A 56,346-nucleotide genomic window follows, 5' to 3' on the forward strand; every position below is an offset into this window, starting at 1 on the left:
TCGCCCTCGATCCCGACGGCAACCGGATCGAGGCGGTGACGTTTCCGGCAGAGTAAAGCGTGATCGCCACAAAGGCGGTGCGCTCCCTCTCCCGCTTGCGGAGGAGGGCTGGGGTGGGGGTATCTCCGCGGGCGAGACCCCCCAAGAGGAGAGAACCCTCACCCGCCGCTGCGCGGCGACCTCTCCCGCATGCGGGAGAGGTGACGGAGCCCGCGGCGAAATCGAGCCAACCAATCGTTAAAGCTTGCGCGCCATTTCCGGGGCGAGCTGCTTGTCCGATTCGGCCACCTGTGCTGCGGCCGCCTTCAGCTTCGGCAGGATCTCCTCGACGCGATCGGCCTTGAGGATGTCGATCGAAAGGCCGGCGCGGATGAACTCGGTCTGGCGCATGTGAGACAAGAGCGAGAATAGCGGCTCCCAGAAATTGTCGATGTTGGCAAGCAGCACCGGCTTGGCGTGACGGCCGAGCTGCTTCCAGGTCATCTGCTCGACCAGCTCCTCCAGCGTGCCGACGCCGCCCGGCAGCGCCACGAAGGCATCGGAGCGTTCGAACATCAGGCGCTTGCGCTCGTGCATATCGGGGGTGACGATCATCTCCTGCACGCGCGTCAGCGCGTTCTCGCGCAGCCGCAGGAAGTCGGGGATGATGCCGGTGACGGTGCCGCCATGGTCGAGCACGGAGGTCGCGACCGCGCCCATCAGGCCGAGCGAGCCGCCGCCATAGACCAAGCGGACGTTGTTTTCGGCGAGCGCCTTGCCGAACGCCTTGGCGCCTTCGGTGAAGCGGGGATTTGTTCCAGGGCCGGAGCCGCAGTAGACACAGACGGTTTTGATAATGCTCATTGACACCATGATGCATTGCAGCGAAGGGGCGTCAAGCCCAATCGGTGATTCGGACTGTCCGGAAATCTACCGGTAAATGACGATAAACAATCAAAGATTCGCCATCTGGCGGGGTGCGTGGGCATCGGGAAGGCTCTATATGACGGGCGAAGATCGTTAATCACAGTTGCGCCCGCATCCGGCGGGCTTTCAGGCTTCTTGATGGACCAACCTCAATCGTTCGACGGCGCCGACGTTCCTGAGCCTCCCGCTGGAGGACCGCAGGCCGGGGCCACGCTGATGGGCACGCTGGCGCATCTGTGGCCCTATATCTGGCCGGGCGATCGCTTCGATCTGAAGATGCGGGTGGTCTGGTCGCTGGTGCTGCTGCTCGCCGCCAAGCTGATCACGCTCGCGGTGCCGTTCAGCTTCAAATGGGCGACGGATGCGCTGACCGGCGCCAACACCGCGCCGGTGCAGGCCGACAACTGGCATCTCTGGGTGATCGCCTCGCCGCTGTTGCTGACCGCGAGCTACGGCACGATGCGCATCCTGATGGCGGTGCTGACGCAATGGCGCGACGGCATCTTCGCCCGCGTCGCCATGCATGCGGTGCGCAAGCTCGCCACCATCACCTTCATCCACATGCACGATCTGTCGCTGCGCTTCCACCTGGAGCGCAAGACCGGTGGCCTGACGCGCGTGCTCGAGCGCGGCCGCGAGGGCATCGAGGTCATCGTGCGCATGGTGATCCTCCAGCTGATCCCGACCATCGTCGAAGTCTCGCTGCTGCTGGCGGTGCTGCTCTGGCAATTCGACTGGCGTTACGTGGTCGCCACCCTGATCACGGTCACGCTCTACATGTACTACACCTACATCGCGACCGAGTGGCGGATCGGCATCCGCCGCAAGATGAATGATTCCGACACCGAGGCGAACACCAAGGCGATCGACTCGCTGCTCAATTACGAGACGGTGAAGTATTTCAGTGCCGAGGCGCGCGAGGCGCAGCGCTACGACAAGTCGGTGGCGCGTTACGAGGAAGCGAGCGTCCGCACCTATACTTCGCTTGCTGTGCTCAACACAGGCCAGGCCGTGATCTTCACGCTGGGCCTGACCGCGACCATGCTGATGTGCGCGATCGGCGTACGCAACGGCACAAACACCGTCGGCGATTTCGTGCTGGTCAACGCCATGATGATCCAGCTGTACCAGCCCCTGAATTTCATGGGCATGGTCTATCGCGAGATCAAGCAGGCGATCATCGACATCGAGAAGATGTTCAATGTGCTGGGCCGCGAGGCCGAGATCAAGGACGCAGCCGACGCGAAGCCGCTGGTCATCTCCGCCGGCACCGTGCGCTTCGAGGACGTGCGCTTTGCCTACGAGTCGGCCCGCCCGATCCTGAGGGGCATCAGCTTCGAGGTGCCTGCCGGCAAGACCGTTGCCATCGTCGGCCCCTCGGGCGCAGGCAAGTCGACCATCTCGCGGCTGCTGTTCCGCCTGTATGACGTCTCCGACGGCAAGATCCTGATCGACGGCCAGGACATCCGCGACGTCACGCAGGCCAGCCTGCGTGCATCGATCGGCATGGTGCCGCAGGATACCGTGCTGTTCAACGACAGCATCCGCTACAACATCCGCTACGGCCGCTGGGACGCGACTGATACCGAGGTCGAGGAGGCGGCGCGGCTGGCGCAGATCGACCATTTCATCCGGATGGCGCCGAAGGGCTACGAGACCCAGGTCGGCGAGCGCGGCCTGAAGCTGTCCGGCGGCGAGAAGCAACGCGTCGCGATCGCGCGCACGGTGCTCAAGGCACCGCCGATCCTGGTGCTGGACGAGGCGACCTCGGCGCTCGACACCCACACCGAGCACGAGATCCAGGGCGCGCTCGATCGCGTGGCGAAGAACCGCACCTCGCTGGTGATTGCGCACCGGCTTTCCACCATCGTCGGCGCCGACGAGATCATCGTGCTCGACCAGGGCCGCATCGCCGAGCGCGGCACCCACGCGAAACTGCTCGCGCAGGGCGGCCTCTATGCCAGCATGTGGAACAGGCAGCGCGAGGCCGAGGCGGCGCGCGAGAAGCTGGCCAAGATGGCCGACGCCAGTGCGGCGCCCAACCGGGAGCCGCCGCCGGTCGATGACATCCTGACGACGCCCGCGGCGGCGGAGTGATCTTGTCTCCGGTCCCAACTCTGGCCTAAACAACCCGCGCGACGACCCGTGCCATTAACCCCAAGCGGCAGATAACGATGTCCATTCTCGATTCGATCCAGCGCCAGATTCCGCCGATCCACAAGGAGGGCTATCCCTTCATCGGCGGTTTCGCGCTGGCAAGCCTGATCCTGTTCTGGCTGTGGTCGCCTTTGGGGTGGATCGGCACCATCCTGACCGTCTGGTGCGCGCTGTTCTTCCGCGACCCCGTCCGCGTGACACCGGTGCGCGAGGGGCTGGTGGTGTCGCCGGCCGACGGCCGCGTCTCGATGATCACCATGGCGCTGCCGCCGGCCGAGCTGGGCCTCGGTGACCGGCCATTGCCGCGCATCTCGGTGTTCATGAGCGTGTTCAACTGCCACGTGAACCGCGCTCCCGTGGCGGGCAGGGTGGACCGCATCGCCTACCGCCCGGGTCTCTTCATCAACGCCGAGCTCGACAAGGCGAGCGAGGACAATGAGCGCAACTCGCTGGTGATCACGACGCCCAATGCGCGGATCGGCGTGGTGCAGATCGCCGGTCTCGTCGCCAAGCGCATCGTCTGCTTTGTCAAGGAGGGGCAGTCGATCGGTGCCGGCGAGCGCTTCGGCCTGATCCGCTTCGGCTCGCGGCTCGATGTCTACCTGCCTGTCGGCACCAAGGCGCTGGTCTCCGAAGGGCAGACCGCGATCGCTGGAGAGACGATCCTGGCCGACCTTGCCGGCGACGACCCGAGCCGCGCCTTCCGCGCCAATTAACCAATAGTCGGTGCTTATGGGCCGTCCGCCGCAATGGCGGAGGGGGGTGCGGCTTGCTATATCTCGCCTCGAGGTGAGCAATGACGCCCTATGACTTCAAATATCCCGATGCGCGCCGCCGGCGGTTCCGACCGATCCCGGTGCGGATGCTGGTGCCCAACGTCATCACGCTGCTGGCGATCTGCGCCGGCCTGACCTCGATCCGCCTGTCGATCGAGGGGCGGATGTCGCTCGCCGTCTATGCCATCGTGTTCGCGGCCGCGCTCGACGGCATCGACGGCCGCATCGCGCGCATGATCAAGGGCCAGTCCAAGTTCGGTGCCGAGCTCGACAGCCTCGCCGACTTCGTCAATTTCGGCGTGGCGCCCGGCCTGATGCTGTATTTCTGGCAGCTGCACGAGCTCGGCAATGCCGGCTGGATCGCCGCCATGGTGTTCGCGATCTCCGGCGGCCTGCGGCTTGCGCGCTTCAACGCCACGATGGACGATCCCAACAAGCCGGCCTTCGCCGCCAATTTCTTCACCGGTGTGCCGGCGCCCGCCGGCGCGATCACGGTGCTGCTGCCGATCTATGTGGCGTTCCTCGAGCTCGGCCGGCTGCCGGCGGCGGTGACGGCGGCCTATACGCTGCTGATCGCCTTCCTGATGGTGTCGCGCCTGCCGGTGTTCTCCGGCAAGACCAAGCGCATGCGCGTTCCGCCCGAGCTGGTGCTGCCGGCCTTCGTTGCGGTGATCGTCTTCATCGCGCTCCTGATTGCCTATCCCTGGCACGTGCTGTCGATCGGCACGGTGCTGTATCTTCTCGCTTTGCCGCTCGGCTACAAATCCTATCGCGACCAGGCGCGCGCGCTGGAAGCCACCGCGCCGTCAGGAGGCGAAGTTCCGTCGCCGCCATCAGCACCAACACTGACGAATTTGTCAGAGCCGCCGCACGATGACGAACGGCCCGGACGGCTGCACTGAGCAGCCCGGCGCGGATATCTGCCATGAGGCCTGCCTGAGTTGGGTTGAGACCTGATCTCGGCTATATCGCCCTGTGCCGGCGGCATCGCGCCAACAGCGACCGCCAATCTGGGAGAGAACGCCGTGACTGATACCGCGACCGGGCCGCTGCCCGCTTCCGTCCTCGAGGCGCTGGGCCGCTACGATACCCCGACGATCTGCAATGCCATGGAGATCGTGGCGCCCGAGCGGCGGCTGATCGGCTACACCACCAAGCAACTGGTCTGTCCGTTCCCAGACCTGCCGCCGATCGTCGGCTATGCCCGCACGGTCACGATCCGCTCGGTGCTGAAATCATCGCTCCCAGCCGAGGAGCAGTCCAAGCGCCGCATCGAATACTATGAATATATCGGCACCGGTCATGGCCCGCGCATCTCGGTGATCCAGGACATCGACGGGCCTGATGTCGGCTATGGCGCGTTCTGGGGCGAGGTGCAGAGCAACGTGCACAAGGCCCTCGGCTGCCTCGGCGTGATCACCGACGGCTCGATCCGCGACATCCCGCAGTGGGCGCCGGGCTTCCAGGCACTCGCCGGCTCGATCGGCCCGTCGCATGCCTGGGTGCACGCGGAAAGCTTTGGCGGCGAAGTGCGCGTCGCCGGCATGACCGTGAAGTCGGATGATCTCATCCACGCCGACCAGCATGGTGCCATCGTGATCCCGCTCGACGTCGCCGCAAAGCTGCCGGAGGCAGCCGAACTCTGCGGCCGCCGCGAGACGCCGATCCTCGAGATCGCCCGCAGCCCCGATTTCTCGCTGGAAAAGCTGAAGGCCGCGCTGAAGCGCTCGGCGGAAATCCACTAAGCGCGGTTGAACGACCTACGGCCGCGAAGCCGGCCGTGGGCCGCCTTGCTCCGCCAGGAACTGAGCCGCTTGATCCGGCTCACCGAACATTGCGGCGGCGCATCCGATCAGGGTGAAGCCGCCTGCGAGGTCCCATAGCGTGATGTCCTCCGCATTGTCCGGGAGGTGAATCAAGCGCGCTGCGATCGCCGCGAAGGCGGCCTCGACAAAGAGCAGGATGCTGAAGGCCGGCAGGACGAGCTCCGGCTCGAGCAGGTGGAACGCCAGCGCCGCGGGCAGCGCAGTGAGAAGGCTGAACAGCGTCAACATCGCGATGGCTCCCGCGATTGAGCATGCCGCCCCGCTTCAGAATAGCAATTCATCCTTCGTCCCGGATGTGGCGGAGGGCCGCAGCCGATGTGACGTCGTGGCGCGCCTGCTTATGGTTAGCGAAGTGTTGAAATTCCCATCGCTCGCCGGCAGCAGCAATCGCAGCAGCGGGCAGCACGCTGTCCAGACTTAACCTTTACGCGGCTTTAAGGGCGGCACTCTAGGGTTTCCGATGCGGTTCGGGGTTGGGCCGCGCCAGCGGCCAGGACGGCCGTTGTTGCGTTCGCGTTGGAGTCTCCCATGGATATCATGACGGGCGTTGGGCTCACGGCGGGCATCATCGTCATCACCGCGATGATCCTCATGGGCGGCGACCTGCACATGTTCATCTCCGAACATGCGATGATCATCATCTTCGGCGGTTCGATCTCCGCCACCATGATCCGCTTTCCGCTCTCGGCGCTCCTGCACGGCCTTCCGCTCGGCGCCAAATTCGCCTTCACCATGAGCCGGCTGTCGGCGCACGACCTCGTCGACGAGCTTGCCCGCATCGCCGAGATCGCCCGCAAGCAGGGGCCGGTGGGGCTCGAAAAGGTCGAGACCGACGAGCCGTTCCTCGCCAAGGGCATCCGCTACGTCGCCGACGGCTACGATCTCGACTTCATCCGTGACAATCTCGAGCGCGACCGCGACAACTTCCTGATGCACCTCGACGAGGGCAGCAAGATCTACCGCGCCATCGGCGACTGCGCCCCGGCGTTCGGCATGATCGGCACCCTGATCGGCATGGTGCAGATGTTCGCCAACATGACCGACCCCTCCAAGCTCGGCCCGTTCATGGCGACCGCGCTGCTCGCCACCCTCTACGGCGCACTAGTTGCGAACCTGTTCTGTCTGCCGATCGCCGACAAGCTGCATGGCAAGCTGCTGGATGAAGAGACCAACCGCACCCTGATCATCGACGGCATCCTCATGATCCGCGACTCCAAGAGCCCGACCTTGGTGCGCGAAATGCTGCTGGCTTATCTGCCGGAGAAGCATCGCAACGCCGAGGGTGAACCGGTGCCGGCCTGACCGCGCGCACCAGGATTTAGGTCATGGCGAAGAAGAAACGCGGCGATGCGCATGGCGGCGGTCACGGCTGGTTCGTGACCTTCGCCGACCTCATGGGCCTGATGATGAGCTTCTTCGTGATGCTCGTCGCGTTCTCCACGCAAGACGCCAACAAGCTGAAGATCGTCGCAGGGTCCATGCGTGACGCCTTCGGCGTGCAGAGCGAAGCGCGCTACGCCGGCATCGTCGAGTCTGACGGTTTGCCGACCCGTCCGCGGCTGAAGAACGTCGATCACATTCAACCTGAAGATGCCTCGAATACGCCGACGCCGGATCAGGAGGACCGCGACCGCACGTCGGGGGCCAAGGTCAAGGTCGACCGCAATTTCGCACTGGCGGCGGCCTCGCTGCGCCAGGCGTTGCAGGACATGCCGGAACTGACCGAGATGTCCAAGCACATCATGTTCGAGGAGACCAAGCAGGGCCTCAACCTGGAGATCGTCGACCAGGATGGCCGCTCGATGTTCGCCGACGGCTCCAAGGTGCCCTATGACCGTACCCGGCGCCTGGTCGAGAAGCTCGCGATCCCGCTCAAGGCCACGCCGCTCCGCGTTTCCATCGCCGGCCACACCGCGGCGGGCTTCGTGCCGACCCGCAGCGACTACGGGGCCTTTGATCTGTCGGCCGACCGCGCCAATGCGGTACGCCAGATCCTCGAACGCGAGGGCCTGCCGCCGTCGCACATCTTCGCCGTCTCGGGCAAGGCGGACACCCAGCCGCTGTTTCCGGACGATCCTTCGCTCGCCGCCAACCGGCGGGTGACCATCACCCTGATGCGCGAGGATCCGCCGCTGCCGCCGAATCTGAAGCCGTGAGCATGATCCGGGCCCGAGGGGCCGCGTTAGCGCAAAGTGGGCACCGGTTTTCCGACGCGATCATGCTCGGAAAATAGGCCTCTTGCGCTACCATCCTACCTGAGGCATGTCGTCGCGCAGGCGATGAACGTTGCTGCGGCGTCACAGCTTCTGTCCCGGTGCCTGCTATGGTGGAAGCCGATTGACAGGCGCGCGGGAAGCGTCAAAAGGCGCCGGATCAAATTCAGGGACGAAGCGTTTTCCACCCTCATGACGGCGAGCATCACATCGGCCGAGACCCAGGATGGGCAACCGGTCACATCAGGCTTTTGGGCCCTCACGCTCGGGAGCATCGGCGTCGTCTTCGGCGATATCGGCACCTCGCCGCTCTACGCATTCCATGAGGCGGTCAGAAGCGCGGCGCATGGCGAGCCGGTCTCGCGGGTCATCGTGCTCGGCGTGCTCTCGCTGATCCTGTGGGCACTGCTGATCGTCGTGACCGCCAAATACGTCTTGCTGCTGCTGCGCGCCGACAATAACGGGGAGGGCGGCACGCTCTCGCTGATGGCGCTCGGCCAGCGCGCGCTCGGGCGGCGGAGCTGGTTCCTGCTCGCGCTCGGCGTGGTCGGCGCCTCGATGTTCATCGGCGATTCCATGATCACGCCGGCGATCTCGGTGCTCTCGGCGGTCGAAGGCCTGAAGCTCGCAACTCCCGCGCTCGAGCACTATGTCGTGCCGCTCACCGTCCTCATTCTGGTGCTGCTGTTCGCGGTCCAGAGCAAGGGGACCGCACTGGTCGCCTCGGCCTTCGGGCCGGTGATGGTGGTATGGTTCACCGTCATCGCCGTGATGGGAGCCGTCCACATCGCCGACGACCCCTCCGTGCTGGCGGCAATCAATCCCTATTATGCCGTGCAGTTCGTGCTGTCGCACGGCACGGTTGGCCTCGTGACACTCGGCGCCGTGTTCCTGGCGGTGACCGGGGGTGAGGCGCTTTATGCCGATCTCGGCCATTTCGGCCGCAAGCCGATCCAGTCGGCCTGGATGTTCTTCGTGCTGCCTGCGCTTCTGATCAACTATTTCGGGCAGGGTGCGCTGGTGCTGTCCGATCCCAGCGCGATCGAGCACTCCTTCTATCGCATGGTACCCGAGAACCTCGTGCTGCCGTTGGTCGGGCTTGCGACTGCCGCAACCGTGATCGCGAGCCAGGCGGTGATCACCGGCGCCTATTCGCTGGTCTATCAGGCCGTGCAGCTCGGCCTCCTGCCGCGTTTCGAGGTGCGTTACACCTCCGAATCCCATGCGGGCCAGATCTATCTGCCGCGCGTCAACCGCCTGCTGCTGATCGGCGTGATGCTGCTGGTGCTGCTGTTCCACACTCCCAGCAATCTGGCCTCGGCCTACGGCATTGCGGTCTCAACCACCATGGTCGCCGACGGCATCATGGGCTTCGTCGTGATCTGGAAGTTGTGGAACTGGCGTGCGGCGGCGGCCGCGGCCCTGATCATGCCCCTCGTCGTCGTCGATTTGAGCTTCTTCAGCGCCAATCTGCTCAAGCTGCTCGAAGGCGCCTGGGTGCCGCTGCTGTTCGGCATCGTCATGGCGGGAACGATCTGGACCTGGCGCAAGGGCTCCGGAATCCTGATGCAGAAGACGCGACGGATCGAGGTGCCGCTGGACGATCTGATCCGGAGCCTGGAGAAGCGGCCGCCGCACATCGTCAAGGGCACCGCCGTGTTCCTGACCAGCGATCCCGCTTTCGTGCCGACCGCGCTCTTGCACAATCTCAAGCACAACAAGGTGCTGCACGAGCACAACGTGATCCTGACCATCGAAACCGCGCATACGCCGCGGGTCGATCTGTCGGAGCGGTTCAGGATGGAGAAGATCAGCGACAAGTTTTCCAAGGTGCGCTTGCGCTTCGGCTTCATGGAGCAGCCGAACGTGCCCAAGGCGCTCGCGATCGCGCGCAAGCAGGGCTGGCAGTTCGACATCATGTCGACGTCGTTCTTCGTGTCGCGAAGGTCGTTGAAGGCCTCGGCGCAGTCGGGCATGCCGCTCTGGCAGGACCATTTGTTCATCGCGCTGAGCCGCTCGGCCAACGATGCCACGGACTACTTCCAGATCCCCACGGGCCGGGTGGTTGAAGTCGGAACCCAGGTCACCATCTAGAACGCAACTGGCGCAGCCATGCGAAATTGCATGGCTAGGCCCCGGAATCGGGCTAGGCCATGCCGGCAGCGCAGGACTATAAGCCGCGCGCTCTTCCGCCGTTGTGCAGTGAAGCATTTTAGAGGCCACTGGGCGCTCCCATGACAAGCGACGTAGCAGTTCCCGCCCCGGAAACGGCGGCGGCCAATGGGCATGGCGAGGCCCACACCACCGCCGGTTTCGGCGCGCTGACGCTCGGCAGCATCGGGGTCGTCTATGGCGATATCGGCACCAGCCCGCTCTACGCGTTCCGCGAGGCGGTGATGGCGGCCTCGGGCGCAGACGGATTGCCGACACCGGCCGCCGTGCTCGGCGTGCTCTCCCTGATCCTCTGGGCACTCGTCGTCGTGGTGACGCTCAAATACGTCGTGATCCTGCTCCGCGCCGACAACAACGGCGAGGGTGGCACGCTGGCGCTGATGGCACTGGCCCAGCGGGCGGTTGGCACCGGCGGGGCGACCATCGTCCTGCTCGGCATCATTTCCGGAGCCCTGTTCTACGGCGATGCCGTGATCACCCCGGCGCTGTCGGTGCTGTCGGCGATCGAGGGCATGAAGGACGTCACCCTGAGGTTCGAGCCTTACATCGTGCCGCTCACCGTGGTGATCCTGGTCGCTCTGTTTGCCGTGCAATCCCGCGGCACCGCCCGCGTTGCCGCCTTCTTCGGCCCGATCATGTGTGTTTGGTTCGCGGTGCTCGCGGCCGCAGCGATCCATCCGATCATCCAGCAGCCTCAGGTGCTGTACGCGCTGAATCCGCTTTATGCCGTGTCCTTCATGCTTCACCACGGCGTCATCGGCTTCGTGACGCTGGGCGCCGTGTTCCTGGCCGTCACCGGCGCCGAGGCGCTCTATGCCGACCTTGGCCATTTCGGCAAGCGGCCGATCCAGTTCGCCTGGTTCTCTATCGTGCTGCCATCGCTGGCGCTGAACTATCTGGGGCAGGGGGCGCTGGTCCTCAGCGACCCCGGCGCGATCGTGAGCCCGTTCTTCCAGCTCTTCCCGCAAGGCTTTTTCCGCGGCAGCATGGTCGTGCTGGCCACGGCCGCCACCGTCATCGCGAGCCAGGCCGTCATCACCGGCGCCTATTCGCTGACGCGGCAGGCGATCCAGCTCGGGCTGTTGCCGCGCTTTGAAATTCGCCATACGTCGGAAGCCCATTCCGGCCAGATCTTCATCCCGCGCATCAACCAGCTGCTGCTGGTCGCGGTGGTGCTGCTGGTGCTGTTGTTCCGCTCGTCCAGCGCGCTCGCGTCCGCCTACGGCATCTCCGTCACCGGCACCATGGTGGTCACGGCGATGATGGGCTTCGTCGTGGTCTGGAAGGGGTGGCGGTGGTCGGCGCTCACCGCGAGCGCGCTGATTGCGCCGTTCTTGTTCCTCGATTTGACCTTCCTGACCGCGAACCTCTTGAAGGTGTTCGAGGGCGGCTGGGTGCCGCTGGCGCTCGGCGCGCTCATGATCATCCTGATGTACACGTGGCGGCGCGGCAGCCGCCTCTTGTTCGAGAAGTCGCGCAAGCTCGAATTCCCGCTTGCCGACCTGGTGGCAATGCTGGAGAAGCGGCCGCCGCAGCGGGTGCCGGGCACTGCGGTGTTTCTGACCTCGGATCCGCTCAGCGCGCCGACGGCGCTGATGCATAGTCTGAAACACTACAAGGTGCTGCACGAGAAGAATGTCATTCTCACCATCGAGACCGCGCAGACCCCGCGGATCGATCCGGCCGAGCGGGTGAAGCTGGAGCAGATCTCACCGACCTTCTCCAAGGTGACGCTGAAGTTCGGTTTCATGGAATCGCCCAACGTGCCGAAGGCGCTCGCGATCGCCCGCAAGCTGGGCTGGCAGTTCGACATCATGTCGACCTCGTTCTTCCTGTCGCGCCGGGCGCTGAAACCCGCCGCCCATTCCGGCATGCCGCGCTGGCAGGACCGGCTGTTCATCTCGCTCAGCCGCTCCGCCAACGATGCCACCGACTATTTCCAGATCCCCTCCGGCCGCGTGGTCGAGGTCGGAACGCAGGTGACGATTTAGCCTCCAGCCGGGGCTCCGTCCGTCTCCACCGCAGTCATCGCCGGCTGGACCGGGCGATCCAGTATTCCAGAGGCGGCGCGGCTAGAACCGAGGAGCCGCGGCGTACTTGATTCCCCGAGATTCAGGCGTCCTGAAAGCCGGACTTCAAGTCGCTGCGATTTAGCTTTAACTTGCGCCGCGCGGCTCAAGTCTTTGTGGCGCTTGATTTTCGCCTGCTGAGAGGCGAGGTTGCCGCCGGCCGGGATCGCCCCGGGCATGCACCTTTCGACGTTGGAGGATGAAGTGGCAAACCAGGTACAGGATCTGACCCCGGACGAGGTCTCCAAGGGTGTCGCGGAAGGGCGCTATCTGCTCGTCGACGTCCGCGAGCCGAACGAGGTTCAGGCCGAAGCCTACCCTTACGGCGTCGTGGTTCCGCTCTCGACCTTCGATCCCAAGGCGATCCCCGATCCGCAAGGCAAGGAGGTCGTGTTTGCCTGCCGCTCGGGCAAGCGCTCGGTGACGGCCTCGCTCGCGGCGCAGGCGGCGGGCCTGCCTTACGACAAGCATCTGGCCGGCGGCATGCTGGGCTGGAAGGCGGCTGGTCTTCCCAGCAAGGTCGGTGGCTGATCGGCCCGATGTCCAAAAGCTCGTCCCTGAACAAGGTCTTCGCCGATCTTCCCGTCACCATCTTCGAGGCGATGTCGCAGGCGGCGCGCGACAACGATGCCATCAATCTCGGCCAGGGCTTCCCCGACGATCCCGGCCCTGAGGACATCCGCCGAGCCGCGGCCGAGGCCTCGCTGAACGGCTACAACCAATACCCCTCGATGATGGGCCTGCCGGAGTTGCGCCAGGCGATCGCGACCCATTACGGCCACTGGCACGGCCTCAAGCTCGATCCGATGAGCGAGGTGATGGTCACCTCCGGCGGCACCGAGGCGCTGACCTCGGCGATCCTCGCCGTGGTCCAGCCCGGCGACGAGGTGATCTGCTTCCAGCCGGTCTATGATTCCTATCTGCCGATCATCCGCCAGGCCGGCGGCATTCCGCGCTTGGTGCGCCTTGAGCCGCCGCACTGGCGGCTGAATGAGGACATGCTGAAAAGCGTGTTCAATTCAAAGACCAAGGCGGTGCTCTTCAACAATCCTCTGAATCCCTCCGCGGTGGTCTATCCGCGCGAGGATCTCGAGCTTCTCGCGCGCTACTGCCAGGAGTTCGATGTCATTGCGATCTGCGACGAGGTCTGGGAGCACGTCACCTTCGATGAGCACAAGCACATCCCGCTCATCACCATCCCCGGCATGCGCGAGCGCACCATCAAGGTCGGCTCGGCCGGCAAGATCTTCTCGCTCACGGGGTGGAAGATCGGCTTCGTCTGCGCCGCCCCGCCCTTGCTGCGCGTTGCCGCCAAGGTGCACCAGTTCCTGACCTTCACCACCGCGCCGAATCTGCAGGCCGCCGTCGCCTATGGCCTCGGCAAGTCCGACGACTACTTCCGGTCGATGCGCAAGGATCTGACGCGGAGCAGGGACCGCCTGACCAAGGGGCTGGAGAGCCTCGGCTTCCCGGTGCTGAAGTCGCAAGGCACCTACTTCCTCACCGTCGACCTGTCGCCGCTCGGGCTGAACGAGAGCGACACCGAGTTCTGCTGGCGCATCGTGAAGGACTACAAGGTGGCGGCCATCCCGGTCTCCGCCTTCTACGAGCAGGACCCGGTGACATCAGTGGTGCGCTTCTGCTTTGCCAAGAAGGACGAGACGCTCGACACCGCGCTGGAGCGGCTGTCGGACGCGGTGCGCGGGCGCAAGAGGTAGACGAGAGATGACGAACGTCGGCCGCTCCGGATTTGGCTTTGGTCTTGCAATCGCCGCCGCGCTGACGTTGCTCCCCGGTCCCGCAGGGGCGGAGGAGCGCGTTGTCAACTTCTACAACTGGTCCAACTACATGGCGCCAGGCGTCCTTGAAGCCTTCACCAAGGAGACCGGCATCAAGGTGGTCTACGACACGTTCGACGCCAACGAGACGCTGGAGACGCGCCTGATGGCCGGCAAGTCCGGCTACGACGTCGTGGTGCCCACCGCTTATTTCCTGCAGCGCCAGATCAAGGCCAACATCTTCCAGAAGCTCGACAAGTCGAAGCTGCCGAACCTCGCCAATGCCTGGCCGGTGGTGACGCAGCGCCTCGGCATCTACGATCCCGGCAATGTCTACGCCGCGAACTACATGTGGGGCACGACGGGCATCGGCTACAACGTTGCCAAGGTGAAGCAGATCCTGGGTGCCGACGCGAAGATCGACAGCTGGGACGTCGTGTTCAAGCCGGAGAACCTGGCAAGATTCAAAGATTGCGGCGTGCACATGCTCGACTCCGCCGACGACATCTTCCCGGCGGCGCTGAACTATCTCGGGCTCGATCCGAACTCGACCAAGCAGGCGGATCTGGAGAAGGCCGCCGACGTCGTCGCGAAGGTTCGGCCGTCGGTGCGCAAGTTTCACTCGTCCGAATACCTCAGCGCGCTCGCCACCGGCGAGATCTGCTTCGTGGTCGGCTGGTCCGGCGACATCATGCAGGCCCGCGCCCGCGCGGCGGAAGCCAAGAAAGACAACGGCAGCGGCATCGAGATCGGCTACGCGATTCCCAAAGAGGGCGCGCAGATGTTCTTCGACAATCTCGCGATCCCGGCAGACGCCAAGAACGTCGCCGAAGCCTACGAGCTGATCAACTATCTCTACCGCCCGGACGTTGCCGCCAAGAACTCGGACTTCCTGTCCTACGCCAACGGCAACCTCGCCAGCCAGAAGCTGATCGATCCCAAGATCCTAGGCGACAAGAACATCTATCCGGACGAGGCGACACTCGCAAAACTGTTCGTCATCACGGCGCGCGAGCCGGCGACGCAGCGGATCATCAACCGGCTGTGGACGAAGGTGAAGACGGGGCGGTAGTTGGGCCGGGAACCATCCCGACAAACTAAATCCTGCAAAACAACCCCATGCACAGTAGAATGCCGCTTGGCCTAATCGCTCCGCAGACGCAAAGGAACTGAACACCTCGCGCGCGGCGAAAACTGAGCCTGCGAGGCAAGCCGAGTGCGCCTGACCTCATCAGCCTCCGCTCCTTTGACACGTCGGGCAAAACACTGGCAGAATGGCATCGTGGCCATCAGGCCCAGACACCGCTCTAGTTGCGAAGCATCGCGAGAGCAGGGCGATACCTACCATTCATACCGCACCGTGCCCTTGCCCGTGTAAGTCTGCGTGCTGCGGGAGAACTCGCCTTCGACCGTGCCCGCAAGCGAAAGACCATTTCGCCATCTCATTTCCGCGCGGCCGCCGACCAACGCGGAGTCGGCCGCCGGTTGCGCGCCGTTGACCGTGAAGGCCGCGCCCGGCAGCGTCTGGAAGGCGGCGCTGACGAGACGGTTGGTGTTGGAATCGTGCGCCCAGGCGAGCCGGCCGCGGAGCGTGAGCACGCCGTCGTTGACGAGGATGCGCTGGTCGGTGCGGGCGCCGAGCTCGGTGCGGACATTGGTGGTGTCCTGCGCGGTGTAGGACAGCGCGAACTGGTTGCTGCCGACGATCGCGGTTTCACCGTAGCCGGGCAAATGGAAGGTGGTGACTTGTGCGGCCGCGTAGGGCGTCACGCCGAAGGTGGAGGCGGGGATGGGTGCGAAGCGCCAGCCTGCCTCCAGGCGGCCGGAGAAGGTGCTGGCCGTGAAGTTGGCGGTGAGCTTGTCGGTGCCAGACACCGTCACGGTGCGATCTGTGGTGACGTCCTGCCAGCCATAGGCGAGGGCTGCTGAGAGATAGGCCGGTCCGAAATTGTGGCGGGCATAGAGACCGGCCTGGAACAGGTCGGCGCGGCCGCTGCCGAGACTGTCCGACAGCGCAAAGTTGTAGCCGGCGCCGCCGAGCGCGAAGCCGAGCAGCGTGTTCGGCGAGACGCGATAGTCGGCGCCGACCACGGTGCCGTAGATGCGGCTGGTGGTGGTGCTCGAGCCGGCCGCAGTGTTGCCGTTCAACGTGCTGGCGCCGCCGTAAGCAGAGGCCCACACGCCCCAGCGCCGGTCGACGACATCGCCGCTGGCCTCGCGCGGCGTCACCGCGGCGTAGGCCTCGCGCACTTTTGCGTCGTTTGGTGTGGTGGAAGCGTAGCCCAGCGTCCCGCCGTCGCCGGCGGTGCCGCCGCGCTCGCCGTCCGAGCCGCCGCCGAAGGGATCGAGCATGTTGACGAACTGCTGCGCGGCGCCGAACGCGGCCTGCGTGCCGGCGGCGCCGGGCTGGCCGGAGACCTGGCTGAGCCCGCGGTTGAGCTGCGGCTGGCCCATGTTGAGCAGCGCATCGAAGCCGGCCGGCGGCGTCCCGCCGCTCGCGACGGCTCCGTTGATGGCGCCGGCGACGTTGCTCTGGTTGGCGCCGGTACCCGCCGGCAGCACGATCGCGCCGGGATCGAGCACGAGATAGACGTTGTTCAGGTCGTAGGTGAGGTGCGGATTGCGCGTGGGGCTGAAGCTGCCGCTGACGCTCAGCCCGGCGAACTGCGTTCCGCCGAAGCCGCCGGACGCATTGAGGATGGTGTAGGTCTGGCTGCGGAAGCTGCCCGGGATCGCCAAGGCCTGCACGGTGGCGCCGGTGAGCGTCGCGGTGCCCGAGACGTTGGTCCGGTCGGCGGCGGTCGCGGAGACTTCGACCCCATAGAAGCTGCCGGCGCTGAAGGCGAGATTGCCGCTGACGGTGAGAGTGCCCACGGAATTGCCGGGCGCCAGCGTGCCGCCACTCGCAATCGTCGTGTTGCCGACTGTGCCGGTGCCGCCGAGCGTGCCGCCGCTGTTCACGGTGAGGCTGCTGGAGGACGCAATCGAGCCGTTCACCGCCAGCGTGCCGCCGTCGACCGAAGTGGCGCCGGTATAGGTGTTGACGCCCGAAAGCGTCAGCGTGCCGGAGCCCACCTTGATCAGCGATGTCCCGGTGAGTTGCCCGTCGCCCGTGAGCACGCCGGTGACGGTGGTCGACAGATTGTTGCTGCCAACCGTCAGCTCGACGCCGTTGAGGTCGAAGCGGCCATTGCCGGCGATCGAGCCGGCGGTGAGCTTGCCGTCGCTGCTCGGGCCGGGCGTCCAGAAGTTGATGACGGCGGTGGACGCGGTGTTGGTGAGCTGCGCGCTGCCGGGCGTCGAATTGCCGTCGAACAGCACATTTCCGCTGTTGACGATCGTCGCGTCGCCGGCCGTAGAGTGGCCGTAGAACGCCAACTGCGCGTTGTTGGTGATGGTCGTGCTGCCGGCCGTGGTGTTGTAGAACGCCAGCGTGCCGGCGGAAATCGTCACGCTGGAAAATGTGTCCGCGCCGGTCAAGGTCAGCGTGCCGGCGCCGGACTTGGTCAGCGCGCCGCCGCTGAGATTCTGGCTGACGGTGAAATTGTTGGCTGCGTCTGCAATGTCGAATGTGCCGCCGCTGGTACCCCAGTTGATGGTGCGCGAGGTGGCGTTGAATGTCGTGCCTGATATCTGCAGGGTCCCGCCATTGAAGGTCAGGCTGCCTGCCAGGTCGCCCAGATTGGCGTCTGTGGAGACGCTGACCGTTCCGCCGGCAAAGGTGGTGCCGCCGGTATAGGTGTTGGTGCCGGTGAGTGTCAGCATGCCGGTGCCGGTCTTCACCAGCGAGCCGCCGGTGCCGCCGCTCGCGCCGCCATCGGCGATCACGCCGCTGACGGTGGTGAACAGATTGTTGCCGCCGACGGTCAGCTCGTTGGCGCCGAGATAGAAGGTGCCGTTGCCGGCGATCGAGCCGGCGCTAAGCTTGTGGTCGCCGTTCGGGCCGGAGCTGGCGGAGAAATCGAAGACGGCGCTCGGGTCGTTGTTGATCAGCTGCGCATTGCCCGCGGTCGCGTTGTCCGTGAAAGAAGTGTTTCCGACGGAACTGTGGAAGAGCCCGTTGCCGTTGTTGGTGATGACGGCATTGCCGGCCGTGCTGGTGCCATTGAAGAATAGATTATAGGCGTTGTTGATGGTCGCGCTGCCCGCCGTGCCGGCGCCACTGAAAAACATCGCGAAATTATTGGTAATGGTAGCGCTTGCTGCGGTACTCGAGGCGCTGAAGGTGAGGACGCCGTTGTTGGTGATGCCGGCGCTTCCCGCCGTGCTGGTTTGATTGAAGCTGATTGTGCCGGTGTTGGTGATGCCAGCATTACCGGCAGTGCTCGAACCGTAGAAGGAGAACTGCCCGTCGTTGTTGATTGTCGCGCTGCCAGCGGTGCTGGTGTCGTAGAATAACGCGCTGTTGGTGCTGGTGATGGTGATGGTGGCGCTGCCGGCCGTGCTGGTGCCGTGGAAACTCAACGAGCCTGCATAGCCGTTGATGTTGATGGTGGCGCTGCCAGCCGTGCTCGAATTGTAGAAGCCAACGGAGGTGTAGTCGCCGCCGGTGATACTGGCGTTTGCGGCCGTGCTCGAGTCGTTGAAGATGAGCTGGCCATGGGTGTTGTTGGTGATGGCGGCACTGCCGGCCGTGCTCGTGCCGTAGAAGTATATCAAGCCGCCGTTGTTGGTGATGGTGGCGCTGCCGGCCGTGCCGTCGTCGTAGAAGGAGAGGGTGCCGCTGTTCGAGATGCTGGCCGAGCCGGCGCTGCTCGCGTTTTGGAAGATCGTGATTCCGGCGTTGGAGATGCCAGTGATGCCGCTGGTGTCGGCGTTGACGACGCTGAACCTGCCGAGGGCGCCAACGTTGACGGTCCCCAGAATGGAGCCGACGCCGCTGGCGCTGCCGAGTTGCAAGTTGCCGCCATTGATCGTGGTGCCGCCGGTATAGGTATTTGCGCCCGACAGCGTCAGCGTGCCGGTGCCGATCTTGACCAGCGAGCCGCCGGTGCCCGAGATGGCGCCGCTGACCTCGGTCGAGGAATTGTTGGAGCCGACGGTCAGCTCATTGGCGCCGAGCAGGTACAAGCCCGCGCCCGCGATCGAGCCGGCGCTGATCTTGTTGTCGCCGTTGAGGCCCGCGGTCTGGCTGAAGTCGACCAAGGCGTTGGCATTGTTGACGATCGCCGCATCGCCGGCCGTGCTGTTGTCCTGAAAGGAGACGCTACCATTGACGGTGATGGTCGCGGTGCCGGCCGTGCTGTAGTCTTGGAAGGTGATGCCGCCATTGTTGGTGATGATGGCGCTGCCGGCGGTGCTGTGGCCATAGAAAAGAATGAGGTTGGTGTTGGTGATGGCGGCGTTGCCGGCCGTGCTGTTCTCGTAAAAAGTCGTCGCGTAGTTGTTTGTAATGGTTGCGCTGCCGGCTGTGCTGGTGTTGAAGAACTCCAGGAAGCCGTTGTTGCTGATGGCGGCGGTGCCGGCCGTGCTGCTGTTGGAGAATTGAACGCCGCCGTTGTTGCTGATGGCGGCGGTGCCGGCCGTGCTGCTGTTGAAGAATTGAACAAGGCTGCCGTTGTTGTTGATTGTCGCTCCGCCGGCCGTGCTGGTGTTCCGGAAATACAGGTTTAAGTTGCCGGTATTGATGGTAACGCCGCCGCCGTTGATGACGATGCCGGCGCCCGTGAAGGTCAATTGTGAGCTGCTGAGGTCAAACGTGTAGTTCGAGGCGCCGGCATTGAATGTCCAGCCGCCGACCGTGACGCCGCCAAATAACGACAGGTCGGTGATGTTCGACGCGCTGAAATAGGCAGTGCCGGTCGGCTTTGTGCCGGTGTCCCAGTTGGCGCCGGTGCCATAATCGTTGCTGCCGGGGGAGGCGAGCCAGGTGGCGTCCTGCGCACGGGCGGGCACCGCCGGCAGCATCCAGGCCAAGGCCAGCGCCGACGACGTCAACAGCGCCGCCCGCAGGTGGCGGGTCGCCACGAAACAATCTTTCCCCGTCGTCACTTCGTCCCCCAACGCGTCCCGAGTCCTCGGCTGGATTCATCGCATCGGGCGGGGAGGGGTGTCCTGATAAGGGGTTGGCTACTTTCTGAAAGTTTCTGATATTTGCGTTTCAGACCCGATTTTCGGGCAATTTCGGCAGACTTCCGCTATATCAGCCGCCTTGGGAGACGCTTTGGGGGATCATTTGCTTCGTTTCGCCGGCTTCGAGCTGGACCAGCAGCGCGCGGAGCTGCGTGGGGCCGATGGCACGCCGATCAAGCTCCGGCCCAAGACTTTCGAGATGCTCCGGCTGTTCGCGAGCAGCGGCGGCCGGGTGCTGAGCAAGCAGGAGCTGATGGAGGCGGTCTGGCCGAACGTCCATGTCGGCGAGGACAGCCTGTTTCAATGCATCCGCGAGCTTCGCACCGCGCTCGGCGACGAGCGGCGGCAGATGATCAAGCTCGCCTCCGGCGGCGGCTATTCGCTGACGGCTGGGGTTCAGGCTGAAGCGGAGGTCGACCTGGCTCAGGCCGAGCTGCCGGCTGTCGCCGCGGAGGTCCCGGCGGAGGCCGAGGCGGTCCCGACGTATCCGCCGGCCCCGCGCGCCGTCTTCCGCCTGCGCAGCCCGGCCATGATCGGCGCGGTGACCGCGTTCTGCGTCGTCATCATCGGGCTTGCGGTTGCCGCACCGGTGCTGAAGCCCGACTTCCTGTTCAAGCGCACGCCGCCGCGGATCGCCGTGATGCCGATCGTTGATGCCGGCAACGACCCGCGCGGTGCGGCCATGGCGGCGGAGGTCACCGGCCGCCTTACGGACGGCTTTGCCAGGATCCAGAACATCAGCGTGGTCGCGCCGCGCGCGGCGACGGGGGTCGAGAGCGTCGCCCAGCCGGTCGCATCGCCCGATTACGAAGTGCGCGGCGAGCTCCAGCGTGGCGATCAGTCCTGGACCTTGCGGGCCCGCATCATCAGGACCGGCAGCGGCGAGGTTCAATCGGTCGCGACGGCTTCGGTCGGTGCCGACGAGGTCGATGCGCAGCTTCAGCAGTCGCGCCTCGTCGCCGGCGTGGGGCACGTGCTGGCGCGCCGCCTCAACGAGCTGCTGGAGCCCAGCGCCTCGCCGGCCGCAAGCCGGACATCATCCGCCGGCGGCGACAAGGTCGCCGTCGAGCAGGCGCTCGCCTCGATCAACCAGACCACGCGCGAGCGCTTTGGCGCGGCGCAGGCCATGCTGCAAAAGGCGCTGGACGACGATCCCCGGAATGTCGACCTCGCGGTGGCGCTCGCGTCGCTCCAGCTGCGCGGCATCCAGATGGTCTGGTTCAGCCCGGAGGAGGCTGTGACCGTCGAGGCGAAGGCCAATGCGACGCTCGAGCAGGCGCTGCGCGTCAAGCCGAATGCGATTCCGGTGCTCGAGGCGCATTGCCGCTTCCTCAGCGCGACCAATCATTTCGTGGAAAGTCTCGTCACCTGCGCCAGGGCCTTGAGCTTCGATCCGTGGAACGGGTCCGCGCTCTATCTGATCGGTCTCGGGCAGATCTATCTCGGCCGCTTCGACGATGCGCTCGCGACATTCCAGCAGGCCGACCGTTACGACACGCCGCCGGCCTCGCGCTGGACCTGGCTGCTCGGCGCCGGCATGACCTATGCCATGATGGGGCGCTTCGAGGAGGGCTTGCCGTGGCTGCAACGCTCGATCGCCGTCACGCCGGGCACCGGCCGCTCGCACTTTCTGCTCGCCGCCGCCTATCAGCGAGCGGGCCGGCGCGAGGAGGCGAGCGCGGCGATGGCGGAGGGCCTGAGACTGCGGCCTGGCACGACCAGGCTCAACGTCTCGCCGCCGATGAAGAACGCAAGTCCGGTCTGTATCGCAGCCTGGGATCGCGTCGTTCAGGCCGAGGTGGATGCGGGATTGCCGGAGAAGTGAGGGCGGGAGTTGTTTGTAACTCTTGCTGTCATGCCCCGCGAAGGCGGGGCATCCAGTACTCCGCAGCTTCTCGGCTCAACTACAACCGCCTCGGAATACTGGATCGCCCGGTCAAGCCGGGCGATGACACCGCGTGAGGAAGCGCGGTCGCATCGCCTCGCTCGCAATGACGGCGAACCTACCGCCACCGCCGGTGCAGCCACAGCCACTGCTCGGGATGCTCGCGCACCCAGCCCTCCACCACACTCGTGATCGCCTGGGTCGTGCCCTGGATGTCGATCTTGCCGTCGGCGTCGCGCACCGGCTGGATCTCTTCGGTGAGCTCGCCGCGAAAGCGGCCGCCGGGCAGGCGGATGATGCGGACGCCGTGGATCGGGCATTCGATCTGGCGCAAGAGGCGCGCCAGCATCGGGTTGGCGCGGGTCTTGCGGCCGAAGAAGGTGACCTCGACGCCGGCGGTCAGATACTGGTCGATCAGCATGGCGACGTGCTTGCCGTCCTTCAGGGCCTGCGCGAGCCGTAAGGGAGCGTCGCGCCCCGCAGGGATCAGCGTGCCCATGTTGACCTGGCGCATCTCCTGGATGATGCGGTCGGCGGACGCAATGTTCGGGCGGCGATAGAGAATCGCGGTATCCAGTTCATGCGCGACGGCGGCGAGCGCCGGCAATTCCCAATTGGCCAGATGCGCGGCGAAGATCAGCGCCGGCTTGCCGTCGTCGCGGATCTGGTCGAACAGCTCGATGCTGCGCGGGGGAATCTCGATCCGGCTCTTCTCCGGATGGTCGCGATCGTAGTCCCAGACGTGGTCGATATGGGCGAACTCGGCGCCGACGCGGCCGAGATTGTCCCAGACGCCCATCAGGATCTGTTCGATTTCCTCCGGCGATTTCTCCGGAAAGGCGGCGGTGAGATTGGCGCGGCCGATGCGGTGCTCGCGCAGGCGCGGGCCGATCAGCTTTACGGCGCGCGCGAAAAAGTCCGAAGTCTTGACCGGATCGAAATAGCGCGTGGTGCGCAGCATCGCGACGGTCGCGGCGCCGATCAGGCTTCCGCCGAGCGATTTGGCAGCCTCCCGCGCGCGGGCCTTCGTGCTCGCAGTCAGCAGCCTCATGCGTCCGGTCAGGCCGGTTCGCGGGTCAGGATCAGCGAGGCGTTCTGGCCGCCGAAGCCGAACGAGTTCGACATCACCGCGGTCACGCGGGCATCGCGCGCCTTGTTGCCGACGACGTCGAACAGGATCGTGGGATCCGGATTGTCGTAGTTGATCGTCGGCGGAATGCGCTGATGCTCAAGCGTGAGCAGCGAGAAGATCGCCTCCACCGCGCCGGCGGCCGAGATGGTGTGGCCGACCATCGACTTGTTGGAGGTGACCGGAATCTTCTGCGCGAGCTCGCCGAACACGGCCGATGTCGTGTTGAACTCCATCTTGTCGTTTTCGGGTGTCGAGGTGCCGTGCGCGTTGATGTGGTCGATCTGGTCCGGGGTCATGCCGGCATCGGCCAGCGTCTTGTTCATGCAGCCGATGATCGGCTTGCCGTCGGGCGAGGAGCGGGTGCGATGGAAGGAGTCGGTGAGCTCGCCGCAGCCGGCGATCACGCCGAGGATCCTTGCGCCGCGCGCAGTCGCCGCCTCATAGCTTTCGAGCACCAGGGCGCCGGCGCCTTCGGCCATCACAAAGCCATCGCGGTTCTTGGAGAAGGGGCGGGAGGCCGCCTGCGGCGGCTCGTTCTGGGTCGACAGCGCCGAGAGCAGAGAGAAGCGCACCAGCGCTTCCGGGTTCACGGTGCCGTCGGTCGCGACGCACAGCGCAGCATCCGTCTCGCCGCGGCGGATCGCCTCGACGCCGAGCTGGATCGAGGTGGCTCCGGACGCGCACGCCGTCGACAGCGAGATCGGGGAGCCCTTGGTGCCGAACGTCTCGGCGAGATACGCGGCAACCGAGCCGAACATGAAGCGATGATGGTAGGCGCTGTACTTGCCGCCGCCGGAAATGCGCAGCAAATCGTCATAGGTGATGTCGAGTTGGCCGACATCGCGACCGAGTTCGCGACGCTGCGGCCATTCGACCTCGACCGGCGCAACCGCAAGGAAAAGGGGGCCCGGGAAATCGGCTTTGGCGCCGATGCCGGCCTGCTCCAGCGCTTCCTGCGTCACCAGCTCGGCCATCCGTTCGGACAGGGCGGTGGAGGAGAAGGGATCGACGCTGACGAAATCGACCGTGCCGGCCATCGTGGTCTTGAGGCCGTCGATCGGAAAGCGCGTGATGGTGCGGATGCCGGATTCGCCGGCGACGAGCTTCGCCCAATTGTCGGCCTTGCCGGCACCGAGCGAGGTCATGATGCCCATGCCGGTGACGACGACGACGGGACGCCCGAGTTTGTCGCGTGGTGCAGTCATGTCGATCCCCGCTTGAGCTAACTAAACCGCCTCGACCAGCGCCATGCCTTCGCCGCGCCAGTGTCCGGCTCCCACCACCACGATCTGGGTAGGCGCGCCCTGCATTTCAATCTCGGTCCCGGTCGAATCGTTCGGCGGGAACAGAGCACCACGCGAGATCGACAGCGCAGCGAGCGCAATTCCGAGCGGAAATTGCGTCTCCATGGCGTGGCCAAACACCGTGCCGGTCGAGCGCACCGGAAAGTCGGCATGGCGCTTCAGGAAGTCGTGCTCTTCCGAGGTCGCGGGCTCCGCACCGGTCGCTCCGGTGATGATGGCGCCCTTGCCGTCGCGCTTCGGCAGCTTGGCCCACAGCTTCTCCAGTGTCGCGGCCATGTCGCCGGGTCGCTTGCGTTTGGCGAGGTCTGCGACGACGCTCGACAATTTTGCGAACGGCTTTGCGCCGCGCGCTTCCGCATGCGCCTTCGATTCCAGCACCAGGAAGGCGCCGGCCGAGCCGAGCGCGAAGCCGGCGTGGTCCTTCCGGGCCCACACGGGAGCGAACTTATCCTTGAGGTTGAAGTCGCCGAATTCATAGAGGACGAGCAAGTCCTTGCGCTCGCCATTGTGCGAACCGCCGACCAGCGCGATGTCGCTCTCGCCCGAGGCGATGCGCGCAAGCGCAATGCGGGCGGCATCGGCGCCCGCGACCTCTTCGCCCATGAAGGTGCGCGAAGTGCCCCCTACGCCGTGCACGATGGCGATGTTGCCGGCGAGCAGGTTGGAGAGCTGGGCCAGGAACAACGTCGGCCGGAGATCGCTCATCAACCTCTCGTTGAGGAAACCGGGCGCGTTGGCGCCCTTGGCCTCGGCCGTCAGCACGCCGCTGTCGACGTTGAGATCGCGCTCGCCGCCGCCGGCGGCGACCACCATGTCGATCTTCGACAGGATGTCCTTGTTGCCCTTGATGCCGGCGGAATCGAGCGCAAGGCCGGCGGCATAGGTGCCGATGCGCTGCCAGGCCTCCATCTGGCGCTGGTCGCCTTTCTTCGGGATCTGGTTGTCGAAGGCAACAGGCATCAAGGGATGCACGATGTAGGGTGCAAAGCCCTTCTCGTCGACATTGATGCGCTTCTCCTGAAGCGCGGCCCAGTTGGCGTCCAGGCCCTCGCCGAGCGAGGTGGCTAACCCAATGCCGGTGATCCAGACTTCGGTCTGGCCCGGCTTCGAAGCGGGAGTGTCAGTCATGGCGATACGGCCTGTTGCGGAAATCCGACGCGCTTGGCGATCGCGTCCATGTGAGAGCGCATATCCGCATTGGGGAAGGGGATCAGCGTGAAGGTGAGCGCCGAATTCGCGCGCAGCTTGCCGCCGACCCTGATCTTGGCCTCGGTCATGGCGTAGCCGGAGCCTTCGTGGGTGAGGCTCGCCTCGATGCTCATGAGATCACCGGGAAAGACCGAGCCGCGGACCTTGGCTTCCTTCACGGCGGCGAGGATCGGCATGCGTTCGAACTTGAACACGCCGAGCTGAAGCCAGCCCGAGGCCTGCGCCATCGATTCGATCAGGAGCACGCCGGGCATCAAAGGATAGCCCGGGAAGTGCCCCTCGAAGATGGTGCTCTCCTTTGGGACCTGCGCTTCGACGACGATCGTCTTCTCGTCGACCTTGAGGTCGACGATGCGATCGATCATGTGGAAGTATTCGAGTTGCATGACTGCGCCCTTAGGCGCTCGCGCCCTTGGCCGCAACCAGTTCGTCGATACGGGCGCACAGGTTCTTCAGCACGAAATACTGCTCGGTGGTCGCCTTGCCGTCGTTGACCTCTTGAGTCCACTTTTCCAGCGGCAGCTTGATGCCGAACTGCTTGTCGATCGCGAACGCGATATCAAGGAAATCGAGGCTGTCGATGCCGAGGTCATCGATGGCATGGCTATCCGGCGTGATCGTGTCGCGCGGGATGTCGCAGGTTTCAGCGATGATCGTGGCGACCTGATCGAATGTGGAAGACATCACTAAGCCTTTGATATATTGCGGATATTTGTCAGATTGTCCAGAGTGGCACGGTGGGCGGGCATCGCGCCCCTGATGACGCCCTCAAACCCCCTCTGGCCGGGTCGAAAGCCCGTATATCGGAGCGCCGCCCTGAGTTCAATGGAGCCGGGCAGGCCCAGGGGGACAGCGAGGCACAGGGTTGGGGATGCCCGCTGGGACCTTCCGCCGAGAAGCCAGCGCCGGGCCGGTCCTAAATATGCGGCGTCGTGATCTTGACGCAGTCGCGGCGGCCCATCAGCACGCAATCCTGGGTCCGGCGCAGGTCGGCGATGCTGACCGCGAGCCAGATCCCGATCGCGGTCAGCGCGATGGTGAAGGCGAGCGCCGCGATGTTGGCAAGCATGCGCTGGCGGAAATTGTCGGGTTCGGCGCGGGGCTGCTCGTAGCGCGACAGGTCCAGCCGCCCGGGTGCGACGCGCAGCGGTTGCACGGTGGCGCTGCCGCGCTGGACCGCCGGGGAAGGCGGGGTGCGCGGCCTGAACTGGAGCACCCGGTGCTCGTCATCAGAGCTTATGGGCCGCTGGTTGTTCATGGGGCGGGGATCACTCCGAAGCAGCGATTTAGATAGCATACGTGAGGAGCGCGTTGCAGAAAATCTTCACAATGCCCACGTGCATTTGTGCGTTCGCGCTATTTGCGCGCGGACGCGGATCGAGCGATCGGGAACCGGCGATCGAGCTGTGAGCGCGCAGGTTGCGCTACAACGACAGGCACGACAACAGCCACGGAGTTCGTCCCTTCGTCCCATCGCTATCGACTTGTGATCTCAGCGTCCTTTCCGAACGGATTTTGTCCCCGCAGGGCCCATGGCATAGTCGCGAGAACCCGGACCATCAGCTGCAACCATGTGAGGACCTTTCGATCATGACCAATACGCGCGAGCCGCGAGTGCATCCTGTCTCGATCCTGTCGCTCCGGCCGACGCAGATGACGGTGGGCATGCGCGAGGTCAAGGAGAAGCGCAGGCGCTGGCGCGAGCACGACAAGAAGAAGCAGGCCGACCTGCTCGGCAAGCACATGATCCCCGTCGTCTGCGGCCCCGACGCGCGCTACTACGTGATCGACCATCATCATCTCGGCCGCGCGCTGCACGATGAAGGGGTCAAGGAGGTGTTGGTGACCATCGTCGGCGACCTCAGGATGGTCGATCGCGAGGCGTTCTGGGGCGTCATGGACAACAAGCGCTGGGTCTATCCTTACGACGCCAAAGGCGAGCGGCGGTCGTTCCGCGACCTGCCGAAATCGGTTGCGGACCTCAAGGACGATCCGTTCCGCAGCCTCGCCGGCGAGTTGCGCCGCACGGGCGGCTTTGCCAAAGACACCACGCCGTTCTCCGAATTCCTGTGGGCCGACTTCCTGCGCCGACAGGTCTCGCGCAAGGCAGTTGAAGCCGATTTCGACAAGGCGCTCGAGAAGGCGATGGCCGCGGCCAGAAGCAAGGCTGCGATCTATCTGCCCGGCTGGTGCGGCCCGGCCGACGATGATTAGGGCGGTGGCGACCTGCGGCACCACCAACCGCACCACATCACGGTCTCTTGAGCGAAATCATTTTCCGTCTCGGTGAAGTGGTCCTGAAACAGGGCCGTCCCATGTCTTGGGTATCGAGCTCACACAGGAGGCCGGAATGCGCCGTCTGGTTTTTGCCGTTGCCTTGCTCGCCGTCGCCTCAGCAGGGATCTCCGCATCGTTTGCGGCAGTTCACCATGCCAAGACATTGACATTTGCCGAGCGCTTTGCCCCGGCGCTCGAGTTGATGGCAAAGCGCTAGCGGACGTGTGCTTCGCAGCCGCACGCAACCCATCGGTCGCGCGATCACTTCGGGATCATCCAGACCTTCGTCGCCATCCCCCTCGTGACTGCCGTCCTGCTCGCCGGGAGTCTCTGAGCCTGCGGCGAAAGACGTGAGCGGCACGGGGAGCGCGAGGTCAGCCGGACCCGCCTAGGCTCTGCGTTCAGGCCTCTGCTGTGAGGCCGCTTCATGTGGCTCCTGCTTGCCACCAAGCATGCGGTGAAGCCAACGCTCGACGCGGCGGCCGACCGTCAGCAGAATGAAGGCGAGCGCCAGCGAGGCCGCGACGATCTTCCATTGTCCGACGCCGCAGACAATGCCGAGGCAAGCGGCAAGGAACGTGCAGGCCGCGCTGGTCAGGCCGCTCACGCGAAAACCTCGGCTCTCGTGGACAATGACGCCGGCACCGAGAAAGCCGATCCCGGTCAGGATACCCTGGATCACCCGGCTCGCCGCATCGTTGATTCTGCCGGGCTCGGCGAACTCGACAGCGAGCAGCACGACGGCCGCGGTAGAGAGCCCGACAATGCCCAGCGTCTTCAGGCCGATCGGCTTACCTTGCAGATCGCGATTAAGACCGATCGCGCCGCCGGCGAGCGTGGCGCTGCCGAGACGGAGCAGGATTTCGGGCCAGTCGAGCTCGGTCATGTCTTGCCCGTCACGTCTTCGGCAATCGTCCCATCAGGTAGAACTCCTCGTTCGGGCGCATGCCGGTGAAATTCGCCAACCGGTTCGACAGCGCGAAGAAGGCCGCGATCGCGGCGATGTCCCAGATGTCGTCGTCGCTGAAGCCGTGGGGGCTAAGCGCGGCGAAATCGTCCTCGGAAATCCGCTGCGCGTCAGCCGAGACCTTCATCGCGAAGTCGAGCATCGCCCTCTGCCGCGGCGTGATGTCGGCCTTGCGGTAGTTCACCGCGATCTGGTCGGCGATGAGCGGGTTCTTGGCGCGGATGCGCAGGATCGCGCCATGCGCGATCACGCAATACTGGCACTGGTTCGCCGCCGAAGTCGCCACCACGATCATCTCGCGCTCGGCCTTGGTCAGCCCGCCGTCCTTCTCCATCAGCGCATCGTGATAGGCGAAGAAGGCGCGGAACTCGTCGGGTCGATAGGCCAGCGTCAAGAACACGTTCGGCACAAAGCCGCTCTTCTCCTGCACGGTGAGAAGCCGCGTGCGGATGTCGTCGGGCAGCGTGTCGAGGGCGGGGGCGGGGAAGCGTTGCGCGGCGGTTTTTGTCATGGGCGTGGATTCCGGCTTGGGCCGGCAACCATAGTCGATGCGGGCGAGACGCTCCAGAGGCGTCGCAAGGTTCTCGTGCTCCGGACGCAGCGCAGCGCCTCTTCGGCGGTGCGCTGCTGAGCCGGGGCCCAGGTTTACTTGAGGGCGGTGGTCGCAGCGTGGGTCCCGGCTCTGCGCAGCAGCGTTTCACGCTGCAGCGCATCCGGGACACGAGAGTCCTTACCGCAGCGGCTTCTTCAACAGCGAGAAGCGGTCCGGATCGAGTCCCATCGAGGGTTGCAGCATCGGGGCTTCGACGCTGGACATCATCTTCGCCGGCGGAGCCGAGAACACGGGATCGTTCGGCACGTCGCGCTGCGATGTGGCGCCGCGCCAGCGCTCCAGAACGGCGCCGACGAAATGCATGTCGTGGCCGGAGGTGACCGACGGCACGCTTGAGATGGTGGCCTCGCCGCGCGGCAATTGGTGCGGCGGCACCTCCTTGAAACGCAGCCGCGTCGGCAGTGCGACGCCTTCGCCGAACGCCAGCACCTCGCGGGTGCCGAGCGAGGGCACGAAGGAGAGCAGGTTCGCGGCGGCGTCCGACACTGCAGCGCGCAGCAGCGCCTGGTCGCGGTCGTTGGCAAGGCGCATCGTGAACAGCGTGTTGCACTGGGAGATGATGGTGGCGTCGAGCTCGGCCGGGCGCTGGGTGATGAGGCCGAGATAGACGCCGTATTTGCGCCCTTCCTTGGCGATGCGCGACACCGCCTTGCGGGTCGGGCCGAAGCCGATGTTGCGGTCGGCGGAGGCATAGCGATGCGCTTCCTCGCAGACGAACAGCAGCGGCGAGACGCCGTCGCTCCACAGGCCGAAATCGAAGGCCATACGGCACAGCACCGACACAACGGAATCGATGACCTCGGCCGGGAAGCCGGCGAGCTGCATCACCGTCATCGGCTTGCCGTTGGCGGGCAGGCGGAACAGATGGCTGATCACCTCGGCCATGGTGTCGCCGCCGACATTGGCGTTGTCGAACATGAAGGCGTAGCGCGGGTCGTTTCGCACGGCCTCGATGCGCGAGATCAGCTTGTGATAGATGATGCGCGAGGAACGGTTCTCGAGCTTGCCCATGCGCTCGTCGATCAGCGACAGCAGGTCGACCAGGCGATAAGGCACCGGCGTGTCGACCGTGTAGCCGATCTGCTTGGGATCGATGCGCTTGAGGCCGATGCGGTCGGCGTTCTGGTACTGGGTGTAGACGCCCTTGGCGAGTGGGATTACCTCGGCGAGAATGTCGAGCTCCTCCGGCACGCCGGCGCGACCGCCGAACAGCACGTCGACGATTTCCTCGAAGTTGAACAGCCAGAACGGCAGCTTCAGGTTCCGCGGATTGAGCACCAGCGCGCGGTCGCCGAAGCAGCGGCCATATTCGTTGTGCACGTCGAGCAGGAAGATGCGCAGGTTCGGCCGCGCCTTCAGGATCTCGTTGAGCAGGAGCGAGACGCCGGTCGATTTACCGACGCCGGTCGACCCCAGCACCGCAAAATGCTTGGACAGCATTTCCTCCACGTCGACATAGGCGATGACGGAGCGGTCCTGCTGGAGGAAGCCGACATTGATCTGGTCCGACCCGGTCGGCGCATAGATCGTGCGCAGCTCCTGGCTCGTGATCAGGTCGACGGCATCGCCGATGGTCGGATAATTGGTGACGCCGCGCTGGAATTTAGCCTTGTCCGCAGCGTTGAGGATCTCGCCGAGCAGGTCGACTGAGGCGATGGCGATGTAGTTGTCGGAGCTCGACAGATTCTCGCAGGAGACCTCGGTGATCATCGCAACGATGACCGAGCTGGCACAGCGAATGCTGACGAAACGGCCGACGGTCGCCCGCACCTCCGAGATCGGCATCCGGCTTTCCGCCAGAAGCCCGACCCGGGCGAGCGATCCGCGAACCGAAATCACGCGTCCAAAGGATGTCACGATTGATGAACCTGGCAAGAGCAAGGGATTTGCCCTGACTATGCGCGGCCGTCGCTACACAAACGGTTAAACGCCGGGCGCGCCCGCTCCGTTAAATCCGCGATAATTCGGCCCGCGGGCTTGTTCCGGATGCATACTTGGGGCCGGAAATCGACGGAATATGCTGCTTTTCCAGGCCAATGAGTCCGAGGCGCGCTTAAGGAAGATTTTACCATTCGGGCAGGCTGCCGTCCGTCCGGAGCACTCGCCGGACCGGCAGGGCTGCTAGCTGCACGAGGCGTGGCGGTTGATTTGTTGACTGGACCTAATCATTTGTACATTGGTGCAAATGAAATCATCGGCGGCGTGCGGATCGCGTCGTTTCCCAGCGTCCAATCGCGCCGTCCGGTGAGGCGGATCCCAGCCACGTCCCTGGAGGAAATTCATGCAGCCCGAACCGATCCTCGATCTCGCTCATCTCGGCCACATGGAGCTGCTGACGCCCAAGCCGGACGAGAGCCTGAAATTCTTCGTCGATGTGATGGGCATGACCGTGAGCGGACAGAAGGGCGAGTCGGTCTATTTGCGCGGCTGGGACGATTACGAGCGCTATTCGCTCAAGCTCACGGCGTCGAAGACATCGGGCATGGGCCACATGGCGCTGCGCGCGCGCAGTCAGCAGGCGCTGGAGCGTCGGGTCGCGGCGCTCAAGGGCTCCGGTTTCGACATCGGCTGGATCGATGGTGACATGGGGCAGGGGCCGACCTTCCGCTGCCGTGACCCCGATGGCCACATCGTCGAGCTCTATTACGAGACCGAATGGTATCAGGCGCCGCCGGAGCTGAGGCCAGCGCTGAAGAACCAGGCGCAGCGCTTTCCCGCGCGCGGCGTCAATGTCCGCCGGCTCGACCATCTCAACTGCCTTGCGGTCGACATCAAAGCCAACCGCGAATTCTTCGAGAACTATCTCGGCTGCCGTCTCACCGAGCAAATCGTGCTCAATGATGGCCGCGAGGCTGCGATGTGGCTGACCATGTCGAATAAAAGCTACGACTTCGCCTATTCGCTCGACCATTCCGGCGTGCCGGGCCGCTTCCACCACGTCACCTACGCGCTCGACAGCCGCGAGGAGATCCTTCGCGCCGCCGACATCTTCCTGGAGAATGGCGTGCATATCGAGACCGGCCCGCACAAGCACGCGATCCAGCAGACTTTCTTCCTCTACGTCTACGAGCCCGGCGGCAACCGCGTCGAAGTCGCCAATGCCGGCGCGCGCCTCATCCTCGCGCCCGACTGGAAGCCGATCGTGTGGACCGAGGAGGAGCGCAAGAAAGGCCAAGCCTGGGGGTTGAAGACGATCGAGTCCTTCCACACCCACGGCACGCCGCCGGTGGAGGTGAAGAAGCACGGTTGATTTAGTGCGCGGCCGCCCGCGCCCGCGCGATCGTCTCGCGCACGCCGGTCCATGCCGGTTTGTCGGGCGCGAACTGCCGGCGCAGGAAGGTGACGAGCTCCTCGACCTGTGCGTCGCTCATGCTGTTCCTGAACGCCGGCATGTAGCCGAGATCGCTGGAGACCGGTTCAGGAATGCCGTGCAGGATCACCTGCACGAGATTGTCCGGCTTCGTGCTGTGCAGGTTGCTGTTGAGCGCGAGCGAGGGGCGGCTGCCGAACAGCGGCAGGCCGCCGACCTCATGGCAGACGGCGCAGGCGCCCTGATAGAGGCGCGCGCCTGTGGAGGAGGCGACGGTGACCTGGGTCGCGCTTTCTAGCCGCACCGCAAGCGTGTCCGGCGTCTCGGTTGCACTGTCGTTGAACGAGCTGAGATAGACCGCCATCGCACGGATATCCTCATCGGACAGGGTCTTGAGATCCCTGACGATCGGCGCCATCGGGCCGGCGGCGACGCCGTGATAGCGTGAATGGCCGGTGCGCAAATAGGCGTAGAGCTCATCCTCGCTCCACGGGATCGGCGCGTGCGAGAGCGAGCTCAGCGCCGGCGCTTCCCAGCCTTCGGCGAAGCCGCCGGTGAGATAGGCCTCGCGCTGCTCGGCGCCGAGCGCGTTGCGCGGCGAATGGCAGGCGCTGCAATGACCGAGGCTCTCGACCAGATAAGCGCCGCGATTCCAAGGCTCGGACTTGGCGGGATCTGGCTTGAACTCGCGCGCCTGGTGGAACAGGGCGTTCCAGCCCGCCAGCAGCGGACGGAGATTGAACGGGAAGGCGAGCGTGTTGGCGGGTGTCGTCACGCGCACCGCAGGCTGGGCCATCAGGTAGGCGTAGAGCGCCTGCATGTCGGCGTCGCTGGTCCTCGCAAAATGCGTGTAGGGGAAGGCAGGGTAGAGTTGCCGCCCGTCGCGATGCAATCCGTTGCGCATGGCGCGCTCGAAGGCGGGATAGGACCAGGCGCCGATACCGGTCTCGACATCTGGTGTGATGTTGGTGCTGTGAATGATGCCAAACGGCGTCTCCAGCGCGCGGCCGCCGGCGTTATGCACGCCGCCAATATTGGTATGGCACTCCGCACAATTGCCAAGCGCCGCCAGCTGCTGACCACGCGCGATTGTCGCCGCGGAATAGACCGATGCATCGGGCCGCGCGATCGGCGCGATGGCACGCCCGGGCAAGAGAGCGGCGCCGATCCCGACTGCAGCCGTGCAGACCGCCGCAATCGCCGCGAAGATGCCGGCCCGTTTGGCGAACGGATTTGTCCAGATGCGTGACGGTGGCGGCGTAGCGGGTGCGGGCAGGGCCTGTGGTGTCGCCGGTGCCTCGCCGTGCAGCCCCTTGAGGATGCGCTCGGGCGTAAACGGCGGCTCGCGGAAGCGGACACCGGTGGCATCGAAGATCGCATTCGCAATCGCCGCCGCGCTCGGCACCGAAGCGGACTCGCCGACGCCGAGCGGCGGCTGATCCCGGCGCGGCAGCATCAGCACGTCGATCTTGGGCACGTCGGGGAAGGGGATGATCGGATAGGCGCCCCAATCGCGCGCTGCCACCGTGCCGCGCTCGAACGAGACCTCCTCCATCAGCGCCCGGCTGGTGGACTGGATGACGTTGCCTTGGATCTGGTGGCGCACCCCGTCCGGGTTGATCATCAACCCGGAGTCCTGGCCCGCGACGACGCGGGTGACGCTGACGTCGCCGGTCGTCTTGTTCACCGCGACGTCGGCGACCCAGGCCGACCAGGCCGCGCCATAGCCGGGAAACTTGCTGTGGACATAGAGCGCGTAGGCAAAGCCGCGCCCGTGCACGACCTCGCCGTCCTTCTCCTCGCGGACCGGCCGCGGCGTCCAGCCCGCACGCTCGGCGACCGCGTTGACGAGATCGATCGCGCGCGGGTCTTTTAAATAGCGCAGGCGATATTCGATGGGATCGACGCCGGCTTCGGTCGCGGCCTCGTCGACATAGGATTCATGCGCAAAGGTATTCGGCAGCGCCGAGACGCCGCGGAACCAGGAGGCGCGCACGATCGGCGCCATGTCATGCGCGACGACGCGCATGTGGTCGTAATCGTAAGGCGGGATCGCGGTGCGGTCACCCATCTGGAGCACGGCGGGATCGGGCGAGATGCGGCCGGTCAGCAGCAACGCCAGCGTCGGTGCCGCATTCGAGGGATAGCGCGTGGCGAGATCGTAAGCTGCGATGCCGCCGTTGGCATCGAGGCCACCATTGACGTCGATGAGCTGCGCGGTGCCCTTGGGCTCCCAGGCGTGCTCCTGCTCGCGCGTCAACTGCACGCGCACGGGCCGGCCGACGGCGCGCGACAGCAGCAGCGCGTCGGCGGTGACGTCGTCGGCGCAGTTGCGGCCGTAGCAACCGGCGGCCTCCAGCCGGATCACCTCGATCTCGCTCTCGGCGCGCTCGATCAGCAGCGCCAGATCGCTGCGCAGCACGTGCGGATTCTGCGTGCCGGACCAGACACGGATATTGCCGTCCTGGAAATCCGCAACCGCGCATGAAGGGCCGATCGAGGCGTGCATCTGATACGGCCAGACGTAAGTGCGCCGCATCGGCGTGGCCGCGCCTGATATCGCCGCATCGACGTCGCCCTTGTCGATCAGCGTGCGCGGCGTCGAGGGATTGGCGCGCAGCGCGGTCTCGACATTGGCGAGATCAGTCAATGTCGGTGTCGGCTTCCAGCTCACCTTGAGCTGTTCCGCCGCGCGGATCGCATTCTCCTCGCGCTCGGCGACGACACCGACGAAATCGCCGATGCGGACGACGGCCACCAGGCCGGGGATGTTGCGCACCGAGGACTCGTCCACCGCAATGAGGCTGGTGCCGACGAACGGCCCGGCATCGACGCCGGCATAGGGCGGACGCACCACACGACCATGCAGCATGCCGGGCACGCGGATGTCGTGCACGAAGATCAATTCGCCCGTGGCCTTGGCCGGCATGTCGACGCGTGGCACCGACTGGCCGACGATGGCGTAATCGCCGACGGGCTTCACAGTGACATCATCGGCAAGCTCGAGTCGGATCTCTTCGCCGCCGATCAGCTCGCCGTAGCTGACGCCGCGGTTGTGCCCGCGCACGAGACCGTCTTCGATGGTGAGCTCGCTGGCCGGCAGCTCCAGCCGTTCGGCCGCACGTGCGATCAAAAACTGCCGTGCTTGCGCGGCGGCCTTGCGCAGGGGAACGGCGGTGATCTGGATGGTTTCGCTGGCGATCGTCGCGCCCTGGTTCGGGACCACGGCGGTGTCGCCGAGCACGACCACGACGCGGGCAAAGGAGACGTCGAGCTCCTCGGCGACGATCTGGCCGAGTGCGGTGCGAATGCCGGTGCCGAGATCGACGTGGCCGTTATAGGCGGTGACCGAACCGTCCGCGGTGATGCGGACGAAGGTCTCGGATGTGATCTCGTCCACGCTGCGGGCGACGATGAGCGAACCCGAAGGCCTCTCAGCTCCGTTCGAAACAGGGGAGGCCATCAATCCGCGGCCCCGGTGAGCTGGCCCGATGCGCGCATGACCGCGCGCAGGATCTCGACATGCGTACCGCAGCGGCAAAGATTGTAGCGCAGCGCTGCCAGCGCCTCCTGCTCGGTCGGCCGCGGATTGATCGCGAGCAGCGCCTTGGTGGTCATGATCATGCCGTTGAGACAGTAGCCGCATTGCGCGGCCTGCTCGTCGATGAAGGCCTGCTGCACGACGTCGGGCTTGTCGCGGGTACCGAGGCCTTCGAGCGTCACGATGTCGCGGCCGGCGCAGCCGCCGATCGGAATCGCACAGGAGCGCGCGGCCGCGCCGTCGATCAGGACAGTACAGGTGCCGCATTCACCGAGGCCGCAACCATATTTCGGGCCATTGAGCGCAAGGTCGTTGCGCAGCACGTAGAGCAGCGGCGTCTCGCGCTCTGCTGTGACCTCGTGGATCCTGCCGTTCACGGTGAGGCGGATCGGTGTCTGCGTCATCCTCGTTCCCAAGCCCGGAGACCAATGCCAAGACTATGCAATCGCAAGAATTCGATGCCGCGACGATACCGTTTGTACACAAACGTGCAAGCCGTGCATGCCGCACTGCAGCGTGATTGCCTTCTTTGTGGACAGAGCTGATAGGCAAATGAGGTTTTATGCGGCAGCGGCATCTTTTGCGCTGCACCGCCGCTTGACAGCCCCGGGGGACCGCGCGCAACATCGTTCGTATACGAATGATAACCGACATGGTGACTGAAACGACGAGCGCCGTCACTGACAAGATCCGCTGCGATGCTTGTCCGGTGATGTGCTACATCAAGCCGGGCGCGGCGGGCGCCTGTGACCGCTACGCCAACCATGACGGCAAGCTCGTCCGCGTCGATCCGCATGTAATTCTGGAGCGCACGGTCTCGCATGGCGGCAAGCTCGTTCCGTTCAGCCGCACGGAAGATTGGGACGGCAAGATCGTCCACGAGCCTTCAACCTTTGTAACGGCGATCGGCGCGGGTACGACCTACCCCGACTACAAGCCTGCGCCGTTCATCGTCTCCGCGGAGGTCGACGGCATCGACATGGTGACCGTGGTCACCGAGGGCATCTTCTCCTATTGCGGCATCAAGGTGAAGATCGACACCGACCGCTATCTCGGCCCGGAGACCGCGACCGTGCGCGCGCAAGGCGAGGCGGTCGGCCACGTCACCACCAGCGAGTACGGCTCGCAGATGCTGTCGCTCGGCGGCGTGCATCATCTCACCGGCGGCTCCAAGAAAGAGGGCCGCGTCACCTGCGACACGCTGATGGACCTCGCCAATTGCAAGGCGGTGGAGCTCACCATCGACGGCGGCGCCACGGTGGTCGTGCAGGCGGGCCAGCCGCCGATCGTCAACGGCGTCAAGGAAGAGCGCATGCGCGTCGGCTGCGGCTCGGCGACGATCGGCATGTTCGCCAAGCAGTGGCACGGCAAGGTGGACGAGGTCGTCGTGGTCGACGACCACATCACCGGCGTGCTCAGCGAGCATCAGGCGGGCAAGCTGCTCGACATTGCCGACACCGGCATCAAGATGAAGGGCCGTCGCTCGACGCCCGGCCGCTATTTTCAGGTCGCCGATCCCGGCACGGGCTGGGGCGGCACCAACATCTCCGATCCCTTGTCGATCCTCGGCCCGTTCGATCCCAAGGAAGCAAAGCCCGGGCTGACCATGCTGATGGTGTCCACCACCGGCGAGCATTCGTCCTATTACGTGCTCGACGAGTCCTTGAAGCCGGTCGAGACTGAAATGCCGGCCGATTTGAAATTCTCGGTCGAACGCATCCAGGAAAATTGCGAGCCGGCGCTGTGCACGGTGCTGTTCATGGCGGGTGCCGGCGGCTCGCTGCGCGCGGGCGTCACCGACAATCCGGTGCGGCTGACGCGCTCGGTGAAGGACGCGCTGACGCGCGTCACCAGCGGCGGCGCGCCGGTCTATGTCTGGCCCGGCGGCGGCATCACCTACATGGTCGATGTGACGCAGATGCCTTCGGGCGCGTTCGGCTATGTGCCGACGCCGGCGCTGGTTGCGCCGATCGAGTTCACGATGAAGCTGTCCGACTATGCCGCGCTCGGCGGTCACATGGATTACGTGAAGCCGCTTTCGGAAGTGCAGAACGGTGACGATGTCCGGCAGCTGCCCTGGCAGAACCCGATTCCGGGGCCGCGGGCATGACACGGCTCCCGCAAATCGCATTGCTGTCTGATGGCCGGCGGCTGCATTTGCAGGATGGACCGATTGATCTGATCGTGGAGGCCAGGGGGCGCGCGGACGCGGTGCGGGCGGCCTATGAGGCCGCGGCGCTGCGGTTCACCGGATTACTCGACGAGCTTTGCGCCGAACTGCCGGAATTGCGATCGGCCGCTGAGGGGCGGACGTCGCTGAAGGGCGTCGTGGCGCGTCGCATGCACGCCGCGGTGGCGCCCTATGCCGCTGATTGCTTCATCACGCCGATGGCGGCCGTTGCCGGCAGCGGGGCGGAGGAGATCCTGGGTGCGATGCTGGACGCTGCGACGCTGGATCGGGCCTACGTCAACAATGGCGGCGACATCGCGCTGCATCTCGGCGCCGGTGAGCATTTTGCCGTTGGCCTGATGGACCGGCCGGACCGCGGCGGTGTGATGCGGACCATGAGGGTCGATGCGAACGATCCGGTACGCGGCATTGCGACGAGCGGACGGCACGGCCGCAGCTTTTCGCTTGGGATCGCCGATGCTGTAACTGTGCTGGCGGCAACTGCTTCGCAGGCCGATGCGGCCGCGACCGTGATCGCCAATGCCGTCGATCTGCCCGGGCATCCCGCCATCATCCGCAAGCGTGCGAACGAGATTCAGCCCGACAGCGATCTCGGCGCGCGCCTCGTGACCTGCGATGTCGGCGAGTTGTCTCACAATGAGATCGCGGCCGCGCTGGAATCTGGCGCGGAATGTGCACGGCGATTGTTCGATCGCGGATTGATCGAGGGTGCCGTGCTGCGGCTTTGTGGTGATATGCTTGTCATAGGACCCAAGGATATAGAAGGGCAACGAACGCGCCCGCTCGTGCTGGAGAACGCGGTTGGTGCCTGAACAGGGAAGCGAAACATGAGCGCGATCATCCGCAAGATCGTCACGGTCGTCGAAGAGACGCAGATGGAGATGGGCCGCCAGGTCTCGCCGCCGACGCGGCGCGCCGCGGCGATCGCCGTGATCGAGAATCCTTTTGCCGGGAAATATGTCGAGGATCTCTCGCCGCTGATCGCGATCGGCGAGGAGCTCGGCGAACTCTTGTCGAAGCGCGCGGTGGCCGCGCTCGGCATCGATGGCGCCAAGGCGCAGAGCTACGGCAAGGCCGCGGCCGTCGGCGAGAACGGCGAGCTGGAGCACGCCGCCGCGATCCTCCATCCCAAGATGGGCGCGCCGGTGCGTAAAGTTCTGGGCAAAGGCGCGGCGCTGATCCCCTCGTCGAAGAAGCGGAGCGGTCCGGGCACGACGCTGGACATTCCGCTCGGGCACAAGGACGCGGCCTTCGTGCGCAGTCATTTCGACGGCATGGAAGTGCAGATCAACGACGCGCCGCGCGCCAACGAGATCATGGTGGCGGTCGCCGTTACCGACAGCGGCCGTCCGCTGCCGCGCGTGGGCGGGCTGACGGTCGCGGAGATCAAGGGCGAAGACGGTCTGAGATAGAGCAAGAGAGTTAAAACTGGAGGTTGGGATGCGAGCAAGAAATACTATCGTCGGCGCGGCCTTCGCGCTTCTGGCGGGCGGCATGGCTCATTCGGCCCTGGCGCAGGACATCAAGATCGGCGAGATCAACAGCTATTCGCTGCTGCCGGCCTTCACCGAGCCCTATCGCAAGGGCTGGCAGCTCGCGGTCGAAGAGATCAATGCGGCCGGCGGCATCAACGGCAAGAAGCTCGTCGTCGTCTCCAAGGACGACGGCGGCAAGCCGGCCGACGCGCAGACCGCCGCCAACGAGCTCGTCTCGAGCGAGGGCGTCGCGATGCTCGCTGGCACGTTCCTGTCGAACATCGGTCTTGCGGTCTCGGACTTCGCCAACCAGAAGAAGGTGTTCTTCCTGGCTGCCGAGCCGCTGACGGACGCCATCACCTGGTCCAAGGGCAACAAGTACACCTTCCGCCTGCGTCCTTCCAACTACATGCAGGCGGCGATGCTGGTGGAAGCCGCCAGCAAGCTGCCAGCGAAACGCTGGGCGACGATCGCGCCGAACTATGAATATGGCCAGTCGGCCGTCGCGGTGTTCAAGAAGCTGATGTCGGAGAAGCGCCCGGACATCCAGTGGGTGGACGAGCAATGGCCGCCGCAGGGCAAGATCGACGCCGGCCCGGTGGTGCAGGCGGTTGCCGCCGCCAACCCGGAAGCGATCCTCAACGTCACCTTCGGTGCCGACCTCGTCAAGCTCGTGCGCGAAGGCAACACCCGCGGCCTGTTCAAGGGGCGCGAGGTTGTCTCCTTCCTGACCGGCGAGCCCGAATATCTCGATCCGCTCAAGGACGAGACGCCGGAGGGCTGGATCGTCACCGGCTATCCCTGGTACTCGATCAAGACGCCCGAGCATGATGCGTTCCTGAAGGCCTACCAGGCCAAGTACAACGACTATCCGCGCCTCGGCTCGATCGTCGGCTACCAGACCATCAAGTCGGCGGCCGCCATTCTCGCGAAGGCCGGCTCGACCGATCCGGAGAAGCTGATTGTTGCGGCGGAAGGGCTCTCCATGCCGTCGCCGTTCGGCGAGATCACCTTCCGTAAGATCGACCATCAGTCGACGCTCGGTGCCTTTGTCGGCAAGACTGCGTTGAAGGACGGCAAGGGCGTGATGGTGGACTCGTCCTACAAGAAGGGTGCGGACTATCTGCCGAGCGATGCCGAAGTCGAGAAGCTGCGTCCGAAGGACTAAAGCGTCGTTTCGAACTCCGCTGCCGTCACGAGAAATGGTGGGTTACGCCGGGCGAACTGCGCTCCGCGCAGTCGCCGGGCTAACCCGCCCTACGAAGCTCCCTCTCCCCGCAAGCGGGGAGAGGTGAACCAAGACCCGCGTGCTGCGGCACGCAACACCAACCCGGACCGCCGATGGCCTTTTACGTCGTACAGTTTCTGACCGGTCTCGCCAGCGCAGCGTCGCTGTTCCTGGTGGCCTCGGGCCTGTCGATCATCTTCGGCGTGACCCGGATCGTGAATTTCGCGCATGGCGCCTTCTACATGATCGGCGCCTACATCGCCTTCACGCTCACCGAACGCCTTTCCGGCGCCTTCGGCTTCTGGGGCAGCATCGTGCTGGCCGCGCTTGCGGTGGCGCTGATCGGCGTCATCGTCGAGATGGTGCTGCTCCGGCGCATCTATCATGCGCCCGAACTGTTCCAGCTCCTCGCGACCTTCGGCTTGACCTTGATGGTCGAGGATCTCGTCGTGCTGATCTGGGGTCCCGACGACCTCGTCGGCCGCCGCGCGCCAGGGTTCAAGGGCGCGATCGACTTCTTCGGCCAGAACATCCCGAGCTACGATCTGTTCCTGATCGTGCTCGGCCCGGTCGTGCTCGGTATTCTCTGGCTGCTGTTCCAGCGCACGCGCTGGGGCGTCTTGGTGCGTGCGGCGACGCAGGACCGCGACATGGTCGCGGCTCTTGGCGTGAACCAGAAGTGGCTGTTCACGTCGGTGTTCGCGGTCGGCGTCTTCCTCGCCGCTCTTGGCGGTGCGCTCCAGATCCCGCGCGATGCCGTGCATCACGCCATGGATCTGCGCATCATCGTCGAGGTTTTCGTCGTGGTCGTGATCGGCGGCCTCGGCAGCATCGTCGGCGCGTTCGTCGCCGCCGTGCTGGTCTCCGAGCTCAATGCGTTCGGCATCCTGATCTTTCCGAAGATCTCCATCATCCTGGTTTTCCTGGTGATGGCGGTGGTGCTGATCGTGCGTCCCTGGGGCCTGTTCGGCAAGCCGGAGGCGGCCGCGCGCAAGACGCCGGGTCTCACCGTCAATCCCTGGCGGCCGCTGACGTCGAACGAGCGGCTGGCCTCGCTGGCGGCGCTCGTCATCGCGGCGACGCTGCCACTGTTTGCCGGCAATTACGCGCTGACCGTCGGCTCGGAGATCGCGATCTTCGTGATCTTCGCGGTCAGCCTGCACTTCCTGATGTCGGTCGGCGGGCTCGCCTCGTTCGGTCACGCCGCCTATTTCGGGCTAGGTGCCTACGGCATTGCCTTCCTCGCCAAGATGGCGGGGCTGCCGATGATCGTGTGCCTGTTGCTCGGCCCTTTGCTCGGCTGTCTGGGCGCCGCGGTGTTCGGCTTCTTCGCGGTGCAGCTCTCCGGCGTCTATTTCGCGATGCTGACGCTCGCCTTCGCGCAGATCGTATGGTCGATCGCGTTCCAGTGGGTGAACGTGACAGGCGGCGACAACGGCATTCTGGGCCTCTGGCCGTCGAGCTGGGCGGCGAGCCCGTCGCATTTCTATTGGCTGGCGCTGGGCGTCGCGGCGCTGGTCACGATCGCGCTGCGGGCCATGGTGTTCTCGCCGTTTGGCTACGCGCTTCGTGCCACGCGTGACTCGCTTCTGCGCAGCGAGGCGATCGGCATCGATGCCAAGCGCATCCAGTGGACCGCTTTCGTGATTGCAGGCACGACCGCCGGCATCGGCGGTGCGCTGTTCGCCTACCTCAAGGGCAGCGTGTTCCCCGACAATCTCGGCATCTCGCTCTCGGTCGACGCGCTGGTCATGGTGCTGCTCGGCGGTGTCGAGACGGTGTCGGGCGCGGTGATCGGTGCCATCGTCTACAAGGCTTTGAACATCTGGCTGGTCAGCCAGACCGATCTGTCAAAGCTCGTGCTCGGCGGCTTCATCATGCTGATCGTCGTTGTCTTCCCGAAGGGCATCGTCGGCATGCTGGAGATGCTGGCGCAGCGCCGCAGGAAGTCCTCGCCGCCGGGATCCCCCTTGCTTGCCAAGCCGATCGAGTCCGCCGAATGAGCGTCGCACCCCCACTTCTCACGGTCGAAGGCCTGACCAAATCCTATGGCGGCATCCATGCCGTGCGCGGTGTCTCGTTCGCGCTGCAGGCCGGCGAGATCCTGGCGCTGATCGGGCCGAACGGCGCGGGCAAGAGCACCTGCTTCGATATGCTCAACGGCCAGAACAAGCCGGACTCGGGGCACGTCCGCCTGCTGGGTGAAGAAATCACAGGCAGGAAGCCGCGTGAGGTCTGGCGGCTCGGCGTTGGGCGCACGTTCCAGATCACCGCGACCTTCGCCACCATGACCGTGCGCGAGAACGTGCAGGTCGCGCTGATCTCGCACGGGAGGCAGCTGTTCAATCTCTTCGGCTCGGCGCCGAAGTTCGACCGCGGCGAGGCCGGCCGCCTGCTCGAACTGGTCGGGATGGGCGGCTACGCGGACCGTCCCTGCGGCGAGCTCGCCTATGGCGACCTCAAGCGGCTCGAGCTTGCGGTCGCGCTCGCCAACCAGCCAAAACTGCTCTTGATGGACGAGCCGACCGCCGGCATGGCGCCGCGCGAGCGGGTCGACCTGATGCGGCTGACCGCGCGCATCGCGCGCGAAAAATCGATCGGCGTGCTCTTCACCGAGCACGACATGGACGTGGTGTTCGAGCATGCCGACCGCATCATCGTGCTCAACCGCGGTACGTTGATCGCCGAGGGCTCGCCGGCCGAGGTCCGTGGTAATCCCCAGGTGCAGGCGGTCTATCTCGGCGAGGGCCTGGTCTACGATGCCCGCCATCGCGAGGGAGCCTCCACATGAAGCTCACGGTGCAGGACCTCAACAGCCACTATGGCCCGGCGCACATCCTGTTCGACATCGGCTTCGAGGTCGGCGAGGGTGAGGTGGTTGCGCTGCTGGGTCGAAACGGCGCGGGCAAGTCGACGACGTTCCGGTCGATCGTCGGCCTCGTCGCCCAGCGCTCCGGCCGGATCATGTTCGAGGGCAAGGACGTCTCGGCGAAGCCGACACACGAGATCGTGCGCGAAGGCCTCGGCTACGTGCCGGAGGAGCGGCGCATCTTCACGGACTTGACCGTCGAGGAGAATCTCGAAGTCGGCCGCCAGCCGAAGCGCCCGAACGCGCCGCACTGGACGCGCGAAAAACTGTTCGCGCTGTTTCCGAACCTCGGCGAGATGAAGAACCGCCCCGGCGGCCGCATGAGCGGCGGCGAGCAGCAGATGCTCACGATCGCGCGCACGCTGATGGGCAATCCATCGCTGGTGCTGCTGGACGAGCCGTCGGAGGGCCTGTCGCCGAAGATCGTGGAGCAGATGGTCGATGCCATCCTGACCATGAAGAAGGAAGGCGTCAGCATCGTCGTCTCCGAGCAGAATCTGCATTTCGCGCGGCTGATCTCGGATCGCGCCTACATCATCGAGCGCGGCCGCATCTGCTTCGGCGGCACCATGGCCGAGCTCGATGCGCGTCCGGATATCCGCGACGCGCATTTGTCGTTGTAAGGGGTGGGGCACGGATGGCGAGAAGCGTCGCGGCGAAAAAAAACGCTAAACCGGCGAAGCCGCCTTACGTGCTCGACGAGCAGGTCGGCTTCATCCTGCGCCAGGTCTGGCAGCGCCACAGCTCGATCTTTTCCCGCGACATCGGCACCAACCTGACGCCGACCCAATGGGCGGCGCTGTCGAAACTGGCCGAGACCGGGCCGTGCTCGCAGAACCAGCTCGGGCGCCTGACGGCGATGGACGTCGCGACCATCAAGGGCGTGATCGATCGTCTCACCGCGCGGGGCCTCACAGAGACAAGCCAGGATCCCGAGGACGGGCGGCGGCTGCTGGTCAGCCTGACCCGCGCCGGTCAGCAGCTTGCCGAAAAGCTGGCGCCGAATGCGCTGGCGATCACCCGCGAGACGCTGGCGCCGCTCGACACGAAAGAGCGCGAGACGCTGATGGCGCTGCTCAACAAGCTCAGATGAAGGTGCCGTAGGGTGGGCAAAGCGAGGCGTGCCCACCATCCTTTCTCGAGTCGCAAAATTCGCACGGCGCTTCGCGCCTTTGCCTACTCTACGGCAGTTGAACAAGGTGCCGGAACTGGCGACTAACCTCGATGAAGGGTTTATCGAGGTTTTGGTCATGAGAGTTGCGAGGCGCTTTGCAGTTGTCTTGAGTCTTGGTGCCGTGTTCGCGGGCCAATGCGCTCCCGCCTTGGCGGCGCAGCCTTACGAGGGCTTCTGGGCCTCGACCAAAAAGGACTGTCGCGACGACGATAGTCCCAACCGCATGAGCATCGAAGGCGGCAACCGCCTGTACTGGTACGAGACGCGGTGCCGCGCCAGCGAGATCACGGCCGACGGAAGGCTCGGCTGGAAAATGAAGCTGGCCTGCGAAGGCGAGGGCGAAAAATTTCGCTCCAATCCTCGCGTCTCCCTCGCTGCGGATGGCAGACTGGTGATGGACAATGGTCCAGTTGGGCGGGCCAAGCGCCAGACCTATGTGCGCTGTGAGATTGCAAAGAAGCGCTGATCTCTTACGTCTTTCCTGGCCATTTGGCGCGGTAGCGGATCTCGCTGCCGTCACCAAGCCGCCGCCACGTTCCGAATTCCGGCGTATGCGGCGCTCGGGCCGTCAAATCGATGGGATAGATTCGGCTCGGCTGGCCCTGGACATTGACGGCGAGCTGCCGGTGCGAGGTTCGAAACGCCAGCTCGACTTCGCCGGCGATAACGGCCTGATCGCCGTCGCGATAAAACGCGGCGGGACTGACTTCGCCCGGCATGGTGTTGAGGTCGGTTTGCAGTTCGATGGTGATGCCCTGTGCTGATGTCGGCACCGTTATCCCCGCCGGAAAGCGGACCTCGAACACGAGCAGGGGATTGGCGCCGTTGCGGTTGAGCCAGGGCGTTGCGGTCGCGTAAGCGTAGGCAATGTAGGCGCCGATGCCGGCGGTGCACAGCAGGGCGACGATGCCGAGCGACTTCAAGCTGTTCCGCGCGACGCCGCCGATGCCTGCGTCCTGCCCTGTATCTTTGCCTGAACGCGTCACGAGCCAATTGGCGAGGACCGCACCGGCGATTGCACCCGTGGGCGAGTAGACGAACAGTCCCAGCAGACCCGATGTGATCGGGTCCGCCCGGTTGCCGACGCCGAGCAGGGAGAACAGCACAAATATGGCGATATAGCCCGCCACCGCGCCAGCAACGCCGACGGCTATCCGTGATGAGTTCTTCATGTCTCCCTCGATGGTCGAACAATGAACTGCCGCCGCCGAGGGCTGCCTGCGTTAGACGCAACAGGCTTGCGACTTGTTCAATGCCTTCGAGGGACGATGCGAGCGGCGGGCCGCTCCGGCTGCGTCACTTCGCCACCACCTCCGGTACCTTGCCGGCCGGAGGCGTGTTGCGGCTGCGCTGGGTGCGCACGATGCCGTCAATGATGGTCATGCCGATGCCGGGGAGGTCGCCGAGCTGCACGCTCTCCAGGATGTTCTTGCCGGGCGAATGCTGGGCCTTGTCCATGATGACGAAGTCGGCGGAACGGCCCACTTCAATGAGGCCGCAATCGAGTTCGCGCATGCGCGCGGTGTTGCCGGTGGCAAGGCAGAAGGCGATCTCGGCCGGCAACTCGCCGAGGGAGGACAGCATCGAGACCATGCGCAGAATGCCGAGCGGCTGCACGCCGGAGCCGGCGGGCGCATCGGTGCCGAGGATGACGCGGTGCAGATCGCCCATCTCGCGCGCGGTCCGCAGCGTGAACAGGGCGGAGCGCTCATTGCCGTTGTGCACGAGCTCGAGACCGCGCTTGCAGCCCTCGCAGATGCAGCGGATCTGGTCGTCGGGCAGGGCAGTGTGGCCGCCATTGATGTGGCCGACCACGTCGGTGTCGGCTTCCAGCACCACGTCCTTGTCGATCAGGCCGGAGCCGGGGATCGAGGGGCCGCCGGTGTGGATGGTGCTCTGGATGCCGTATTTGCGGGCCCAGCCGACCATTTTGCGCGCGGTCGGTCCGTCCTTGACGCCGCCCAGGCCGACCTCGCCGAGCAGCTTGACGCCGTTGGCGGCCATCTCCTTGAAGTCTTCCTCAACCATCTCGCATTCGATCACCGGCGCGCCGGCGTGAACCTTCACGCCGCCGGGACGCAGGGTCCAGAACGCGCGCTGGGCGAACACGGCCATGGCCTTGAGGCCGACGACGTCGCGGGGCCGGCCCGGCATGTGCACCTCGCCGGCGGAGATCATGGTGGTGACGCCGCCATGGAGATAGCTGTCGATCCAGTTGATTTGGTTCTGCCGCGGCGTCCAGTCGCCGGCGACAGGGTGGACGTGGCTGTCGATCAGGCCCGGCGCGACCGTGGTGCCGTTAGCGTCGACGATCGTGGTCGCGCCTTCGGTGTTGACGTCCTTGAAGCGGCCGATCGCGGTGATCTTGCCGTTCTCGGCGACGATGGTGTCGCCGTCCAGGATCGGCCTTTCCAAAGCGCCGGACAGGATCAGGCCGATATTGCGGATCACCAGCTTCGAGGGTCCGGTGGCCTGGGGTGCGTCATGCGCCATGAAAGGGGTCCTTTTCCTTAACTGCAACGCTTCCGATCTTGGGCAGCCTTGACCGCGGGATCAAGCCGGATTATTCATTAGTATACGAATGATCGTGTACAAACGACGCATAGCTGACCGCCTCGGAAACCGCACAGAAGCGACACGGAAGGGTGAGATGAGCAATTTCAATCAGGAAAGCGTTTTGAGCGTCCACCACTGGACCGACACGCTGTTCTCCTTCAAGACCACCCGCAGCCCGACCTTCCGCTTCCGCAACGGCGAATTCACCATGATCGGGCTCAAGGTCGGCGAGAAGCCGCTGCTGCGGGCCTACAGCGTCGCCAGCGCCAATTACGAGGACACGCTGGAGTTCTTCTCGATCAAGGTGCCGGACGGCCCGCTGACCTCGCGCCTCCAGCATTTGAAGAAAGGCGACGAGATCATCGTCAGCCGCAAGGCCACCGGCACGCTGGTGATCGACAATCTGGAGGAGGGCCGCAACCTCTACCTCATCGGCACGGGCACCGGCCTTGCGCCGTTTCTGAGCGTGATCAAGGACCCCGAGACCTACGAGCGGTTCGAGAAGGTGGTGCTGTTGCACGGCTGCCGACACGTCAAGGAGCTCGCCTATGGCGAGATGATCACCGAGCATCTGCCGAAGGACGAGCTGCTCGGCGAGTACATCCGCAACCAGCTGATCTACTACCCGACCGTGACCCGCGATCCCTTCCGCAACCGCGGCCGCATCACCGACCTCATCACGTCAGGCAAGCTGTTCACCGATATCGGCCTGCCGGTGCTGGAAGCGGCGCATGACCGCGTCATGATCTGCGGCAGCCCGGCGTTGGTCGCGGACACCCGCGTGCTCCTTGGCGAGCGCGGCTTCGTCGAGGGCAATCACGGCGAGCCGGCCCAGTTCGTGGTCGAAAAGGCGTTCGCCGAACGCTGAGTCCGGAATTTCTGCGCGAGAAGATCGTATTTTCGCCATCGCCGGGGCGTTGCGGCGCCGATTCGGCACACGATACTATGTGGGACCGAATCAGCGGAGTTCCCACATGGTTGCGGACAGCGACAGCAACATCGCCTGGCACCGGGTTCAGTTGAAGAAGAATCGCGCCGAGTTGAAGGCGCTGGAGACCGCGCGCTTCACGATGGGCGAGATCGCCACCTCGAAGCGGAACGGTCAGACCCAGAAGTCGATCGCGGAACTCAAGCGGAAGATCGCGCAGTCGGAGCGCGCGATCGCCGATCACGACAAGCGTACGCGCCGTCCGCTCGCAACCGACCTGCAAAGCCTCAGCAATGGCAGCTGGAGCCATTGGGACGCGTACACGCAGCAGCAGCGCAAGAGCGGGCAGCGTTCACCCGGGCGCGGATAGGCGCCATCCCTCCACGTCTGCGGCCGAGAGGAGGCGTCCCCTTGCACCGGCCGCCCCGTGCACCATCTCGGTGATACGCGACCAATCGCTCGGGTGACCCATGACAGCGCGCCTCGATTTCACCAGCGAGGCCTTCTTTCGCGATCCGCCCAAGGCGATCGCGACCTTGCGCATGTCCGGCCCCCTGGTGGCGACGCGATTTCCTATCGTTGGCGATGTCTGGATCACCACGACCCATGACGCCACCGCGCAGGTCCTGAAGGACGGCGCGACCTTCACGTTGCGCAAGGAAGATGGCGACGTCGCGGGTTTGCGCTGGTGGATGCCGAGGTACGTCAGGACCATCACCAATAACATGCTGGCGATGGACGAGCCGGATCACACGCGGCTGCGCAGCATCGTGGACGAGGCTTTTCGCCGCCGTGCGATCGTCGCGATGGAGCCGCGAATTCGCGCCATCGCCGACGGTCTCGCCGATCAGTTGTTCGCGAAGGAACGCCCAGCCGATCTCGTCCAGCGCTATGCGCGAATCCTGCCGCTCGCCGTGATCTCGGAGCTGCTGGGCCTGCCGCTGGCCGATCGTCCAAAGTTCATCGCCTGGGCCAACGCGATGTCATCGCTGACCAATGTCGTCAGCTTCTTCCGCTTGTTGTTCGCGGTTCGCAAGATGCGCGCCTACCTCGAGCAGCAATTGCAGATCGCACGCGTGCAGGGCGGCGAGGGTCTGATTGCCGAGCTGATCCAGGTCGAGCGCGAAGGCGGCCAGATCACGCCAGATGAAATGGTTTCGATGGTGTTTCTGTTGCTCGGGGCGGGATCGGAAACCACCACGCATCTCATCAGCGGGTCCGTCTACGAGCTGCTCAGGAATTCCGAGCTGCGCGACTGGCTGGAACAGGACTGGAGCCGCGTCGGGCTTGCGGTCGAGGAGTTCCTGCGCTTCGTCTCGCCGGTGCAATTCTCCAAGCCGCGCTATGTGCGGCGCGATGTCGAGGTCGAAGGCGTGCGCCTGAAGAAAGGCGACCGCGTCATGGTGATGCTCGCCGCTGCGAACATGGATCCGGCGATGCATGATCGTCCCGAGAGCCTCGATCTCGAGCGTAAGCCGAACCGCCATATCTCGTTCGGCACGGGAATCCACTTCTGCCTCGGCCATCAGCTCGCGCGCATCGAGGCGGCCTGCGCGCTGGAAGCGCTGTTCGTGCGTTGGCCAAACCTCCGGCTGGCTGTCGAGCCTTCGCAAATTCGGTGGCGTCGCAGGCCGGGCATTCGTGCGCTCGAGAAGCTTCCGGTTCTGGACGACGCTATAACGGCGATGTCGACCCGGCAGGCCGCTTGACGAACCGCAACTCTGACATCGCGCTCGTTCCGAGTGCAAATTTCATCTGAAGTTTGCGCCGCGGCCAGGAACGGTGCGTGATCGCACCTGTTGTGATCCAGACCTCGAAATCCGAAGCGGAGGTTCACAATGAGTTCCAGTGCGATTCCAGTATTCGACAAGACAGCACAGACGACGCATCTCTGGCTCAACGAGATCAGCGAACAAATCGGTTTGGACGATCAGCAGTCGTGGCGTGTGACGGCCGCCGTGCTGCACGCGATACGCGATCGCCTGCCGGTGGACCTTGCGGCGCATCTGGGATCACAGCTGCCGCTGCTGGTCCGCGGCGCGTACTATGATCAGTTCCGGCCATCGACGATGCCGAGGCGGGTGCGATCGCTGGAAGAGTTTCTTCAGCTCATCGCGGAGGAACTGAAATTCGGGCGACCGGTCAATACGGAGGATGCGGCACGCGCCGTGTTCAATGTTCTCTCCCGGCACTTGACCGCGGGCCAGATCGAAAAGGTCCGGGAGGCCTTGCCAGAGGACGTGCGGGCGATCTGGAGCATGGAACCCGGCACGACGGACGAGAGGCGTATGTCGCACTAGGCCGACAGAAACCTTCCCCGCGATGCCGGCGTTAGCCCGCTGACATCCCGAGGAATTATCGGAGATCCAGCATGCAGGTTCACGACATCATGACACCATCCGTCCACATCGCCGATCCCAACATGACCATACGGGAAGCCTCTCGCTGGATGCGTGACGACAATGTGGGAGCCTTGCCGGTGGGCGAGAATGATCGCCTCATCGGCATGGTCACCGACAGGGACATCGTCACGCGCGCGGTGGCCGAGGAACGCGCGCCGGGCAACACGTCGGTACGCGAGGTAATGTCCGAGGGCGTCTGTTATTGCTTTGAAGACGACGATGTGGAAGGCGCTTCGCAGGTGATGGCCACGCACCAGATCCGCCGGCTTCCGGTAATCAACCGGCAGAAGCGCCTGGTCGGCGTCGTTGCACTCGCAGACATCAGCAGGGCGGACGACGAATGCGCGCAAGACGCATTGAAGGACATCTCCGCACCCGCTGCGCGGGAACGGCACTGACACCGCCTCAAGACGTCACTTTCCACGAAGGAGGTCCTCATGGCCAGCAAGATGCCACCCGTCCCAGACGCCAACCAGAGTCCGAAGGGAACTGGCGACAGCAAGCAGGCCCGCGCGGACCAGACGCCGCACGGTCAGCAGCGTGTGCAGAATCCGGACCAGCAGGGACAGCAGGGCAACATCAAGCAGAACACGACCAATCAAGGCTATCAGCAAGATCGTTGAGGAGGACGACATTCATGTCGACATCCACCAAGACACCAAACAGCATTCGTCAGGGCGGCCCCGGCGCCTCGCATGAGAATGCGAAGGCGCCGCTGGAGGTAAAGAAGCCGCCGGCGGACGATCCGCAGCGCAGCCACAGCCGGATCTCCGGCGGTGGTGGAGAGCGCGATTCCCATCATACGCACGACGAGGCCGGAAAGGGCGGAGACAGGTGACATGACCAATAAGCAACCCAAGCTCTACGCGCCGACCGAAAAGGACATCCGCGATAATCCCCTGATCGGCGGATCAAAGGGGACGAACATGGCGGGCGTCTCGTCTGACGATCTCGAGGAGGCCTTTGGCGAGAACACGATCGAAGGCGACGTCGAGAACGACGTGAACATCGGTGGCGGCATCGATAAGGACGTTGCGCGGAGCGGCTCGCCCCGAAGAGGCCGATGAGACCGGAGGCGCAGGATGCAAGGCAAGAAGACCCACGAGCAGCAAATACGCATTCTTGAGCGCAAGCCCGATGTTCCGGATGCGCGAGAGCTTGAGCAGGCTGTCGGCCATAACCGCCGAGATACGTCAACCCATCGTGCCAACCCGGAGGCACGTCAAAGCGAGTTTCCGGTGAGCCGCGGCGGCCTGAACCAGGAAAGCGACCACAACAAGCACAACGATCCCGGTCAGAGCGGCCATAAGCCGCCGAAGCCGACGCCAGCGCAACAGAAGCACTGAGCGTCAGAGACCGACCACTGCAAGAGGAGAGACCAATGCCAGGTGGGCATGGCAGCAAGACGCATTTCAGATCCGGCATGCATGGCAAGGGCGACGGTACTGGCGCCATGGCCGAAGTCCCCAAGGACAAGATCGGCGACAACATGGTCCTGTCCAACCGGGACAAGGCCCAGCATTCGGACATTCGCGGCATGGACAGCAAGTTCATCCAGACCGAACAGTATCAGGACCACGCGGCCAATCGGCTCGAGGAGGAGCCGAAGACCGACGAGACCTGAGAGGGGCGTTCCTCCCGCCAACTTGCGGACCGGCGTTCAGCCGGTCCGCTTTTTCGTGGGCGCAAGATCGCGCTCCCAGCCGAACACCGAGCGACCATCCAGATCCGGTGAGGCGGCGCGCTCACCGGCGATGAAAGCCGCAACCGAGGGGCCCTGTGCGGTCCGTTCCAGCCGTCGCGCCTGGTCGTCGAGGCGCTTGATCGCCAGCATCTCCTCCTCGCGTCCGAGCTTCGCGTGCTGGATCGCGCCCTTCAGCACCCGGATGGTCTCGTCATAGACCTTGATCGGAACGGGGTAGGGATGTCGGTCCTTGCCGCCATGGGCGAGCGAGAAGCGCGCGGGGTCGGTGAAGCGGTAGGGCGCGCCGTGCACGACCTCCGCGACCATCGCGAGCGAGCGCACGGTGCGCGCTCCGACGCCCGGCGTCAGCAGCAGTTCCGGAAAATCGACCGGGCCACGCTCGGCTGCGGCGGCGAGCGTGCCGTGCAGGCGGCGCGCGAACACGTCCTTGGGACGGACGTCGTGATGTGCGGGCATGATCAGATGCGGCAGCGTGCCTTGTGCCGGCGTGGACTCGGTCCCCATGAGCCGTTCGAATTCGGAGATGATGCGATCCGGGCCGAGCTCGGTGAGCAGCTCGAGTTGTGCCGTCCGGGAAATATCGGCGCGATGATCGGTGAGATTGACGATCTCCCCCTGCTGCGGCCCGTCGATCGCGCTGTGCGGCGTATCGACAAAGCTCTTCAGCGCCTCGGAATGCCAGTGATAGCGTCGCGCCTGCCGCTTGTCGCCGTTCATGCCCTGCTGCACCACCGTCCATTTGCCGTCGGCGGTCACGAAGAAGCCGTGCAGGTAAAGGTCAAAGCCGTCCTGGACCGCGGCGCTGTCGACCTTGGCCACCAGACGGCTGGCACGGGTCAGCTTGATGCCGTCGAACCCGACGCGGTCGCCGAGTTGCAACAGCTCGTCCGGCGTCTTGCGCGAATGCTGACCTCGGCCGCCACAGACATAAATCCCAAGCTCGTCCTGAAGCGGTCCGAGCCCGCGCTTCAGTGCGCCGATCACGGAGGTGGTGATGCCGGAAGAGTGCCAGTCCATGCCCATCACGGCGCCAAACGACTGGAACCAGAATGGATGCGACAGGCGCTGAAGAAACGCATCGCGGCCGTAATGATGCACGATCGCTTGGGTGACGATCGCCCCCAGCGAGGACATGCGACTCGCCAGCCACGGCGGAACCCGTCCAGTGTGAAGAGGAAGATCGGCGCTGCCGGTACGTCGAGTCATGGGTAGCCAAATTAGCGCATTCCGGCGACGGTTGCACCAGGGGGATGCTGCGTTGCACGAGACAGGGGAGCGAAGCCCGCCGCAGCGCGTTGGGCGCTGACAGCAATGCAGCGACGGGGAAAGTTATGAATTGGCAGGGGCTCATGGCCGACATCGACGGGATGTTTGGTTGGATACCGTCATGGTTCATCGGTCTCAGCCTGGTTGCCGGTGCGATCATAGTCGCGCTGTTCGTCCATCGGATCGCGACCTGGTCGCTCAACCGCACCTTCGGAACCCGTCTTCCGCTCTTGGGTGTGTTCATCAAGCGTACGGCGGGCCCGGCGCAAATGGCGCTCTGCCTCGCCGCCGTCGCGCTCGTGCTGCCGCTTGCGCCGCTCGACGACATGATCCGCACCCCGCTGACGCGCCTGTTCGTGGTGGCCTTCATCGCCCTGACCGGCTGGATCTCGATCCGGATCGTCGACATGAGCGCGGCGCGCTATCTGCAGAACTTTCGCGACGTCACCGAGAATTTCATCGCGCGCAAGCACGTCACGCAAGTGCGCGTATTCAAGCGCGTCACCGACACCATCATCGTCATCATCACGGTGTCGACCGCGCTGATGACGTTCGACTCGGTGAAGCAATATGGCGTCAGCCTGTTCGCCTCCGCCGGCGCGGCCGGCATCATCGTCGGTCTTGCCGCGCGGCCGCTGCTGAGCAATCTGATCGCGGGCCTGCAGATTGCGATCACCCAGCCGATCCGCATCGAGGACGCCGTGATCATCGAGAACGAATGGGGCTGGGTCGAGGACATCGCCTCGACCTATGTCGTGATCCGGCTGTGGGACTGGCGCCGCATGGTGGTGCCGCTGTCCTATTTCATCGAAAAGCCGTTCCAGAACTGGACGCGCGACACCGCGTCCCTGATCGGTGTGATCGGGCTCCATGTCGATTATCGTGCCGACGTGCCGCGCATCCGGCGTTGGCTGGAAGAGGCGGCGAAGCAGTCCAAGCTTTGGGACGGCGCGGTAGTCAACCTCCAGGTGATCGATGCCGATTCGCGCACCATCGAGCTTCGGGCGCTGGTCAGCGCCAGGAATGCACCGCAGTCCTGGGACCTGCGCTGCGAGATCAGGGAGAAGCTCGTGGCCTTCATTCGCGACGAGATGCCAGAAGCGCTGCCGCGCGAACGCGCGATCCTGATCCCGTCGGGCGACGACGATGCAGATTTCCTGCGGCGATCCGCGACGCCGGAGACGCGGCGGGCGAGCCCCCACAACTGAACAGCGCGGATCTTGCTTGGCCGAGGCCTGCTACGCGACCGGGCCGTGTTTGCGCCGCGCAGAAGTGCCTCGCTGCGCATGCCTTCAATCCCGATTGGAGCTGCCATTCCTTTGTTGACGAGACCTGATCTTTTGTACGATAGTACAAATCACATGGTACGCAAGCCCACCAGCAACGAAACGGCCCGCAAGCCGAACATGCGCGAGGCGATCCTCGCCGCGGCCGAGGAACTGTTCGCCACCAACGGCTTCAATGCCGTGTCGGTGCGCGACATCGCGCATGCCGCCGGGGCCAATCCGGGCAGCGTCACCTATCATTTCAAGACCAAGGACGGCCTGCTGCTGGAGATCTATCGGCGCCATTGCGGGCCGATGAACCTGCGCCGTTCCGAGCTGCTCGCCGCCGCCAGGCGCGTGCGCGATCTTCAGGACCGGCTGGAGGCGATCGTGCGCGCCTATGTGGTACCGGCCTTCACCTCGGGCAGCGATCTTGCCGGTGGTGGCGCGCGCTTCACGCGGCTGCGAGCGGTGATGTCCGCGGAAGGCAACGAGGTCGCGCGCAAGATCATCGCGCAGACCTTTGACGACACAAGCCATGCCTTCATCGACGCGGTTCACGAGAGCCTGCCGCACATTCCGCGCACCGACATCGTCTGGCGCAGCCATTTCCTGCTCGGCGCACTCTATTATTCGCTGGTGACGCCGGAGCGCGTCTCGCGCCTGTCGCGCGGCGAGGCTGACGGCAGTGATGCCGCGGGCGCCATCGAGCAGTTGGTGCAGGCCACCGTCGCCGCATTCCAGGCACCGGCGCTGGACCAGGCGGCGCCGGCGCGGCGGCGGCCGGCCGTCAGCAAAACTTGAGGCAAGCGGTCTCGCTTCAGCGGTTCACCTGATGACGATGATGTACACGCCGACCATTCCGCCGCCCGATCCAAACACGCGCACGCCGAAATTCAAGCTGCCGAAACTGTTTTGCGACGCGCATTGTCACATCTTCGGGCCCGGCGCGAAATATCCTTACGCGCCGGATCGCTCCTACACGCCGCCGGATGCGCCGCTCGAGGATTTCCGCGCGCTGCATGCCAAGCTCGGCGTCGAGCGTGCCGTCATCGTCAATGCCAGCGTGCACGGCACCGA

At 64.9% G+C, this 56,346-nt stretch carries 54 protein-coding genes and 1 pseudogene (2 of these 55 cut by a window edge); 38 read left to right on the forward strand and 17 right to left on the reverse strand.

What is annotated here, in order from left to right:
* Window positions 1-56, forward strand: a pseudogene (locus YU9_RS40965) (VOC family protein); it begins 320 nt to the left of the window's first position.
* Between the two features lie 181 nt (window positions 57-237).
* On the opposite strand, the gene YU9_RS0104360 reads toward YU9_RS40965, so the two are convergent.
* Window positions 238-843: a TIGR00730 family Rossman fold protein gene (locus YU9_RS0104360; RefSeq protein ID WP_027571666.1), complete on the reverse strand. Its 606-nt coding sequence runs from the start codon at window positions 841-843 to the stop codon at window positions 238-240.
* Window positions 844-1,044: 201 nt separating this feature from the next.
* On the opposite strand from YU9_RS0104360, the gene YU9_RS0104365 reads away from it, so the two are divergent.
* From YU9_RS0104365 to YU9_RS0104380, 4 genes are all read left to right on the forward strand, one after another.
* Window positions 1,045-3,003: an ABC transporter ATP-binding protein/permease gene (locus tag YU9_RS0104365; RefSeq protein ID WP_027571667.1), complete on the forward strand. Its 1,959-nt coding sequence runs from the start codon at window positions 1,045-1,047 to the stop codon at window positions 3,001-3,003.
* Between the two features lie 53 nt (window positions 3,004-3,056).
* Window positions 3,057-3,779, forward strand: a complete 723-nt coding sequence (locus YU9_RS0104370; protein WP_256375856.1) for a phosphatidylserine decarboxylase — start codon at window positions 3,057-3,059, stop codon at window positions 3,777-3,779.
* Window positions 3,780-3,859: 80 nt separating this feature from the next.
* Window positions 3,860-4,741 (forward strand): phosphatidylcholine/phosphatidylserine synthase, encoded by an 882-nt coding sequence (locus YU9_RS0104375; RefSeq protein WP_027571669.1) that lies wholly within the window; start codon window positions 3,860-3,862, stop codon window positions 4,739-4,741.
* A gap of 123 nt (window positions 4,742-4,864) precedes the next feature.
* Entirely contained in the window at window positions 4,865-5,584 is a 720-nt protein-coding gene (locus YU9_RS0104380) for an RraA family protein (RefSeq protein WP_027571670.1), read from the forward strand.
* A 15-nt stretch (window positions 5,585-5,599) separates the two neighbouring features.
* Here the strand turns inward: YU9_RS0104380 and YU9_RS0104385 are convergent, their stop codons facing one another.
* Entirely contained in the window at window positions 5,600-5,893 is a 294-nt protein-coding gene (locus tag YU9_RS0104385; protein ID WP_027571671.1) for a hypothetical protein, read from the reverse strand.
* A 300-nt stretch (window positions 5,894-6,193) separates the two neighbouring features.
* On the opposite strand from YU9_RS0104385, the gene YU9_RS0104395 reads away from it, so the two are divergent.
* From YU9_RS0104395 to YU9_RS0104425, 7 genes are all read left to right on the forward strand, one after another.
* The gene (locus tag YU9_RS0104395) at window positions 6,194-6,967 is read left to right on the forward strand and encodes a motility protein A (RefSeq protein WP_027571673.1); all 774 of its coding nucleotides are present in this window, start codon (window positions 6,194-6,196) and stop codon (window positions 6,965-6,967) included.
* Between the two features lie 23 nt (window positions 6,968-6,990).
* Entirely contained in the window at window positions 6,991-7,821 is an 831-nt protein-coding gene (locus tag YU9_RS0104400; RefSeq protein WP_027571674.1) for a flagellar motor protein MotB, read from the forward strand.
* A gap of 249 nt (window positions 7,822-8,070) precedes the next feature.
* Window positions 8,071-9,972: a potassium transporter Kup gene (locus YU9_RS0104405; RefSeq protein WP_027571675.1), complete on the forward strand. Its 1,902-nt coding sequence runs from the start codon at window positions 8,071-8,073 to the stop codon at window positions 9,970-9,972.
* A gap of 140 nt (window positions 9,973-10,112) precedes the next feature.
* Window positions 10,113-12,041: a potassium transporter Kup gene (locus YU9_RS0104410; RefSeq protein WP_027571676.1), complete on the forward strand. Its 1,929-nt coding sequence runs from the start codon at window positions 10,113-10,115 to the stop codon at window positions 12,039-12,041.
* 282 nt (window positions 12,042-12,323) lie between these two features.
* Window positions 12,324-12,650 (forward strand): rhodanese-like domain-containing protein, encoded by a 327-nt coding sequence (locus YU9_RS0104415; protein WP_027571677.1) that lies wholly within the window; start codon window positions 12,324-12,326, stop codon window positions 12,648-12,650.
* An 8-nt stretch (window positions 12,651-12,658) separates the two neighbouring features.
* Entirely contained in the window at window positions 12,659-13,837 is a 1,179-nt protein-coding gene (locus tag YU9_RS0104420) for an aminotransferase (RefSeq protein WP_027571678.1), read from the forward strand.
* Between the two features lie 7 nt (window positions 13,838-13,844).
* A complete protein-coding gene (locus tag YU9_RS0104425; RefSeq protein WP_027571679.1) occupies window positions 13,845-14,969 on the forward strand; it encodes a polyamine ABC transporter substrate-binding protein in 1,125 nt (374 codons plus the stop codon).
* Between the two features lie 269 nt (window positions 14,970-15,238).
* On the opposite strand, the gene YU9_RS44545 is transcribed toward YU9_RS0104425, so the two are convergent.
* Window positions 15,239-19,864: an autotransporter domain-containing protein gene (locus YU9_RS44545; RefSeq protein ID WP_051380340.1), complete on the reverse strand. Its 4,626-nt coding sequence runs from the start codon at window positions 19,862-19,864 to the stop codon at window positions 15,239-15,241.
* Window positions 19,865-20,060: 196 nt separating this feature from the next.
* Between YU9_RS44545 and YU9_RS0104435 the strand changes: the two genes are divergently transcribed.
* The gene (locus tag YU9_RS0104435) at window positions 20,061-21,794 is read left to right on the forward strand and encodes a winged helix-turn-helix domain-containing protein (protein WP_245266302.1); all 1,734 of its coding nucleotides are present in this window, start codon (window positions 20,061-20,063) and stop codon (window positions 21,792-21,794) included.
* A gap of 178 nt (window positions 21,795-21,972) precedes the next feature.
* Here YU9_RS0104435 and YU9_RS0104440 read toward each other — a convergent pair whose 3' ends face one another.
* The 6 genes from YU9_RS0104440 to YU9_RS0104465 all read right to left on the reverse strand — a co-directional run bounded on the left by YU9_RS0104440 (window position 21,973) and on the right by YU9_RS0104465 (window position 26,757).
* Window positions 21,973-22,905: a lipid A biosynthesis lauroyl acyltransferase gene (locus YU9_RS0104440; protein WP_027571681.1), complete on the reverse strand. Its 933-nt coding sequence runs from the start codon at window positions 22,903-22,905 to the stop codon at window positions 21,973-21,975.
* Window positions 22,906-22,913: 8 nt separating this feature from the next.
* The gene (locus YU9_RS0104445; RefSeq protein WP_027571682.1) at window positions 22,914-24,191 is read right to left on the reverse strand and encodes a beta-ketoacyl-ACP synthase; all 1,278 of its coding nucleotides are present in this window, start codon (window positions 24,189-24,191) and stop codon (window positions 22,914-22,916) included.
* Between the two features lie 21 nt (window positions 24,192-24,212).
* Complete coding sequence (locus YU9_RS0104450; protein WP_027571683.1) at window positions 24,213-25,418, reverse strand: beta-ketoacyl-ACP synthase; 1,206 nt, start codon at window positions 25,416-25,418, stop codon at window positions 24,213-24,215.
* Window positions 25,415-25,885 carry a 3-hydroxyacyl-ACP dehydratase FabZ family protein gene (locus tag YU9_RS0104455; protein ID WP_027571684.1) on the reverse strand — a complete coding sequence of 157 codons (471 nt, stop codon included), beginning with the start codon at window positions 25,883-25,885 and terminating at the stop codon, window positions 25,415-25,417. The genes YU9_RS0104450 and YU9_RS0104455 overlap by 4 nt, the downstream gene beginning before the upstream one ends.
* A 10-nt stretch (window positions 25,886-25,895) precedes the next feature.
* A complete protein-coding gene (locus tag YU9_RS0104460) occupies window positions 25,896-26,183 on the reverse strand; it encodes an acyl carrier protein (protein ID WP_007592476.1) in 288 nt (95 codons plus the stop codon).
* Window positions 26,184-26,415: 232 nt separating this feature from the next.
* Complete coding sequence (locus tag YU9_RS0104465; RefSeq protein ID WP_027571685.1) at window positions 26,416-26,757, reverse strand: hypothetical protein; 342 nt, start codon at window positions 26,755-26,757, stop codon at window positions 26,416-26,418.
* A 332-nt stretch (window positions 26,758-27,089) separates the two neighbouring features.
* On the opposite strand from YU9_RS0104465, the gene YU9_RS0104470 reads away from it, so the two are divergent.
* Window positions 27,090-27,713: a ParB-like protein gene (locus YU9_RS0104470; RefSeq protein WP_027571686.1), complete on the forward strand. Its 624-nt coding sequence runs from the start codon at window positions 27,090-27,092 to the stop codon at window positions 27,711-27,713.
* A 136-nt stretch (window positions 27,714-27,849) separates the two neighbouring features.
* Window positions 27,850-27,993, forward strand: a complete 144-nt coding sequence (locus YU9_RS48870) for a hypothetical protein (RefSeq protein WP_198028207.1) — start codon at window positions 27,850-27,852, stop codon at window positions 27,991-27,993.
* A gap of 171 nt (window positions 27,994-28,164) precedes the next feature.
* Here YU9_RS48870 and YU9_RS0104480 read toward each other — a convergent pair whose 3' ends face one another.
* The 3 genes from YU9_RS0104480 to YU9_RS0104490 form a co-directional block, all read right to left on the reverse strand.
* On the reverse strand, window positions 28,165-28,662 hold the full coding sequence (locus YU9_RS0104480) for an MgtC/SapB family protein (RefSeq protein WP_027571687.1): 498 nt from the start codon (window positions 28,660-28,662) through the stop codon (window positions 28,165-28,167).
* A gap of 10 nt (window positions 28,663-28,672) precedes the next feature.
* A complete protein-coding gene (locus YU9_RS0104485; RefSeq protein ID WP_027571688.1) occupies window positions 28,673-29,254 on the reverse strand; it encodes a peroxidase-related enzyme in 582 nt (193 codons plus the stop codon).
* Between the two features lie 219 nt (window positions 29,255-29,473).
* Window positions 29,474-31,213, reverse strand: coding sequence for an ATP-binding protein (locus YU9_RS0104490; RefSeq protein WP_027571689.1), 1,740 nt, complete (start codon window positions 31,211-31,213; stop codon window positions 29,474-29,476).
* A gap of 424 nt (window positions 31,214-31,637) precedes the next feature.
* Between YU9_RS0104490 and YU9_RS0104495 the strand changes: the two genes are divergently transcribed.
* A complete protein-coding gene (locus tag YU9_RS0104495) occupies window positions 31,638-32,606 on the forward strand; it encodes a catechol 2,3-dioxygenase (protein WP_027571690.1) in 969 nt (322 codons plus the stop codon).
* Between the two features lies 1 nt (window position 32,607).
* On the opposite strand, the gene YU9_RS0104500 is transcribed toward YU9_RS0104495, so the two are convergent.
* Window positions 32,608-36,129 (reverse strand): molybdopterin cofactor-binding domain-containing protein, encoded by a 3,522-nt coding sequence (locus YU9_RS0104500; protein WP_027571691.1) that lies wholly within the window; start codon window positions 36,127-36,129, stop codon window positions 32,608-32,610.
* Window positions 36,129-36,611: a (2Fe-2S)-binding protein gene (locus tag YU9_RS0104505; protein ID WP_027571692.1), complete on the reverse strand. Its 483-nt coding sequence runs from the start codon at window positions 36,609-36,611 to the stop codon at window positions 36,129-36,131. Before YU9_RS0104505 ends, YU9_RS0104500 begins: the two co-directional genes overlap by 1 nt.
* Before the next feature lie 248 nt (window positions 36,612-36,859).
* On the opposite strand from YU9_RS0104505, the gene YU9_RS0104510 reads away from it, so the two are divergent.
* From YU9_RS0104510 to YU9_RS0104550, 9 genes are all read left to right on the forward strand, one after another.
* On the forward strand, window positions 36,860-38,317 hold the full coding sequence (locus YU9_RS0104510) for a hypothetical protein (RefSeq protein ID WP_027571693.1): 1,458 nt from the start codon (window positions 36,860-36,862) through the stop codon (window positions 38,315-38,317).
* On the forward strand, window positions 38,314-39,210 hold the full coding sequence (locus YU9_RS0104515) for a UPF0280 family protein (protein WP_027571694.1): 897 nt from the start codon (window positions 38,314-38,316) through the stop codon (window positions 39,208-39,210). The genes YU9_RS0104510 and YU9_RS0104515 overlap by 4 nt, the downstream gene beginning before the upstream one ends.
* A 15-nt stretch (window positions 39,211-39,225) precedes the next feature.
* Window positions 39,226-39,810, forward strand: a complete 585-nt coding sequence (locus YU9_RS0104520) for an amino acid synthesis family protein (RefSeq protein WP_024338309.1) — start codon at window positions 39,226-39,228, stop codon at window positions 39,808-39,810.
* Between the two features lie 28 nt (window positions 39,811-39,838).
* Window positions 39,839-41,041: an ABC transporter substrate-binding protein gene (locus YU9_RS0104525; protein WP_027571695.1), complete on the forward strand. Its 1,203-nt coding sequence runs from the start codon at window positions 39,839-39,841 to the stop codon at window positions 41,039-41,041.
* A 173-nt stretch (window positions 41,042-41,214) separates the two neighbouring features.
* Window positions 41,215-43,104, forward strand: a complete 1,890-nt coding sequence (locus YU9_RS0104530; protein ID WP_027571696.1) for an ABC transporter permease — start codon at window positions 41,215-41,217, stop codon at window positions 43,102-43,104.
* Window positions 43,101-43,892 carry an ABC transporter ATP-binding protein gene (locus tag YU9_RS0104535; protein WP_027571697.1) on the forward strand — a complete coding sequence of 264 codons (792 nt, stop codon included), beginning with the start codon at window positions 43,101-43,103 and terminating at the stop codon, window positions 43,890-43,892. The genes YU9_RS0104530 and YU9_RS0104535 overlap by 4 nt, the downstream gene beginning before the upstream one ends.
* Entirely contained in the window at window positions 43,889-44,593 is a 705-nt protein-coding gene (locus YU9_RS0104540; protein WP_027571698.1) for an ABC transporter ATP-binding protein, read from the forward strand. Before YU9_RS0104535 ends, YU9_RS0104540 begins: the two co-directional genes overlap by 4 nt.
* Before the next feature lie 14 nt (window positions 44,594-44,607).
* The gene (locus YU9_RS0104545) at window positions 44,608-45,063 is read left to right on the forward strand and encodes a MarR family winged helix-turn-helix transcriptional regulator (RefSeq protein WP_027571699.1); all 456 of its coding nucleotides are present in this window, start codon (window positions 44,608-44,610) and stop codon (window positions 45,061-45,063) included.
* Window positions 45,064-45,220: 157 nt separating this feature from the next.
* Window positions 45,221-45,610 carry a hypothetical protein gene (locus YU9_RS0104550; RefSeq protein ID WP_027571700.1) on the forward strand — a complete coding sequence of 130 codons (390 nt, stop codon included), beginning with the start codon at window positions 45,221-45,223 and terminating at the stop codon, window positions 45,608-45,610.
* Window positions 45,611-45,614: 4 nt separating this feature from the next.
* On the opposite strand, the gene YU9_RS0104555 is transcribed toward YU9_RS0104550, so the two are convergent.
* Both YU9_RS0104555 and YU9_RS0104560 read right to left on the reverse strand, forming a co-directional pair.
* A complete protein-coding gene (locus YU9_RS0104555) occupies window positions 45,615-46,316 on the reverse strand; it encodes a hypothetical protein (RefSeq protein ID WP_027571701.1) in 702 nt (233 codons plus the stop codon).
* A 124-nt stretch (window positions 46,317-46,440) separates the two neighbouring features.
* Complete coding sequence (locus YU9_RS0104560; protein WP_027571702.1) at window positions 46,441-47,637, reverse strand: amidohydrolase family protein; 1,197 nt, start codon at window positions 47,635-47,637, stop codon at window positions 46,441-46,443.
* Between the two features lie 157 nt (window positions 47,638-47,794).
* Here YU9_RS0104560 and YU9_RS0104565 point away from each other — a divergent pair, with 157 nt between their 5' ends.
* The 10 genes from YU9_RS0104565 (at window position 47,795) to YU9_RS0104610 (ending at window position 52,654) form a co-directional block, all read left to right on the forward strand.
* A complete protein-coding gene (locus YU9_RS0104565; protein ID WP_027571703.1) occupies window positions 47,795-48,568 on the forward strand; it encodes a ferredoxin--NADP reductase in 774 nt (257 codons plus the stop codon).
* A gap of 106 nt (window positions 48,569-48,674) precedes the next feature.
* Window positions 48,675-48,998, forward strand: coding sequence for a hypothetical protein (locus tag YU9_RS0104570; protein WP_027571704.1), 324 nt, complete (start codon window positions 48,675-48,677; stop codon window positions 48,996-48,998).
* A gap of 100 nt (window positions 48,999-49,098) precedes the next feature.
* Window positions 49,099-50,337, forward strand: coding sequence for a cytochrome P450 (locus YU9_RS40980; RefSeq protein WP_036017046.1), 1,239 nt, complete (start codon window positions 49,099-49,101; stop codon window positions 50,335-50,337).
* Between the two features lie 129 nt (window positions 50,338-50,466).
* Window positions 50,467-50,928, forward strand: coding sequence for a DUF2267 domain-containing protein (locus YU9_RS40985; protein ID WP_036017027.1), 462 nt, complete (start codon window positions 50,467-50,469; stop codon window positions 50,926-50,928).
* A gap of 71 nt (window positions 50,929-50,999) precedes the next feature.
* Window positions 51,000-51,428 (forward strand): CBS domain-containing protein, encoded by a 429-nt coding sequence (locus YU9_RS0104585; RefSeq protein WP_027571705.1) that lies wholly within the window; start codon window positions 51,000-51,002, stop codon window positions 51,426-51,428.
* A gap of 39 nt (window positions 51,429-51,467) precedes the next feature.
* Window positions 51,468-51,653 (forward strand): hypothetical protein, encoded by a 186-nt coding sequence (locus tag YU9_RS0104590; RefSeq protein WP_027571706.1) that lies wholly within the window; start codon window positions 51,468-51,470, stop codon window positions 51,651-51,653.
* A gap of 14 nt (window positions 51,654-51,667) precedes the next feature.
* Window positions 51,668-51,868, forward strand: a complete 201-nt coding sequence (locus YU9_RS0104595; protein WP_027571707.1) for a hypothetical protein — start codon at window positions 51,668-51,670, stop codon at window positions 51,866-51,868.
* 1 nt (window position 51,869) lies between these two features.
* Window positions 51,870-52,097 (forward strand): hypothetical protein, encoded by a 228-nt coding sequence (locus YU9_RS0104600; RefSeq protein WP_027571708.1) that lies wholly within the window; start codon window positions 51,870-51,872, stop codon window positions 52,095-52,097.
* A 15-nt stretch (window positions 52,098-52,112) separates the two neighbouring features.
* Entirely contained in the window at window positions 52,113-52,376 is a 264-nt protein-coding gene (locus YU9_RS0104605; protein WP_027571709.1) for a hypothetical protein, read from the forward strand.
* 35 nt (window positions 52,377-52,411) lie between these two features.
* Window positions 52,412-52,654, forward strand: a complete 243-nt coding sequence (locus tag YU9_RS0104610; RefSeq protein ID WP_027571710.1) for a hypothetical protein — start codon at window positions 52,412-52,414, stop codon at window positions 52,652-52,654.
* 36 nt (window positions 52,655-52,690) lie between these two features.
* Here YU9_RS0104610 and YU9_RS0104615 read toward each other — a convergent pair whose 3' ends face one another.
* On the reverse strand, window positions 52,691-53,941 hold the full coding sequence (locus YU9_RS0104615; RefSeq protein ID WP_027571711.1) for a DUF763 domain-containing protein: 1,251 nt from the start codon (window positions 53,939-53,941) through the stop codon (window positions 52,691-52,693).
* Window positions 53,942-54,066: 125 nt separating this feature from the next.
* Between YU9_RS0104615 and YU9_RS0104620 the strand changes: the two genes are divergently transcribed.
* From YU9_RS0104620 to YU9_RS0104630, 3 genes are all read left to right on the forward strand, one after another.
* Window positions 54,067-55,209, forward strand: a complete 1,143-nt coding sequence (locus tag YU9_RS0104620) for a mechanosensitive ion channel family protein (protein ID WP_027571712.1) — start codon at window positions 54,067-54,069, stop codon at window positions 55,207-55,209.
* Between the two features lie 153 nt (window positions 55,210-55,362).
* Window positions 55,363-56,070, forward strand: a complete 708-nt coding sequence (locus tag YU9_RS0104625; protein WP_027571713.1) for a TetR/AcrR family transcriptional regulator — start codon at window positions 55,363-55,365, stop codon at window positions 56,068-56,070.
* Window positions 56,071-56,101: 31 nt separating this feature from the next.
* A protein-coding gene (locus tag YU9_RS0104630; RefSeq protein ID WP_027571714.1) for an amidohydrolase crosses the window boundary here: on the forward strand, window positions 56,102-56,346 show its beginning. It continues 640 nt past the right edge of the window; 245 of the gene's 885 nt are visible here — the first part of the coding sequence; the start codon lies at window positions 56,102-56,104; the stop codon falls past the right edge of the window.

This window comes from Bradyrhizobium sp. WSM1743 (assembly GCF_000473065.1).
Taxonomy (GTDB): Bacteria; Pseudomonadota; Alphaproteobacteria; order Rhizobiales; family Xanthobacteraceae; genus Bradyrhizobium.

Bases quoted from the DNA above. Each gene is read 5' to 3' on its own strand.
- YU9_RS0104360 (WP_027571666.1), bottom strand. From the start codon at position 843: ATGAGCATTATCAAAACCGTCTGTGTCTACTGCGGCTCCGGCCCTGGA.
- YU9_RS0104365 (WP_027571667.1), top strand. From the start codon at position 1,045: ATGGACCAACCTCAATCGTTCGACGGCGCCGACGTTCCTGAGCCTCCC.
- YU9_RS0104375 (WP_027571669.1), top strand. From the start codon at position 3,860: ATGACGCCCTATGACTTCAAATATCCCGATGCGCGCCGCCGGCGGTTC.
- YU9_RS0104385 (WP_027571671.1), bottom strand. From the start codon at position 5,893: ATGTTGACGCTGTTCAGCCTTCTCACTGCGCTGCCCGCGGCGCTGGCG.
- YU9_RS0104395 (WP_027571673.1), top strand. From the start codon at position 6,194: ATGGATATCATGACGGGCGTTGGGCTCACGGCGGGCATCATCGTCATC.
- YU9_RS0104400 (WP_027571674.1), top strand. From the start codon at position 6,991: ATGGCGAAGAAGAAACGCGGCGATGCGCATGGCGGCGGTCACGGCTGG.
- YU9_RS0104405 (WP_027571675.1), top strand. From the start codon at position 8,071: ATGACGGCGAGCATCACATCGGCCGAGACCCAGGATGGGCAACCGGTC.
- YU9_RS0104410 (WP_027571676.1), top strand. From the start codon at position 10,113: ATGACAAGCGACGTAGCAGTTCCCGCCCCGGAAACGGCGGCGGCCAAT.
- YU9_RS0104420 (WP_027571678.1), top strand. From the start codon at position 12,659: ATGTCCAAAAGCTCGTCCCTGAACAAGGTCTTCGCCGATCTTCCCGTC.
- YU9_RS0104425 (WP_027571679.1), top strand. From the start codon at position 13,845: ATGACGAACGTCGGCCGCTCCGGATTTGGCTTTGGTCTTGCAATCGCC.
- YU9_RS0104440 (WP_027571681.1), bottom strand. From the start codon at position 22,905: ATGAGGCTGCTGACTGCGAGCACGAAGGCCCGCGCGCGGGAGGCTGCC.
- YU9_RS0104445 (WP_027571682.1), bottom strand. From the start codon at position 24,191: ATGACTGCACCACGCGACAAACTCGGGCGTCCCGTCGTCGTCGTCACC.
- YU9_RS0104450 (WP_027571683.1), bottom strand. From the start codon at position 25,418: ATGACTGACACTCCCGCTTCGAAGCCGGGCCAGACCGAAGTCTGGATC.
- YU9_RS0104455 (WP_027571684.1), bottom strand. From the start codon at position 25,885: ATGCAACTCGAATACTTCCACATGATCGATCGCATCGTCGACCTCAAG.
- YU9_RS0104460 (WP_007592476.1), bottom strand. From the start codon at position 26,183: ATGTCTTCCACATTCGATCAGGTCGCCACGATCATCGCTGAAACCTGC.
- YU9_RS0104465 (WP_027571685.1), bottom strand. From the start codon at position 26,757: ATGAACAACCAGCGGCCCATAAGCTCTGATGACGAGCACCGGGTGCTC.
- YU9_RS0104470 (WP_027571686.1), top strand. From the start codon at position 27,090: ATGACCAATACGCGCGAGCCGCGAGTGCATCCTGTCTCGATCCTGTCG.
- YU9_RS48870 (WP_198028207.1), top strand. From the start codon at position 27,850: ATGCGCCGTCTGGTTTTTGCCGTTGCCTTGCTCGCCGTCGCCTCAGCA.
- YU9_RS0104480 (WP_027571687.1), bottom strand. From the start codon at position 28,662: ATGACCGAGCTCGACTGGCCCGAAATCCTGCTCCGTCTCGGCAGCGCC.
- YU9_RS0104485 (WP_027571688.1), bottom strand. From the start codon at position 29,254: ATGACAAAAACCGCCGCGCAACGCTTCCCCGCCCCCGCCCTCGACACG.
- YU9_RS0104495 (WP_027571690.1), top strand. From the start codon at position 31,638: ATGCAGCCCGAACCGATCCTCGATCTCGCTCATCTCGGCCACATGGAG.
- YU9_RS0104500 (WP_027571691.1), bottom strand. From the start codon at position 36,129: ATGGCCTCCCCTGTTTCGAACGGAGCTGAGAGGCCTTCGGGTTCGCTC.
- YU9_RS0104505 (WP_027571692.1), bottom strand. From the start codon at position 36,611: ATGACGCAGACACCGATCCGCCTCACCGTGAACGGCAGGATCCACGAG.
- YU9_RS0104510 (WP_027571693.1), top strand. From the start codon at position 36,860: ATGGTGACTGAAACGACGAGCGCCGTCACTGACAAGATCCGCTGCGAT.
- YU9_RS0104515 (WP_027571694.1), top strand. From the start codon at position 38,314: ATGACACGGCTCCCGCAAATCGCATTGCTGTCTGATGGCCGGCGGCTG.
- YU9_RS0104520 (WP_024338309.1), top strand. From the start codon at position 39,226: ATGAGCGCGATCATCCGCAAGATCGTCACGGTCGTCGAAGAGACGCAG.
- YU9_RS0104525 (WP_027571695.1), top strand. From the start codon at position 39,839: ATGCGAGCAAGAAATACTATCGTCGGCGCGGCCTTCGCGCTTCTGGCG.
- YU9_RS0104530 (WP_027571696.1), top strand. From the start codon at position 41,215: ATGGCCTTTTACGTCGTACAGTTTCTGACCGGTCTCGCCAGCGCAGCG.
- YU9_RS0104535 (WP_027571697.1), top strand. From the start codon at position 43,101: ATGAGCGTCGCACCCCCACTTCTCACGGTCGAAGGCCTGACCAAATCC.
- YU9_RS0104540 (WP_027571698.1), top strand. From the start codon at position 43,889: ATGAAGCTCACGGTGCAGGACCTCAACAGCCACTATGGCCCGGCGCAC.
- YU9_RS0104545 (WP_027571699.1), top strand. From the start codon at position 44,608: ATGGCGAGAAGCGTCGCGGCGAAAAAAAACGCTAAACCGGCGAAGCCG.
- YU9_RS0104550 (WP_027571700.1), top strand. From the start codon at position 45,221: ATGAGAGTTGCGAGGCGCTTTGCAGTTGTCTTGAGTCTTGGTGCCGTG.
- YU9_RS0104555 (WP_027571701.1), bottom strand. From the start codon at position 46,316: ATGAAGAACTCATCACGGATAGCCGTCGGCGTTGCTGGCGCGGTGGCG.
- YU9_RS0104560 (WP_027571702.1), bottom strand. From the start codon at position 47,637: ATGGCGCATGACGCACCCCAGGCCACCGGACCCTCGAAGCTGGTGATC.
- YU9_RS0104565 (WP_027571703.1), top strand. From the start codon at position 47,795: ATGAGCAATTTCAATCAGGAAAGCGTTTTGAGCGTCCACCACTGGACC.
- YU9_RS0104570 (WP_027571704.1), top strand. From the start codon at position 48,675: ATGGTTGCGGACAGCGACAGCAACATCGCCTGGCACCGGGTTCAGTTG.
- YU9_RS40980 (WP_036017046.1), top strand. From the start codon at position 49,099: ATGACAGCGCGCCTCGATTTCACCAGCGAGGCCTTCTTTCGCGATCCG.
- YU9_RS40985 (WP_036017027.1), top strand. From the start codon at position 50,467: ATGAGTTCCAGTGCGATTCCAGTATTCGACAAGACAGCACAGACGACG.
- YU9_RS0104585 (WP_027571705.1), top strand. From the start codon at position 51,000: ATGCAGGTTCACGACATCATGACACCATCCGTCCACATCGCCGATCCC.
- YU9_RS0104590 (WP_027571706.1), top strand. From the start codon at position 51,468: ATGGCCAGCAAGATGCCACCCGTCCCAGACGCCAACCAGAGTCCGAAG.
- YU9_RS0104595 (WP_027571707.1), top strand. From the start codon at position 51,668: ATGTCGACATCCACCAAGACACCAAACAGCATTCGTCAGGGCGGCCCC.
- YU9_RS0104600 (WP_027571708.1), top strand. From the start codon at position 51,870: ATGACCAATAAGCAACCCAAGCTCTACGCGCCGACCGAAAAGGACATC.
- YU9_RS0104605 (WP_027571709.1), top strand. From the start codon at position 52,113: ATGCAAGGCAAGAAGACCCACGAGCAGCAAATACGCATTCTTGAGCGC.
- YU9_RS0104610 (WP_027571710.1), top strand. From the start codon at position 52,412: ATGCCAGGTGGGCATGGCAGCAAGACGCATTTCAGATCCGGCATGCAT.
- YU9_RS0104615 (WP_027571711.1), bottom strand. From the start codon at position 53,941: ATGACTCGACGTACCGGCAGCGCCGATCTTCCTCTTCACACTGGACGG.
- YU9_RS0104620 (WP_027571712.1), top strand. From the start codon at position 54,067: ATGAATTGGCAGGGGCTCATGGCCGACATCGACGGGATGTTTGGTTGG.
- YU9_RS0104625 (WP_027571713.1), top strand. From the start codon at position 55,363: ATGGTACGCAAGCCCACCAGCAACGAAACGGCCCGCAAGCCGAACATG.